Source organism: Catellatospora aurea (assembly GCF_042663325.1).
GTDB classification, from domain to species: domain Bacteria; phylum Actinomycetota; class Actinomycetes; order Mycobacteriales; family Micromonosporaceae; genus Catellatospora; species Catellatospora aurea.
In genome coordinates this window covers 170,415-213,905 of record NZ_JBHTAC010000008.1, presented here as the reverse complement: position 1 = coordinate 213,905, position 43,491 = coordinate 170,415, and the positions used below count along the sequence as shown (strand labels likewise).

42 protein-coding genes and 2 tRNA genes (1 of these 44 cut by a window edge) are annotated in these 43,491 nt (G+C 70.2%); 14 read left to right on the top strand and 30 right to left on the bottom strand.

Features of this window, described 5'->3' with window-relative positions; translation table 11 throughout:
• Window positions 1-372: 372 nt before the first annotated feature.
• Window positions 373-1,215, top strand: coding sequence for a GNAT family N-acetyltransferase (locus ACFQO7_RS11035; protein ID WP_376806250.1), 843 nt, complete (start codon window positions 373-375; stop codon window positions 1,213-1,215).
• On the opposite strand, the gene ACFQO7_RS11030 is transcribed toward ACFQO7_RS11035, so the two are convergent.
• Both ACFQO7_RS11030 and ACFQO7_RS11025 read right to left on the bottom strand, forming a co-directional pair.
• Window positions 1,212-2,384: an MFS transporter gene (locus ACFQO7_RS11030; RefSeq protein WP_376806249.1), complete on the bottom strand. Its 1,173-nt coding sequence runs from the start codon at window positions 2,382-2,384 to the stop codon at window positions 1,212-1,214. The two genes, ACFQO7_RS11035 and ACFQO7_RS11030, sit on opposite strands and share 4 nt — an antisense overlap.
• A gap of 56 nt (window positions 2,385-2,440) precedes the next feature.
• Window positions 2,441-3,289, bottom strand: a complete 849-nt coding sequence (locus ACFQO7_RS11025) for a DMT family transporter (protein WP_376806248.1) — start codon at window positions 3,287-3,289, stop codon at window positions 2,441-2,443.
• Between the two features lie 41 nt (window positions 3,290-3,330).
• Between ACFQO7_RS11025 and ACFQO7_RS11020 the strand changes: the two genes are divergently transcribed.
• Complete coding sequence (locus tag ACFQO7_RS11020) at window positions 3,331-4,011, top strand: helix-turn-helix domain-containing protein (RefSeq protein WP_376806247.1); 681 nt, start codon at window positions 3,331-3,333, stop codon at window positions 4,009-4,011.
• Window positions 4,012-4,064: 53 nt separating this feature from the next.
• Here ACFQO7_RS11020 and clpX read toward each other — a convergent pair whose 3' ends face one another.
• From clpX to tig, 4 genes are all read right to left on the bottom strand, one after another.
• Window positions 4,065-5,357, bottom strand: coding sequence for an ATP-dependent Clp protease ATP-binding subunit ClpX (gene clpX, locus ACFQO7_RS11015; RefSeq protein ID WP_203699348.1), 1,293 nt, complete (start codon window positions 5,355-5,357; stop codon window positions 4,065-4,067).
• A gap of 200 nt (window positions 5,358-5,557) precedes the next feature.
• Entirely contained in the window at window positions 5,558-6,211 is a 654-nt protein-coding gene (locus ACFQO7_RS11010) for an ATP-dependent Clp protease proteolytic subunit (protein WP_155369939.1), read from the bottom strand.
• A gap of 12 nt (window positions 6,212-6,223) precedes the next feature.
• Window positions 6,224-6,835: an ATP-dependent Clp protease proteolytic subunit gene (locus ACFQO7_RS11005; RefSeq protein WP_203699347.1), complete on the bottom strand. Its 612-nt coding sequence runs from the start codon at window positions 6,833-6,835 to the stop codon at window positions 6,224-6,226.
• A gap of 157 nt (window positions 6,836-6,992) precedes the next feature.
• A complete protein-coding gene (gene tig, locus ACFQO7_RS11000) occupies window positions 6,993-8,360 on the bottom strand; it encodes a trigger factor (RefSeq protein ID WP_376806246.1) in 1,368 nt (455 codons plus the stop codon).
• A 245-nt stretch (window positions 8,361-8,605) separates the two neighbouring features.
• Between tig and ACFQO7_RS10995 the strand changes: the two genes are divergently transcribed.
• From ACFQO7_RS10995 to ACFQO7_RS10985, 3 genes are all read left to right on the top strand, one after another.
• Complete coding sequence (locus tag ACFQO7_RS10995) at window positions 8,606-8,914, top strand: hypothetical protein (protein WP_376806245.1); 309 nt, start codon at window positions 8,606-8,608, stop codon at window positions 8,912-8,914.
• Window positions 8,915-9,203: 289 nt separating this feature from the next.
• Window positions 9,204-9,280: transfer RNA gene (locus tag ACFQO7_RS10990), tRNA-Pro, on the top strand.
• Window positions 9,281-9,345: 65 nt separating this feature from the next.
• Window positions 9,346-9,419 (top strand) — tRNA-Gly (locus ACFQO7_RS10985).
• Between the two features lie 114 nt (window positions 9,420-9,533).
• Here the strand turns inward: ACFQO7_RS10985 and ACFQO7_RS10980 are convergent.
• The 5 genes from ACFQO7_RS10980 to ACFQO7_RS10960 all read right to left on the bottom strand — a co-directional run bounded on the left by ACFQO7_RS10980 (window position 9,534) and on the right by ACFQO7_RS10960 (window position 18,770).
• Complete coding sequence (locus tag ACFQO7_RS10980) at window positions 9,534-10,061, bottom strand: SUKH-4 family immunity protein (RefSeq protein ID WP_376806244.1); 528 nt, start codon at window positions 10,059-10,061, stop codon at window positions 9,534-9,536.
• An 8-nt stretch (window positions 10,062-10,069) separates the two neighbouring features.
• Window positions 10,070-16,288, bottom strand: coding sequence for a nucleic acid/nucleotide deaminase domain-containing protein (locus ACFQO7_RS10975; protein WP_376806243.1), 6,219 nt, complete (start codon window positions 16,286-16,288; stop codon window positions 10,070-10,072).
• A 557-nt stretch (window positions 16,289-16,845) separates the two neighbouring features.
• Window positions 16,846-17,268, bottom strand: a complete 423-nt coding sequence (locus tag ACFQO7_RS10970; RefSeq protein ID WP_376806242.1) for a hypothetical protein — start codon at window positions 17,266-17,268, stop codon at window positions 16,846-16,848.
• Window positions 17,269-17,376: 108 nt separating this feature from the next.
• Window positions 17,377-17,982, bottom strand: a complete 606-nt coding sequence (locus tag ACFQO7_RS10965; RefSeq protein ID WP_376806241.1) for a hypothetical protein — start codon at window positions 17,980-17,982, stop codon at window positions 17,377-17,379.
• Window positions 17,983-18,194: 212 nt separating this feature from the next.
• A complete protein-coding gene (locus tag ACFQO7_RS10960; RefSeq protein WP_376806240.1) occupies window positions 18,195-18,770 on the bottom strand; it encodes a hypothetical protein in 576 nt (191 codons plus the stop codon).
• 79 nt (window positions 18,771-18,849) lie between these two features.
• Here ACFQO7_RS10960 and ACFQO7_RS10955 point away from each other — a divergent pair, with 79 nt between their 5' ends.
• Complete coding sequence (locus ACFQO7_RS10955) at window positions 18,850-19,080, top strand: hypothetical protein (RefSeq protein WP_155389646.1); 231 nt, start codon at window positions 18,850-18,852, stop codon at window positions 19,078-19,080.
• 36 nt (window positions 19,081-19,116) lie between these two features.
• Here the strand turns inward: ACFQO7_RS10955 and ACFQO7_RS10950 are convergent, their stop codons facing one another.
• From ACFQO7_RS10950 to ACFQO7_RS10935, 4 genes are all read right to left on the bottom strand, one after another.
• Window positions 19,117-19,587 carry a ribose-5-phosphate isomerase gene (locus ACFQO7_RS10950; protein ID WP_360540219.1) on the bottom strand — a complete coding sequence of 157 codons (471 nt, stop codon included), beginning with the start codon at window positions 19,585-19,587 and terminating at the stop codon, window positions 19,117-19,119.
• A 281-nt stretch (window positions 19,588-19,868) separates the two neighbouring features.
• Window positions 19,869-21,059, bottom strand: coding sequence for a DUF1015 family protein (locus ACFQO7_RS10945; protein WP_376806239.1), 1,191 nt, complete (start codon window positions 21,057-21,059; stop codon window positions 19,869-19,871).
• A 72-nt stretch (window positions 21,060-21,131) separates the two neighbouring features.
• Window positions 21,132-21,332, bottom strand: a complete 201-nt coding sequence (locus ACFQO7_RS10940; RefSeq protein ID WP_376806238.1) for a hypothetical protein — start codon at window positions 21,330-21,332, stop codon at window positions 21,132-21,134.
• A gap of 138 nt (window positions 21,333-21,470) precedes the next feature.
• Window positions 21,471-22,106: a mycothiol-dependent nitroreductase Rv2466c family protein gene (locus tag ACFQO7_RS10935; protein ID WP_376806237.1), complete on the bottom strand. Its 636-nt coding sequence runs from the start codon at window positions 22,104-22,106 to the stop codon at window positions 21,471-21,473.
• Window positions 22,107-22,282: 176 nt separating this feature from the next.
• On the opposite strand from ACFQO7_RS10935, the gene pepN reads away from it, so the two are divergent.
• Window positions 22,283-24,838 carry an aminopeptidase N gene (gene pepN / locus ACFQO7_RS10930; RefSeq protein WP_376806236.1) on the top strand — a complete coding sequence of 852 codons (2,556 nt, stop codon included), beginning with the start codon at window positions 22,283-22,285 and terminating at the stop codon, window positions 24,836-24,838.
• Window positions 24,839-24,898: 60 nt separating this feature from the next.
• Here pepN and ACFQO7_RS10925 read toward each other — a convergent pair whose 3' ends face one another.
• The 14 genes from ACFQO7_RS10925 to ACFQO7_RS10860 form a co-directional block, all read right to left on the bottom strand.
• A complete protein-coding gene (locus tag ACFQO7_RS10925) occupies window positions 24,899-25,306 on the bottom strand; it encodes a DUF5130 family protein (protein WP_376806235.1) in 408 nt (135 codons plus the stop codon).
• Window positions 25,293-25,580, bottom strand: coding sequence for an aa3-type cytochrome oxidase subunit CtaJ (gene ctaJ / locus ACFQO7_RS10920; RefSeq protein ID WP_465252382.1), 288 nt, complete (start codon window positions 25,578-25,580; stop codon window positions 25,293-25,295). The genes ACFQO7_RS10925 and ctaJ overlap by 14 nt, the downstream gene beginning before the upstream one ends.
• Before the next feature lie 88 nt (window positions 25,581-25,668).
• Entirely contained in the window at window positions 25,669-26,409 is a 741-nt protein-coding gene (locus tag ACFQO7_RS10915) for an alpha/beta hydrolase (RefSeq protein WP_376806234.1), read from the bottom strand.
• A gap of 64 nt (window positions 26,410-26,473) precedes the next feature.
• Window positions 26,474-27,478, bottom strand: a complete 1,005-nt coding sequence (locus tag ACFQO7_RS10910) for an amidohydrolase family protein (RefSeq protein WP_376806263.1) — start codon at window positions 27,476-27,478, stop codon at window positions 26,474-26,476.
• Window positions 27,475-27,996 carry a 3-hydroxyanthranilate 3,4-dioxygenase gene (locus tag ACFQO7_RS10905; RefSeq protein ID WP_376806233.1) on the bottom strand — a complete coding sequence of 174 codons (522 nt, stop codon included), beginning with the start codon at window positions 27,994-27,996 and terminating at the stop codon, window positions 27,475-27,477. Before ACFQO7_RS10905 ends, ACFQO7_RS10910 begins: the two co-directional genes overlap by 4 nt.
• Before the next feature lies 1 nt (window position 27,997).
• A complete protein-coding gene (locus ACFQO7_RS10900; RefSeq protein ID WP_376806232.1) occupies window positions 27,998-28,417 on the bottom strand; it encodes a RidA family protein in 420 nt (139 codons plus the stop codon).
• Window positions 28,414-29,127, bottom strand: coding sequence for a 2-keto-4-pentenoate hydratase (locus tag ACFQO7_RS10895; protein ID WP_376806262.1), 714 nt, complete (start codon window positions 29,125-29,127; stop codon window positions 28,414-28,416). The genes ACFQO7_RS10900 and ACFQO7_RS10895 overlap by 4 nt, the downstream gene beginning before the upstream one ends.
• An 11-nt stretch (window positions 29,128-29,138) precedes the next feature.
• Window positions 29,139-30,173, bottom strand: a complete 1,035-nt coding sequence (gene dmpG, locus ACFQO7_RS10890; protein ID WP_376806231.1) for a 4-hydroxy-2-oxovalerate aldolase — start codon at window positions 30,171-30,173, stop codon at window positions 29,139-29,141.
• A complete protein-coding gene (locus ACFQO7_RS10885) occupies window positions 30,170-31,087 on the bottom strand; it encodes an acetaldehyde dehydrogenase (acetylating) (protein WP_376806261.1) in 918 nt (305 codons plus the stop codon). The genes dmpG and ACFQO7_RS10885 overlap by 4 nt, the downstream gene beginning before the upstream one ends.
• Window positions 31,088-31,208: 121 nt before the next feature.
• Entirely contained in the window at window positions 31,209-32,000 is a 792-nt protein-coding gene (locus ACFQO7_RS10880; RefSeq protein ID WP_376806260.1) for a 2-keto-4-pentenoate hydratase, read from the bottom strand.
• 29 nt (window positions 32,001-32,029) lie between these two features.
• Window positions 32,030-33,532 carry a 2-hydroxymuconic semialdehyde dehydrogenase gene (locus tag ACFQO7_RS10875; RefSeq protein WP_376806230.1) on the bottom strand — a complete coding sequence of 501 codons (1,503 nt, stop codon included), beginning with the start codon at window positions 33,530-33,532 and terminating at the stop codon, window positions 32,030-32,032.
• On the bottom strand, window positions 33,529-34,863 hold the full coding sequence (locus ACFQO7_RS10870) for an FAD-dependent oxidoreductase (protein WP_376806229.1): 1,335 nt from the start codon (window positions 34,861-34,863) through the stop codon (window positions 33,529-33,531). The genes ACFQO7_RS10875 and ACFQO7_RS10870 overlap by 4 nt, the downstream gene beginning before the upstream one ends.
• On the bottom strand, window positions 34,860-36,146 hold the full coding sequence (kynU, locus tag ACFQO7_RS10865) for a kynureninase (protein WP_376806228.1): 1,287 nt from the start codon (window positions 36,144-36,146) through the stop codon (window positions 34,860-34,862). Before kynU ends, ACFQO7_RS10870 begins: the two co-directional genes overlap by 4 nt.
• 156 nt (window positions 36,147-36,302) lie before the next feature.
• The gene (locus ACFQO7_RS10860) at window positions 36,303-37,193 is read right to left on the bottom strand and encodes a tryptophan 2,3-dioxygenase (protein ID WP_376806227.1); all 891 of its coding nucleotides are present in this window, start codon (window positions 37,191-37,193) and stop codon (window positions 36,303-36,305) included.
• Window positions 37,194-37,335: 142 nt separating this feature from the next.
• Here ACFQO7_RS10860 and ACFQO7_RS10855 point away from each other — a divergent pair, with 142 nt between their 5' ends.
• From ACFQO7_RS10855 to ACFQO7_RS10845, 3 genes are all read left to right on the top strand, one after another.
• Complete coding sequence (locus tag ACFQO7_RS10855; RefSeq protein ID WP_376806226.1) at window positions 37,336-37,797, top strand: Lrp/AsnC family transcriptional regulator; 462 nt, start codon at window positions 37,336-37,338, stop codon at window positions 37,795-37,797.
• A gap of 194 nt (window positions 37,798-37,991) precedes the next feature.
• Complete coding sequence (locus ACFQO7_RS10850) at window positions 37,992-38,486, top strand: hypothetical protein (protein WP_360540191.1); 495 nt, start codon at window positions 37,992-37,994, stop codon at window positions 38,484-38,486.
• A gap of 4 nt (window positions 38,487-38,490) precedes the next feature.
• Window positions 38,491-39,108 (top strand): class F sortase, encoded by a 618-nt coding sequence (locus tag ACFQO7_RS10845; RefSeq protein ID WP_360540189.1) that lies wholly within the window; start codon window positions 38,491-38,493, stop codon window positions 39,106-39,108.
• 3 nt (window positions 39,109-39,111) lie between these two features.
• Here the strand turns inward: ACFQO7_RS10845 and ACFQO7_RS10840 are convergent, their stop codons facing one another.
• Entirely contained in the window at window positions 39,112-39,630 is a 519-nt protein-coding gene (locus ACFQO7_RS10840; RefSeq protein WP_360540187.1) for an HNH endonuclease, read from the bottom strand.
• Between the two features lie 200 nt (window positions 39,631-39,830).
• Here ACFQO7_RS10840 and ACFQO7_RS10835 point away from each other — a divergent pair, with 200 nt between their 5' ends.
• The 4 genes from ACFQO7_RS10835 to ACFQO7_RS10820 form a co-directional block, all read left to right on the top strand.
• Window positions 39,831-40,850 carry a mechanosensitive ion channel family protein gene (locus ACFQO7_RS10835; protein ID WP_361051359.1) on the top strand — a complete coding sequence of 340 codons (1,020 nt, stop codon included), beginning with the start codon at window positions 39,831-39,833 and terminating at the stop codon, window positions 40,848-40,850.
• A 141-nt stretch (window positions 40,851-40,991) separates the two neighbouring features.
• Window positions 40,992-42,335: an MFS transporter gene (locus ACFQO7_RS10830; RefSeq protein WP_376806225.1), complete on the top strand. Its 1,344-nt coding sequence runs from the start codon at window positions 40,992-40,994 to the stop codon at window positions 42,333-42,335.
• A gap of 10 nt (window positions 42,336-42,345) precedes the next feature.
• Window positions 42,346-42,762, top strand: coding sequence for a globin (locus ACFQO7_RS10825; protein ID WP_376806224.1), 417 nt, complete (start codon window positions 42,346-42,348; stop codon window positions 42,760-42,762).
• Window positions 42,763-42,955: 193 nt separating this feature from the next.
• On the top strand, window positions 42,956-43,491 hold the start of the coding sequence (locus ACFQO7_RS10820) for a PKD domain containing protein (protein ID WP_376806223.1). It continues 748 nt past the right edge of the window; 536 of the gene's 1,284 nt are visible here — the first part of the coding sequence; its start codon is at window positions 42,956-42,958; its stop codon lies beyond the right edge, outside the window.

The following is a 43,491-nucleotide window of genomic DNA, read 5'->3' as shown; positions in this document are numbered from 1 at the left end:
TTGGCACTTGGCTTAAATAGCACCCTGTTGAGTTCTCAAAGAACAAGCACACACCGAACACCGCCCAATCACTCGGGAAGCACTGCGGGGCTGTGTCGTTCACAGTACCGGACCGGTTTCGCGGCCCCCTAACCGGGGTCCGCCCCACTCCGGGCGGCCAAGCGATCCGGCCTCCACCCGAGCTCTTCAGCCCCGGTGTTTTTGTCCGTTCCTCGCTGGCACAGAGAACATTACGCGGCCCCCCGACCCGGATGCAAATCGGGGTCGGTTGTCGCCGGTCACATCGCTCCGTCCGCCCATCTTAGCTGGTCACACGGCCTCGATGTCGGGAAAGGAGTGTTCCCGAAGGCACCCTACAGGCAGAATCCAACCGTGAGAGTGACCGGGGACACAGCGCTGGCCGCGTTCGCCGCCGCGGTGATGCCCTGGCTGAGGACCGAGCCGGTCCGCAACAACCAGCTGCTGACGCTGCTGCAGTCGCGGATGGACGGCATCGTCCTGCCCGAATCGGACCTGCTCATGCTGCGGGTGCTCGGCGACGGCGACACCCTCGCCGGGGTCGCGGTGTGCCCGCCTCCCTTCGCCATGCTGTTGAGCGAACTGCCCGAGGGAGCGGAGTCCGTGCTGGCGGAGCACCTCGCCGAGCACGCACCGCAGGTGCGGCGGTTCACCGGGCTCCCGGACCAGGCGCAGCGGCTCGCGGTGGAACTGGCCGGACGCACCGGTGGCCGGGCCGCGCTGCTGGCGTCGTACCGCATGTTCGACGTCGAGCGGGTAGCCCCGCCGGCGGGTGTGGCCGGGCGGCCGCGGGAGGCGGCGGACGCCGACCGGGATCTGCTGGTGGCCTGGTCCGGGGCGTTCCAACGGGAGGCGCTGCCGGATCACCCACATTCGAACCCGGCCGCGCCGATCGACGGCCGACTCGCCCTGGGCGGGCTGCTCTGGGTGTGGGAGGCCGGCGGGGAGCCGGTCAGCATGGCCGCGATGACCGCGCCCGCGGCGGGGGTCGTACGCCTGAACCTGGTCTACACCCCGCCCCGCCGCCGCGGGAACGGCTACGCGGCTGCGCTCGTCGCCGCGGTGAGTGCGGCCGCGCTGACCGCAGGGCTGCGTCCGACGCTCTTCACGGACCTCGCCAACCCGACCAGCAACAAGATCTATCAGGCGATCGGGTACCGGCCGCTGCAGGACACCGCGATGTGGGAGGTCGCCTAGGCCGACACCGGGGCCGGTTCGCGGTGGGCGATCTCGGCCGCCCGCAGCCTGCCCGCGGCCAGCGCGACGATCGCGATCAGCCCGGTCACCAGCGCGAACGAGAACGGCAGCGAGGTGGCGTGCGCGATCCCGCCCATCAGCCCCGGCGCGGCCAGACCTGCGCCGTACGACACCGTCGCCACGCCCGCGATCGCGTGGGCGGGATGGTCCCCGGTGTGCCCCGCGGCGCTGAACGCGAGCGGGACCACCACGGCGCAGCCGAGACCGATCATGCCGAAGCCGAGCACCCCCACCAGCGGCGTCCAAGCGGTGACCACCAGCAGACCACCGCCGATGCCGACGATCCCGGCCACCCGCACCGTGCCGACGGCGCCGAAGCGCCGCACGACCGCGTCGCCCACGAGCCGACCACCGGCCATGGACAGCGCGAAGGCGCTGTACGCCACCGCGGCCTGCCCCTCCCCGGCGTCCAGGATCTGACGGAGGTACACGGCGCACCAGTCGGCGGTGGCCCCCTCGGCGAAGACGGCGCAGAACCCGACGAGTCCGATGATGAGCACCGGTCCGCGCGGCAGCGAGAACCGCGGCCCGTCGTCGGAGACCGGCACGGGCGCGTTCGGCAGCAGCCAGTGCCCGGCGGCGACGCCGACCACCGCGAGCAGCACGCCCATCACCCCGAGGTTCACCGGGGCGCTGACGCCCAGGTACGCGGCCCCCGCCCCGATGCCGGAACCGATCAGACCGCCGACCGACCACATGCCGTGCAGGCTGGACATGATCGAGCGGCCGAGCCGTCCTTCGACCTCGACGCCCTCGGCGTTCATGGCGATGTCGGAGGTGCCCGCGGCCGCACCGGCGAGCAGCAGCATGCCCATTAGTGCCCACTGACTGGGCGCGAGTGCGACCACGCCGATGGCGAGGCTCCACGCGGCGATGAGGACCCTGGTGGTGGTACGCCCACCCCAGCGCTGCACCAGCCGCCCGGCGAACGGCATCGTGCTGAGCGAGCCGACCGCGGGCATGATCAGCGCCAGGCCGAGCGCGCCCTCGTTGAGGTCCAGGTTCTCGGCGATCCACGGGATGCGCGACGCGAAGCTGCCGCTGACCGCGCCGTGCACCGCGAATACCGTCGCCACCGCCCAGCGGGCCCGCGTCACCACCGAAGTCACAGACGGACCTTACGTCCCGCCCTCCCCCGAAACCACCCTCGGCGTCACCGCACGGGTCAGAGGGAGGCGAGGACCAGGGCGGTGGCGGCCAGGCCGAGGCCGGCGAACTGGATCCGGCGCAGGCGTTCCTTGTTCACGGCCAGGGCGAGCAGGACCGTGCTCGCCGGGTACAGCGATGCGATCGGGGCGACGACGCTCAACTGTCCCTGGTGCGCCGCCAGCAGGTAGAGGCCGTTGGCCGCGATGTCGAGCGTGCCTGCCACCGCGGTCAGCGCGAGCACCCTTCCGCGCAGCAGCAGCGTGCCGCCCACCGGGCGGAGCAGCAGCAGGCCGACCGGGATGGAGGCGAGCCGGGCGGCGGCCAGCGGCCACATGCCGGCGCTCTCCCCGGCCTGGGCCAGCAGCAGGAAGAAGATCCCGAACATGGCCCCGGAGGCCAGCGCCAGCCCGATCACGCGCGGGCCGGTCGCGCTCGCGCCTTCCGCGGGGCCGAGGCTGACCAGCGCGATCGCCCCGATGGCGCAGATCGCCCCGATGAGCGAGGCGGCGGCGGGCCGCTCCCCGAGCAGCAGGCCGCCGATCAGCGGCACGAGCGCGGAGGTGACCGCGGTGACGGGGGCCACGACGGCCATCGCGCCGCTCGCCAGCCCTTGGTACAGCAGGACAATCCCGAAAAGTCCGGCAATCCCGGCCGTCATGCCCCATCCCAGTGCCGACACGCCGAGCCGACCCGGGACCAACAGGAGGAAAGCTGCGATCATCGGTATCGCGCACAACTGCGATACCACGGTCACCGAGTACGAACGGCCACGCACGCTCGCGGCACCCTGGACGGCCTTGCCGCCGCAGAAGTCGGCGGTGCCCCAGACCAGGGCGGACGTGCCCGCAAGCAGGATAGAGATCACGACGAGTTCGTATCACAGTATTGACCGCAAAGGACAGCGCGTTGACCGATACGACGATCGAACGGGCCCGATCCACCGCACGCGGCGACGGTTCGCACGCGCCCCGGCCCCGGCATCTGCCCCTTGACGAGATCAATGCCGCGGTGGCGCTGCACGTGCGCGCGCTGCGGGCCGGCCGCGGCTGGTCCCTGGACGAGCTCTCCGGCCGGTCCGGGGTCAGCAAGGGCATGCTCGTCCAGATCGAGGGCAGCCGCACCAATCCCAGCGTCGGCACCCTCGCCCGGATCGCGGACGCCTTCGGTGTCACCGTGGCCCGCCTGCTCCAGCCCGCCGCCGACCGCACCGTGCACCTCAGCGAGATGGACGACGCGCCCGTGCTGTGGCGAGGCGGGCGGGGCGGCACAGGACGGCTGCTGCGCGGCCTGAACGACCCGGACTTCGTGGAGCTGTGGGACTGGCGGTTCGCCCCGCAGGAGCGCTATGAGGCCGAGGAACTGCTGCCCGGCACCAGGTGCATGGTGCACGTGCTGGTGGGCCAGATCGCGGTCACCGTCGACGGGGTCGACCACCCGGTGCACGTCGGGCAGACCCTCGACTTCCGGGCCGACCGGGCCCACACCTACCGCAACGTGCTGGACTCCCCCGCCCGGCTGGTCATGATCGTGGCGATGCCGCCCGGCGACTTCGACCGCCGCCACGGCTCGCTGATCGCCCAGCGTTAGCCCGATACGGCAAAAGCGCCGCCCCCGATCCGGGGACGGCGCTTTTCGCGTCTTCAGGCGGTCTTCTCCTCGCGGTGGTGACGCGCCCGGCGACCGGTGCTGATGTCCCGACGCGGCACGATGGTCGGGTAGACCTTCTCCAGGACGGTGTCCCGGGTGATCAGCACCCGCTCGGCGTTCGGGTCGCTGGGCACCTCGTACATCACGGAGAGCAGGACCTCTTCCATGATGGCGCGCAGGCCGCGGGCGCCGGTGTTGCGCAGCATGGCCTGGTCGGCGATGGCCTCCAGGGCCTCGGAGTCGAAGTCGAGCACGACGTTGTCGAGCTCGAACAGACGCTGGTACTGCTTCACCAGGGCGTTGCGGGGCTCGGTCAGGATCTTGACGAGCGCTTCGCGGTCGAGGCTGCGCACCGTGGTGATGACGGGCAGGCGGCCGATGAACTCGGGGATGATGCCGAACTTCAGCATGTCCTCCGGCATGACCTTGGCCAGCACCTCGTCGTTGGTGCGGTCGGAGACCGCCCGCAGGTGCGCGCCGAAGCCCAGGCCCGAGCGCGCGGTGCGCTGCTCGATGATCTGCTCCAGGCCCGCGAACGCGCCACCGCAGATGAACAGGATGTTCGTGGTGTCGATCTCGACGAAGTCCTGGTGCGGGTGCTTGCGGCCGCCCTGCGGCGGCACGTTGGCCCGGGTGCCTTCCAGGATCTTCAGCAGCGCCTGCTGCACGCCCTCGCCGGAGACGTCACGGGTGATCGAGGGGCTGTCGGACTTGCGGGCGATCTTGTCGATCTCGTCGATGTAGACGATGCCGGTCTCGGCGCGCTTGATGTCCCAGTCGGCGGCCTGAATGAGCTTGAGAAGGATGTTCTCGACATCCTCACCCACGTAGCCGGCCTCGGTCAGCGCGGTCGCGTCGGCTATCGCGAACGGGACGTTGAGCATGCGGGCCAGGGTCTGCGCGAGGTGTGTCTTGCCGGTGCCGGTCGGGCCGATGAGCAGGATGTTGCTCTTCGCGACCTCGACCGCCTCACCGCCCCGGGTGTGCGCCGCCTCGGCCTGCAGCCGCTTGTAGTGGTTGTAGACCGCCACCGCGAGCGCCTTCTTGGCGCCGTCCTGCCCGACCACGTAAGAGTCGAGGAACTGGCAGATCTCCATCGGCTTGGGCAGCTCTTCCCAGCGGACCTGCTCCTCGCCGGCGAGCTCCTCTTCGATGATCTCGTTGCAGAGGTCGATGCACTCATCGCAGATGTAGACGCCCGGCCCGGCGATGAGCTTCTTCACCTGGCGTTGCGACTTACCGCAGAAAGAGCATTTCAGCAGGTCGCCGCCGTCGATCCGTGCCACCTACGACTCCCCCTGCCCCTGAAGCGGACGAACATCGTGCCGCACGAAGACGGCGCGACATCGGTTCTGCCTTGACGTTACCTGTTGTGAGCCGGTTTGCGGCGTCCCCACCCCGCCTACCGCTGAACCAGATTCTGACACGCCACTGTGACACCGGTGTGGTGCCGTCCACCTGTTGGGGTGGACGGCACCACGAGGAATCAGCGAGCGCCCGCCATCAGGCTCTTCTTGCGGCTGGTCATCACGGAGTCGACCAGGCCGTAGTCGAGCGCCTCGGCGGCCGTGAGGATCTTGTCGCGGTCGATGTCCTTCTTGACCTGCGCCAGGTCCTTGCCGGAGTGACGAGACAGCATCTCCTCGAGCTGGGTACGCATCCGCATGATCTCCCGGGCCTGGATCTCGATGTCCGAGCCCTGCCCGTAGCCGCCCTCGGTGGCCGGCTGGTGGATGATGATGCGCGAGTTCGGCAGCGCCAGGCGCTTGCCCGGCGTGCCCGCCGCCAGCAGCACCGCCGCGGCGCTGGCCGCCTGGCCCAGGCACACCGTCTGGATGTCCGGGCGCACGAACTGCATCGTGTCGTAGATCGCGGTCATCGCGGTGAACGAGCCGCCGGGCGAGTTGATGTACATGGTGATGTCACGGTCGGGATCGGCCGCCTCCAGCACCAGCAGCTGCGCCATCACGTCGTTCGCGGACGCGTCGTCGACCTGCACACCCAGGAAGATGATCCGGTCCTCGAACATCTTGTTGTACGGGTTGGTCTCCTTGGTCCCGTACGACGTGCGCTCGATGAACGAAGGGATGATGTAGCGGTTGCTGACTTCAGCGAAGCTCGGCTTCAGGTTTGGAAACATCGTTGAACTCCTTCAGTTCCCGACCGGCACGGCCTGCGCCGAAGTGATCACGTGGTCGATGAAGCCGTACTCCTTGGCCGCCTGCGCGTTGAACCAGCGGTCACGGTCGCTGTCGGCCTCGATCTGCTCCACCGGCTGGCCGGTGTGCTGGGCGATCAGGTCGATCATGAGCTTCTTGGTGTAGATCATCTGCTCGGCCTGGATGGCGATGTCGGCCGCGGTGCCGCCGATGCCACCGGAGGCCTGGTGCATCATGATCCGCGCGTGCGGCAGCGCCGAGCGCTTGCCCTTGGCGCCCGCGCACAGCAGCATCTGCCCCATCGAGGCCGCCATGCCGAGCGCGATCGTCGCCACATCGTTCTTGATGTACTGCATGGTGTCGTAGATCGCCATGCCGTCGTACACCGAGCCGCCGGGCGAGTTGATGTAGAGGTAGATGTCGCGGTCCGGGTCCTCCGCGGACAGCAGCAGCAGCTGCGCGCAGATCCGGTTGGCGACCTGGGTGTTCACGTCGCTGCCCAGGAAGACGATGCGCTCCTTGAGCAGGCGGTTGTACACAGAATCGTCGAGGCCGCCGGCGATCGGATCGGAACCCCGCGCAGATGGAACGTGCAGCTCGCTCATATCGGCAGCCTTTCTCGTTGTCCTACAGCGACCCTAACCGCTGCCACTGACCGCAGCTTCCCCGAGATCGGCGTGTTCGCTGTCAGCGCACCCGGCCCCGGCATGAACGCAGAAGGACCCGCCCACGGTGGTGAACGGGTCCCTCTCGATCTTCACATCAGTGGTTGTGGCCCTCGTGGTCACCGTGGTCGTGACCCTCGTGGCCGTTGTCCTCGCGCAGCGAGTCCAGGCTCAGCACCTCGCCGGCGGTGTCGGTCATCACGACCCGCTCCATGACCAGCGCCAGCGCCTTGCCCCGGCGCACGTCGCCGTAGACGGCGGCCGCGGCGCCCTGCTGGACCAGGCGGTCGTAGTACACCTGCGGAGCGACACCGGCGCGCTGGGCGCGGTGCACGATCTCGTGGCCGTACTCGTCGTCGCTGACCTCGACGTTCTCCGCCTCGGCGATCGTGTCCAGCACCAGCTGGATCTTCACGCCCTCGGCGGCCGCGTCGGCGAGCTCGGCGTCGATCTGCTCCTCGGTCTTCTCCTCGGCGGCGAGGTACTCCTCCAGGCTCGCGCCCATGCGCTCGAGCTGCTCGACCATGGCGGCCTTGCGCTGCTCGACCTCGTCGGAGACGACGCCCTCGGGGGCCGGCACGTTGGCCTGCTTGACCAGCTCGGCGAGAGCCTTGTCACGGGCCGCGTACAGCTGCTCGACCTTCTTGACCCGGGTGATCCGCTCGCGCAGGTCGCCGCGCAGCTCCTCCAGGGTGTCGAACTCGCTGGCCAGGCCGGCGAACTCGTCGTCGAGCTCGGGGAGCTCCTTCTCCTTGACCGTGCGCACGGTCACCTTCACGTCGGCGTCGCGGCCGGCGAACTCGCCGCCCACGAGCTGGCTGGTGAAGGTCGCCTCCTCGCCGGCGGCCAGGCCGACGACGGCCTCGTCCAGGCCCTTGAGGAGCTGGCCGGAGCCGACCTCGTGGGAGATGTTGTTGGCGGTGCCGCCCTCGACCTCGGCGCCGTCGACCGTGGCGATCAGGTCGAGCTGCACGTAGTCACCGGTGGCGGCGGCGCGCTCGACCGTCTTCAGGGTCGCGAAGCGCTGGCGCAGGCCGTCGACCTGCTCGTCGATCTCGGCGTCGGCGATCGCCAGCGGCTCGACCTCGACCTTGATGGCGCTCAGCTCGGGCATGGTCAGCTCGGGGCGCACGTCGACGTCCGCGGTGAACTTCAGCGGCTGGCCGTCGGAGAACTCGAGGTTGTCCACGGCGGGGCGGCCCAGCAGCTTGACCTCGTGCTCACGCACGGCGGCGAAGATCTGCTGCGGGATGGCCTCCTCGATCGCCTCCTGCAGCACGGCGCCGCGGCCCACGCGCTGGTCGATGACCTGAGCCGGGATCTTGCCCTTGCGGAAGCCGGGGATGTTCACCTGCGCCGCGATCTCCCGGTACGCCTTCTTCAGGCTCGGCTCGAGCTCTGCGAACGGCACCTCGATGGCGAGCCGCACTCGCGTCGGGCTCAGAGTCTCGACGGTGCTCTTCACTGGCGTACTCCTTGGGATCTTTCGGTCGTTTTGACGGGCCTTCGCACTGTACTGCTCGGCCACGCCGCGTCATGAGGCCGGTCCGACACGCGGACACGAAGCCCGGTCGAGTGTAGGCGAATACCTGGTTGGCCCCTGGCATCGGGCCGCGGTTCTCGGCGGATGTCACACATCTCGGGCGCGGCACCACCATAATATCCAGCAAAGCAGACAAACTGGGCGGGTTGTCCGGGGAGGGGTCCGCCGTGCCACCGATCGATGCGTCAATCCTGCTCGCCACCGTGCTCGCCGACGTCGGCGGGCCGCTGCTGAGCCTCACGCCCGCCGCCGACCTGCCGCCGCACTCGCTCGCGGCCCCGCTCGTCACCCTGTCGGCCGGCCCCGCCGACGGCAAGGAGACGGCGCTGCTCGGCGCGGTGTTCTTCGCGCTGCTCACCATCGCGCTGACGGTGTGGCTGCACAAGAAGATCAGGCCGGAGCGGCTCACCCCGGCCAACGCGCACCTGGCCCACCAGGACCGGCCCACGCAGCCCGGTGGAGCCCCATCCGCCTGATCGAACAAAGCCCCACCGGGGGTCCGGGCCACACCGCCGCGCCGTGCACCGGCCCCGCCGAAGGCGCCGGTCCAGGAGTGTCAACGGCTCGGACGAACGAACCCCGGTGCACTCCCGGACCGGCCGGCGAGGGCGAATCGTCTCCCCGTCCCTGGCTCCACCGTAGATCGGCACAGGGGTCGGCAGGGGGCAAATGCCGAAAATGATTCACAACAGGACACGGTTATATGGGTGTGCGAGCAGGTGCGAAGACCGCATACACTTCCGGGGGCGCCGGTCACCGGCGCAACGGGGTGTAGCGCAGCTTGGTAGCGCACTCGCTTTGGGAGCGAGGGGCCGTCGGTTCGAATCCGGCCACCCCGACCAGCCACGGTCCGGCACGTCGACCTCGCCGACGGACCGTGCTGACGGGCCGCTAGACTAGGGGCCGCGCGGGCGTAGCTCAATGGTAGAGCTTCAGTCTTCCAAACTGACTACGCGAGTTCGATTCTCGTCGCCCGCTCCATAGAGATAGCAGCTCAAACAGTGGTTCAAGAAGGGCCTCCACCGAGAATCGTCTCGGTGGAGGCCCTTCTTGAACCACGCTGATCGCGCTCGCAGGCGTGGTGCTCACCGGGCGCTAAACCATGTCCATCTCCTCGACAGTGCCCGTCCACCAGGCGTCCGGGGCGAGCGCGGCCTCGTCGACCAGACGCAGGTGCGCCCGCACCGTCTCGGCCTCGGCGAGCAGCACCGGCCGCCCCGGATCACTCGCGACGAGCCTCGCGTAGCGCTCCATCGCGCAGAGGAACTCCAGGAACGCGGTCACGTCGCGATTGACGTAGTAGCCGCTGTCGAGGTCCTCTTGACCGTTCACGAACGGGTTGACCACCGCACCGGTGTCCAGGTCGACGCAGATGTCGCACTGCTCGTATGCGCCCACGCCGAAGCGCGCGAACCGCGAGCCGCTCGACGACGTCAGCATCTCTAGCTCACGGGCGACGAAGATCGCCCCCGACCCGACCTCCCGGGGCATCCCGATCCGAAGGACAGCCTCGTCTCCTGGTGACATGCCGAGTTCCGACAGAGCCGGCGGAGAGAAGTGCAGCAACTCGTAGTCGGCCCACAAGGAGCGCACTCTCTCCGCCAACTCGTTCGGTGTGGTCATCCCGTTTATCATCCGTACTTCTGCGCTAGGTATTTAGCCTTCTCAGCCTTGCCGCGGAGCCGCGAAGCCTGGTCATCGTACTCCCAAGCCCAGGTGACTTTCGCCTCAGTGAAAGTGTCGTTCACAAACCTGTTGCATCCCGCCTTGACCGTGGGAGTGGAGCACGGCTGGAATTCGGTGTAGATCCGTGTCACCTGGTTCGGTTTGACTCCCTGCTTCTCGAGTTGCGCCCAGATCAGGCGCTCGGCGTGAATGGGCCAGTCGCTGAACATCATCGTGGTCCGCTTCTTGCCCTTCGCATCGATGTACTCGAAGACCGCCCCGTTCTTGCCCGACATCGGGTCGGCGAGCTTCCCGCGGCCGCCCTGCACCATGCGGGCGAGGTCGCTACCGTCGGGGGCGATCTTGCCGATCAGCTTCTTTTCCTTGGCCAACCGTGCGAGCCGCTGGAACCACCGCACGAGCACACCGGGAACGACGAGGCCGACACCCGACATGGCGATGTTGGTGTCTGCCTGGATCGCCTCCTCCACCTCCGCCGCGGCCTTCTCGTTGCCTTCGGAGCGGTAGAGCGCGGCATCCGCGTTCATCGCGAGCGAGTCGACCACGGGGACACCGCTGTACACGGTGAGCCAGGTGTGACCCATGTCGTCGTGGCCGGTCTCGCGTTTGTTGCGGAAGTTGATGCACTCGGCGGTACCGCAGGTCAGGTCGAGATACGGGCTCTTGTCGTCGATCTCGCCGAGGCGCCGGAAGAAGTTGGCCACCGGGTCCCACCAGTCGTTGCCGGTGGGATCGCTGAAGGTGACCGGGCTGTTGTTCCCGTAGACGTAGCCATGCAGCGTCTGCGGGTGGTACGGATCCATCAGCAGGTCGATCGAGACGAACCTGCCGGTCGAGGGATCGTACTCACGGGCGCCCAGATGCACGAGCCCGGTGGGGTCTTCCGTGCCCCCCACAAAGCCCTTCGTGTCCGGCCAGGCGGACGGCGGGGTACCGCGCGTGCCACCGTAGGGCGTGGTGCGTCGCCAGGTGATCGCACCCGTGACCGCATTGATGGTGCACGAGGCAGTCCCGTGGTGATCGGCAGCCGTGAAGTGCACCCCGGTGCTGTTCCGGACCGCGACGATCTGCCCGCCGAACCCGTAGTAGCGGGTGCCGGTGACGGTGCTGCCACTTGCCGCGAGATCCATTCCCGGCAGGAACAGCGTCGTGCTACCACCCGCGTCCTTACGGGCGATGCGGTTGCCGTCAGCGTCGTAGATGTACGTGGTGGGTTGGCCGCCGGCAGGCGCGCTCGTCGCCAGGTGCCCCTCGGCATCCCAGGTCAGGTTCTGCGAACCCGTGCCGGTGGCGCAGTTGTTCGAGGCGGCCGCAGCGGGGCGGCAGACCGTGTTGCCCGACGAGTCGTACTCGTAGGCGTAGGTCTTGGCGCCACCGGGCCCCGCCTCGCTGACCGAACGCAGCAGATGCGGCCCAGGCTCACCCGCGTCGGCATAGTGGTAATCGCGTTCGGTGTCGGTGCCGCCGGACAGCGCATGGACGGTCTCGGTCTCACGGTTGCCGACCGCGTCGAACGTCCACGACTGGCGGTAGGGAGCCGGCCCGCCGACCCCGGTCTCATCCACCCCGTCGGCACACGCCTTGGTAGTGCTGGCATGGCTCCACGCCTCGGTCAGCCGGCGCAGATGGTCATGTTCGAAACACTGGACGTCGGTCCCGCCCGGCGTGGTCGCCCCGTCGGCGATCGAGAGCACGTTGCCGGCCGCGTCGTAGTGGTACCGAGCGTCCATGTCGATGGTCGCCACGCCCTGCCGGTCGACCCTGGACCGCACCAGGCGCCCCGTGCCCCGCTCATACTCGTACGTCAGCCAGGCCTTCTTGTTCGCCCCGCCGGTGAACAGCTCAGCCTGGCGCAACTCGCCGAGGTCACCGTGCAGGGTCGAGGTGACGTAGCTGCTCGTTCCGGAGAGGCCGGTCGCCCGCTGGAGGCCGTCGTAGCTGGTGACGACCGCCTCGGCGAGCAGGCCACCGGCGGCCGGGAATCCGGTCGACTGCACGGTGCCGTCGGTGTTGTAGGCGGTGGTGAACTGGTAACTCTTGCCGAGCGCGGTTCCCACGCCGGCGGCCGGGAAGCTGTAATTGACCTTCAGAGGCCGGTACAACTTGTCGCGCATCGCATAGACGGTGTAGTAGCTCTGCCCGTCCACCAGGCGCTGGCTGTAATGCAACTGGCCCTTGTTGCCGGCGAGGCTGTCGTAGACCCACGCGGCCAGCTTGGTGCCGGAGCCGATCTGGCCCTGCCACATCTCGGTCTTGCGGTTGAGCTCGTCGTACTTGTAGGAGAGCGTGTTGCCACGTTCGTCGGTGGCGGAGCCCACATTTCCGATCGCGTCGTAGGTGTAGTGCGTCTCCCCGCTGTCCGGGTCCTCGATCCACTCCTTGAGGCCGCGCTGGTTGTAGTGGTAGGTCCACTTGTTGCCGGACGGATCGGTGACCGTCTCCAACTGGCCGCTCGGCGTGTAGGTGTAGTGCGTGACGTCGGCCGGACCGGAAGGGCTGTCGCCGTGGTACTGACGCAGTTCGGTGACCTGGCCCCGGGCACCGCTGACCGTAGTGGTGGCGATCCCGCCCGCGGGCGGATCCACATGGACGCGGTCGCCTTCATACGTCGTCGAGGTGGACCACCGTGCGTCACCCGCGACGGAGAACGTCTCGACGATCTGCCGACCGGCTTGGTCATAGGTGAAGGTGGTCTGGCCGTTGACCGAGCCTTCCGCAGTCACGATCGGGATGTCCCCTGGCGTACCGGTGGCGAGGTAGCCCTTGTTCGTCTTGTACGCCTGACCGACGCCGTTGTAGAAGGTGTCGGCCAGCAGCCACCCGCCCGACCCTGGAGCCTGCGTCTGACGGGGCCGCAGCATGCCGTCGAAGAGCTCGTAGGTGGGGCGGTAGGAGCCGTCGTTCCTGAGCGTCTCAGTCTTGATCACGCTCGGCTTGTCGTTGCGCACGGTATAGGTGAACCTCATGCTCGGCGCAGCGCCCTGCGCCTTGCTCCGGTCCGCACGCCAGACCTCGGCCAACCGCCCCAACGCGTCATAAGCGAGATCGCTGCGGTTGAGGTTCACGTCCTCGATCACCGTCGGCACCCCGTACGCGGGATCCTGGGTGGTCGTGGTGACATGGCTGAAAGGCGCCGGGCTGGTGACGGTGGTCTGGGTCGTGAGGCCGTCGGTCTCGACGAACGCCGTGGTGGTCGCGTGTCCACCCGCATCCTTCACCGTCGTTGCGCGGCCGTAGCCGTCCTGCGTGGTCGTCTCCGAGGTGACCAGGTAGCGCGTGTCGGTGCCGTCGTACCGGTCAAGGGACTCGCTGCGGGTGCGGATGCCCTTCACGGGGGGTTCCCCGTACGCCTTCAGGTCGAAGCTGGTACGCGCGTCCGCTACGAGCTGCGTGTTCAGGTCAGGCGTGAGCCCACACCCGACCGAAACGGTCCGGGTTCGTGACACATACATGTACATGTAGGTGTCCGGGTTGTCCGCGTACCACGTCTGCACGCACTTGTCGTCCCCCGACGTCGCCACGTCGCCCAGGTCCTCCACCTGAAGCGCGCGCCCCCAGGCGGTGTCGAAACTGGTGACTGTCTTGACCTCGCGCCAGACGTCGTTGCCCTGCGCGTCATCCGGCATGGAGATCAGATTGCGCACCACGTCGACGCGGACATACGCCGACTGCCGGCTTCCCCAGTCCTCGGTCTGCGTCCGGGTGATGTGTCGCCACGGCTGGTTGATCGTCTTCTTGATGACGTCGGACCCGTTGTAGACGATCGTCTCAAGCTCGTGGCCGGACCACTGGTCATGATCGGTGTAGCTCGCACCGGTCGAGTCCGTGCGGTTGACCGCCGGAGTGCTGCCGTTGGCCTGCTTGCCGCCCGAGAGTCCGCGCAGGAAGAAGTGGTCGGTCCGGCCGGGCATGCTCTGCCCGTTGCCGGAACGCACGGTAACCTGCTTGTAGCCGCGCCAGTCGGACCAGGTGAGATCCTCAGCCTTGCCGATGCCGTCCGGCTCGTCCTTGCGCCAGCCCGCGTCGCCGACATACTCGTACGCGGCGACCATGTCGTCGTTTCCACCGACGAGGTCATCCTCGACCACACTCGCCACGACGTACTTGTGGAACCAGTCGGTGACCTCGTCCTCGTCGTCGCCGCCGAGAGGATTCCAGATCACCGGGAAGCAGCGCCTGTCGGAGTTGCCGGGAGTGGGCAGGTTGTCCTTGCTGCAGTCGGCGGGCGCGTAGTTGACCGAGATCTGCGCACCGCTGTCGGTCTTGACGGTGGCCAGCCGATAGCGGATCAGCGGCCCGAGGTTGTCGCCGGTCTTGACGATGCGGTTGGGCAGTTGGATGCCCTCCAGCTCGGTGGCCGGCAGCGTGATGTCCGGATCGCCCCAGTGGCCGGTGTTAGTGATCTTCTTCAGCCACAGCGTGCGCGAATTGTCATCGTTGACCTTGAACTCGTGCTCCAGTGCCCACGACTCGACCGGCGACCAGCCTGCGCCCTGCCGGATCTGCGTCTCGATCTTCGTGAGCCGCTTGCGGGTGAAGAACGTCGCCGCCGACTGCGTCCACTCGCAGTGGGTGTTCGCCGCGCAGATCAGGTCCTCTGGCACGTCCGGCCAAGAAGCGGCCGTGTCCTCGTCCAAGTCGCCGGGATCGCAGTCGACACTGCCGCCCGGGATGCACCGCTCGGCGGTGTGGAAGACCACCCGGGCCGGCGCGCTGGTGCTGTAGACCTGCTGGTCGCGTTGCCCGTAGTCGATGCGGGCGAGCCAGCCGCCCCGGTGGTACGCCGTCCCGTCGACGTCCGTCTTCCCACTGCGCGCGTAGTGGTTGGTCTCCGCGTCGTAGAAGTAGGAGACCACGTTGCCGCGCGGGTCGACCACGTAATCAAGGTTCCAGCGCCATGCCTGGTTGCACCACGAGTCAGCGAAGCCGCCGCTGTCGTGGCACGGCTCGCCGGAGTCGTCGCCGAACACCGGCACCGTCCATACCGACTCGGTCACCTCTTTGCCGGTGCTCCAGCCCGGCAGCCGGTTCTTGCCGAAGTAGTACTGCGTGCCGTCGGTGGTGGTGACCCGCCAGTGCTCCCCGTCGTTGTCACCGTTGCTCGCGCCGGTCAGCCGCTCGATCTTGGAACCGTCGTCGTCCGACAGTCGCCACAGGTTGTCGGTGACCTTCACCAGCGTGCCGGAACGGCCCGACAGCATCATGGTCCCGTTCTGGAACGCCCAGCACTTCTCAGCCGAGTCCTCGTGCCCGTCATCGTCGCAGGACTTGTACTGGCGCTCGATGTAGCCGGGCTCGTAGGAGAAGCCCTCACCGAGCCACGACCCCTGGTTGTTCGTGGCGGTGGTGCGCCCGTCGACGGTCTGCGAGGAGTACGACAGCGCGATACTCGGGCCGAGCCCGCCCGGAGTTCCGGGGGTGCGGATCGGATAGGTCCACGTGAACGCGCCCGAGGACAGCGACGTCGACCAGGACGACGACGGGGCGAGTTTGGTGGCCTTGAAATCTCCCTGCACCGACGCCTCGCCGGCCATCATGGTGAACGCCATCGCACCGGACTCGGCCGCTGCGGCGTCGACCTCGGCCGACAGGGTCTGCGCACCGCTGTCGTTGATCGTGACCAGCGGTCGCCCGGTGCGACACTCCGGCTTGTCCGGTGCCGTCAGGGCACAGGCAGGCAGAGCCACCATCCGGAGCCGCGCACCCCAGTCACCGCCGCGGGCATGCGCGAACCGGCCGTAGCCGATCCGGACATTCACCTTCCGCGCGTTCGGCTCGCCATCCGTGCGGTACACCTTGAAGACCGGGGCATCCACGGCGAGAGCCTGCGACACCGCCTGCTGGAGCACCTTGACGCGCACTTTCCGCGGGGCGTCGGCGGCATGCCCCTCTGCGCCCCGCGCGATGTCGAACGGCAGGCCGCCGACTTCCTGCAGGGAGGTGTCCACCGACATCGCGTCCACGTCGGCCGCGCCTCCGGCAGGCCACACGACGGAGTCCGGCTTACGCATGGTCTTGTCGGCCGACGGATCACGCTTCGGGATCTCCGCGGCCCTTCCCGCGCCCTTGGCGGGCCCGGCCTGCCTCTCCACGGCAGGCGCACCGTGATCCTGCCCGGCCTGGGCCGGCACGTAGGCCAACGTCACCATCAACAGGGCCGACACGGCCACCGCCACGGGACGTACGGCCCGATGCGGGGCCGATCGGGAACGCTCACCGGTACCACTCATCATCAACACCACCAGGTCGAGCTGACACGAATGCCGCTAAGACGGACATGCCTCCCAGCCCCCCTAGCGCAGGTGCCAGGGGCCGAGGCATCGACAATGCTTGGTGGTGGAGGCTAGACCATGGTGATGCGGCCCGCTGTCCCGTCAACAAGGCGCCACTCGACGCAGCAGCCACGCGCTCGCGACCACCCCGATGAGAGACACCCGTTCATTAGCTGATCGCACCCCGGTGCGCAGGTGTGTCACCCGCCACACCTCCGCACAAAAAACCAGAGGTATGGCCTAACTCACAGCGCGGGAATCACGCTGCGGGTGGAGGCAGCCGACACCACGAAACGGGTCACCTGTCGCGAGGTGGCGCTGTATGTGCGAACCCAGGACAAGCGGATGCAGGCGACGACCTTCTCCACAAGCCTTCACCCGTTCGGGGACGCCGACCGGTTCCCGGCCGCGTCCATGTCGGACCTGGTGGACCGGCCGGTCCGGATCGGTCAGCAACCCGGCGGGCTCGCGTCGGGCGTCGGGCGGGAGGCGTACACGATGTCGCCGTGACCGGCCCAGATCACCACGCCCGCGCGGTGCGCCCGGGCCCGCTCGGCGGCGGCGAGCAGGTTGCCGACCCGGAACCGGAGGTAGTCCTCCGACCGCCCCGCAGCGGCCGCCACGTCGGCCAGGTGCTTTCCGATCAGCTCGCAGTCGGCGACCAGCTCGTCGAGCCGCCCGAAGTCGACCCACACGTCCCCCTGGGCCAGCCCGACCACCACCGTCGCGCCCAGAGCGCGCACCGCGGGCGAGCCCCAGAGGGTGTGCCGGGTGTCGTCGTGCCCGACGAGGTCGGATTCCTCCGGCGGGGTGGTCAGGATGACGAGGTTGCCGGAATCGTTGCGCAGATAGACGTCGACCGAGATGCTCACCAGCGCAGCAGACCACACCCGTGGCCTGCGCTCCAATCACGACTCACGCCATAGAGCGACGTCCGTACGGGCCGCCGCATCTGTCCGGACGGTCCATTCCGGAGGCGGTCAGGCGTTGCAGAGACGGCGGTGGGCGTTCTCGTCGGCGGCGGCGCCGCAGCGGTAGGGCGAGCCGAGGATCCGGCGCAGGTGCTCGGTGAGCGGGATCAGTTCGATGACCCCGGGGGCGAACACCCGGACCCGGTATCCGTCGCCGACTCGGGGCAGGCCTTCGAGGCTGTCCGGCACGACCGTCGCGCCGTCGTCGCCGGTGTAGCGGAAGCCCGTGTAGACCAGGTGGGGAGCCCCGGGGCTCAGGTCCACCTTGAGCGTCGCGGTGGCCGTGCAGCGGACGGGGACGTCGATGCCCCGGCACGGGCCGAGGTCTATGCGCTCGGTGGCCTTGCCGTCGGGCTCGATGGTCAGCTCCGCGCCGTGCACCCGCCAGGTGCCGACATACGGCGCGAGCCCGGGGATGACGGCTGCGGGCGTCGAGGCGGGCGTGCCGCTCGGCGTCACCGGCGCGGCGAGCTGCGGCCCTGCCACGACGACGGCGCCGGAGCCGGTGGGACGCACACCCGCGGTCGGATCGGCGAGCAGCCCGCGGCCGAGCGCCACACCGCCGCCGAGCAGCAGCACGCCGAGCGCCGCGGCCAGCGGATACCGCAGTCCCACCCCGCCCTCCCCACGATCGGACGAACTCCCTCGGGTCAATCCACCCTAGTTCCGACCGATTCATGGCATCCGACAAACGCGAAGATCGCCGTTTCCGGTCCGGATCCACGCTCGAAGCGCAGATCCCGACCCGAACCGGCGATCTTCATCCGGCGGCCGCCCGTGCGGGCGGTCTCAGCCGGGGACGTGTCGCGAGGTGGGACGAGGTTCGGTCAGCGGACGCCGCGCAGGAAGTTCCAGGCGTCGATGACCCATTCGATGGTTCGCAGGTACTGCACGCCAGCGACGACCAGGAAGAGTCCGGTCACGGCGTGCGACAGCCAGGCGCTGCGCCGGGTCCGCCCCATGAGCTTCTCCAGCACCACGCCGCCGACGAGCCGGGACAGCGCGAACAGGCCGACCGCCACCACGAACACCAGGAACAGGGCCAGGGTGGCCGAGGCGTGGTCGCTGTCGCCGCCCGCCGAGGCGGCCCACAGCCCCCAGGAGACCAGCAGGAAGATCGCGCCGGCGACGCTCCACCGGCCGCCCGCCTTCAGCTGTCGCATGCGTACGCCGAACGGCACGTCCGGGCGCTTGAGGTGGCCGGACGTGACGATCTGGCCCGGCGCGAGCGTCGGCTCGAAGGAGACCGTCTGCTCCACCTGGCGCTGGGCGGGCACCGCTGCCACACCCGTCTTGAAGTCCTTCTGGCCCGGACCGGGCTGCTGGGTCTGCAACGCCTCGGTCGGGATCTCCTGCGTGCGGTCGAAGCGCAGTTCCTGCGTCGGATCGGTCCCCTCAGTCACGCCCGACATGCTAGCCGCCTGACACGACACCGCCAGCCGAGTATCGCCGCCGCCCGAGTTCACCCGATAGCCTGACGGGATGCAGGAATACGAGCGCCGGAGGCACCGTGGCCGCTCCGACGACGATGACGACCACGACCTCGAACGAGGGCTACGCGGCCTGATCGGCCCCGGAGCGTCGCAGATCAGCCTGTCCGCGGCGTTGCGGGCGCGCGACGCCGCCCGGCCCACGGCGGAGGACCTGGCCCGCGCCGAGGCCGAGCTGGAGATCGTCCGCCGTGGTTGGGTGCCGCGGGATCCGCTGCGCTGAGGCCGCCGGAATCGCCCCGAAACAGTCGGGAACCCGTCAGTTGGGCAGCGGGGGCAGCTCGCCGGTCTTCTCGTACACGGCGACCTCCTCGATGCGCCGGGCGTGCCGCTCGGCCTGCGAGAACGGGGTGCTGAGGAACGCCTCCACGATCGCGGTGGCCTCCTCCAGCGAGTGCTGGCGCGCGCCGATGCCGACGACGTTGGCGTCGTTGTGCTGGCGGGACAGGGTGGCCGTGTCGATGTTCCAGGCCAGCGCGGCGCGTACGCCTGCGATCTTGTTGGCGGCGATCTGCTCGCCGTTGCCGGAACCGCCGATCACCACGCCGAGGCTGCCCGGGTCGGTGACCACGCGGTGCCCGGCGTGCAGGCAGAACGAGGGGTAGTCGTCCTCGGCGTCGTAGGCGTGCGCGCCGACGTCGACCACGTCGTATCCCTTGGCCTGCAGCTCGGTGACCAGGTGGGCCTTCAGTTCGAAACCGGCGTGGTCCGCCGCGAGGTAAACGCGCATGGTCAAAGTCTGCCAGCCGGACCCGGCGGCCGCGCAGCGGACCCGCTCACCGCCGAGCGGGGCCCAGACCTCACCAAGGTCCTTCGACTTGCCAGGCAGGTGGGCGAATGCGGCTTCACGATACGCACCGGTGCCCGGCAAGTCCGACGACCATGGCGCGGGCGCGCCCGCAATCCGGCGCCGACCCGTTTCGGGCGACGGCTGTGCTGCTCGGCGCAGTCGTCGCGTTAAGAAGGGCACCTTCTACGTCGCGGAGCGATGTGAAGGTGCCCTTCCTTTCGTCAGAGCTGGGCTACGACGAGGCCGGCGCGGGCCTTGGGGGTGAACCAGGTGCTCTTGCGGGGCATCTTCTGGCGGGCCAGGTTGACCTCGACGAAGTCGTCGACGGTGACCGGGGCGATGAGCACGGCGAGGGCGGCGCGGCCCGCGTCGACCTCCCCGGTCAGCCAGGACGCCGGGTAGTCGCCGCCGACGTAGGTGATGCGCTTGTCGCCGGGCTCCAGGTCGAGGGCCTCGCCGAACAGGACCCGCTCGACCAGGGCGTGGTCGATGTTGTCGACGACGGAGCCGGCGGGGTCGCGGGGCAGGGTGACCGCGTAGGAGCGGCCGGCCGCGTAGAGGTGGATCAGGCCGCCGGTGGCGGGCACGTCCGGGGTGCCCTCGGCGACCTGCGCGCCCGCCTTCTCCAGGCGGGTCAGCAGCTCCTCGACGGTGACGTCGAGCTTGTGCACCAGGCGGTTGTAGGGCTGGATCGCGACCGAGGCGGGCGTGGTCACCACGGCCAGGAAGCGCGCGAAGCCGCCGGTCTGCGCGGCCAGGCTGCGGTGGTTGCCGTCGGCGACGACCAGGTCGCCGCCGCCCGCCAAAGCGACCAGCGCGTCCGCCTGCGGGCCGGCGGGCAGCGGCCAGATCGCGTGGGTACGCCCCGACGGGTCCACGTCGGTCGCGGCCGGCTCGCCCGCTCCGGCGACCGCATCGGCCAGCGCCGCGTGCAGCTCGTCTCCCCGGCCGGTCTGCAGCAGCAGCACCGGCGACAGCAGGTGGCCCAGCGCCTGGGCCAGCGCCACCCGCTCGCGCACCTTCTCCAGGAAGACGTCCTCGTTGCGGATCACCAGGCCGGGCTCGTCGGCGCTGGTGGAGATCTGGTCGGTGTCGACCATGCACCAGAGGCCGTACCCGGCCGAGCCGTCGGGGGCGGTGATCGCGTAGAGCACCACCACGTCGTGCGCTGCGCGGTACGCCCCGGCGTCCTTGGCCTCGGCCAGCCGCGCCACCGCGTCGGGCAGCGCGTCCGCGAAGGACTTGCCCAGGCTGTCCGGGGCCCGGTGCGGCATCTCGACGGCGAGCGCGCTACGCGGGTTGGCGGTGATGATCTCGGTGATCTCGGCGTCGTCGGCGAACTCGTCGTAGTTCTGCGCGCCGGTGGCTCCCGTGGTGAGCCAGGCCGTGTGGATCGGGTGTACGACTGTCACGGCTGCTCACGCTACCGGCGTCCACCCGCTGGGACGGCGTGGCCCCACGGGACCACGCCGTGGCGAAACGGGTCAGCGGCCGACCATGAACCCGGCGGGCGAGGCCCCGACCAGGACCGGCTCGGCGAGGAAGGCGGCGATCTCGGCGGGCAGGTTCGGCTGCCAGGTCGCCCACCTGCTCTCCTCGACCGTGAAGCACGAGGTGCCCAGGCTGTCCGTGACAGCCTGGGCGGGTGCGTCCAGGCGCCAGGGGTCCGCGGCGACGTCCGCCATGTCTGTTCTCCCGACTCGTCGGTGAAGCGGTGATGTGGTCCACTTCACCAACGAGCGGGCGGGCGGAAAAGGTCGCCCTGGCGTGGTCGGCCGGTCGGGCCGTCCTGCGCCGGTGATCGGCGGCTCGGTCGGGTCGGCTCAGTCGAAGATCGGGCCGAGGTCGCGGCTCCGCTTGAGCTCGTAGAAGCCGGGGGTGCCCGCGACCAGCAGCACGCCGTCCCACAGCTGCCCGGCGGCGTCGCCCTTCGGAGCCGGGGTCACGACCGGGCCGAAGAAGGCGACGCGCTCGCCGTTCGGGCCGGGCGCGTGGATCACCGGGGTGCCGACGTCGGTGCCGACCGGCTTCATGCCCGCGTTGTGGCTCTCGACGAGCAGGTCGTCGTGCACCGTCTCGGTCGCGGCCGCGGCCAGCGCGGGGTCGAGCCCGGCGTCGGTGAGGGCGGCGGCGTACAGCTCCGGGCCCAGCTCCTGCTTGCCGAGGTGGATCCGGGTGCCCAGCGCGGTGTAGAGGTCGCGCAGCACGTGGTCGCCGTACTTGCGGGCGGCCGCGATGCACACGCGGACCGGGCCCCAGCCCTTGGCCATCAGGTCCTGGTACTGCTCGGGCAGGTCACGGCCCTCGTTGAGCACGGACAGGCTCATCACGTGGAAGTCCACCTTCACCGGGCGGACCTTCTCGACCTCCAGCAGCCAGCGGGAGGTCATCCAGGCCCACGGGCAGATCGGGTCGAACCACATGCCGACCGAGGAGGGGGATTCGCTTACAGGGGTCATGTGGTGAATCATGACGCGGCGGTTTCACTCCGGCGCGTGACCTTAGCCACGCCTCTGGGACACAATGTGAAACAGTTACTTCGCGCCCTCACCCGGGACGTGATGAAAGACTGCTCTGGGCAGCGCCACTGCCCCCCATGCTGCTCACGACCGCAGCCGACAGGAGTTAACACGCCGTGACCGGTACGCGCAATCTCTCCCAGACCGAGGCCGCCGACAGGGCCCGGCTGCTGGACGTCAACTCGTACGACATCTCGCTGGACCTGACCGACGGGGCCGGCAACCCCGGCGACGGCACCTTCCGCAGCGTGACCACGGTGAAGTTCACCGCCACGCAACCGGGTGCGGGCACCTTCATCGAGGTCGCCGCGAGCAAGGTCCTGCGCGCCGAGCTGAACGGCGCCGCGCTGGACACCAGCGCCTGGACCGCCGAGACCGGCCTGGTGCTGCCGCAGCTCGCCGAGCAGAACACGCTCGTCGTCGAGGCCGACTTCCCGTTCTCGCAGCAGGGCCAGGGCCTGCACCGCGCGGTCGACCCCGCGGACAAGGAGGTCTACCTCTACAGCCAGTTCGAGACCGCCGACGCCCAGAAGGTCTTCGCCTGCTTCGACCAGCCCGACCTGAAGTCGGTCTACACCTGGCACGCCGTGGTGCCCAAGCACTGGAAGGTCGTCTCCAACGCGCCGGTCGACTCGGTCACCAGCGAGGGCTTCGGCAAGACGGTCCACTTCGAGCAGTCGGCTCGTATGTCGACGTACGTGACCGCGCTGTGCGCCGGGCCGTACCACGAGGTGCGCACCACGCACGACGGCATCGACATGGGTGTCTACTGCCGCGCCTCGATGGCCGAGCACCTGGAGGCCGACGAGCTGTTCGAGATCACCAAGCAGGGCTTCGACTTCTTCCAGGCCCAGTTCGGCGTGCGCTACCCGCTGCCGAAGTACGACCAGCTGTGGGTGCCCGAGTTCAACGCGGGCGCGATGGAGAACTTCGGCTGCGTCACCCACGCCGACGCGTCGTACATCTTCCGCAGCGAGGTCACCGACTTCGAGCGCGAGCAGCGCGCCAACACGATCCTGCACGAGCTGGCCCACATGTGGTTCGGCGACCTGGTCACCATGCGCTGGTGGGACGACCTGTGGCTGAACGAGTCGTTCGCCGAGTGGGCGTCGCACTGGTGCAACGCCGAGGCGACCCGCTTCTCCGACGCCTGGACCACGTTCCTGTCGGTGCGCAAGAACTGGGGCTACGGCCAGGACCAGCTGTCCAGCACGCACCCGGTCTACTGCGACATGCCCGACGTGGACGCGGTCGAGGTCAACTTCGACGGCATCACGTACGCCAAGGGCGCCAGCGTGATCAAGCAGCTCGTGGCGTACGTCGGCATCGACGCGTTCGTCACCGGCCTGCGCTCCTACTTCAAGCAGCACGCCTGGGGCAACGCCACCTTCGGCGACCTGCTCTCCGCGCTGGAGGCCGCCTCCGGCCGCGAGCTGCGCGACTTCGCCGCCGCGTGGCTGGAGACCGCCCAGGTCAACACGCTGCGCCCGGTCGTGGAGATCGCCAAGGACGGCACGTACCGGCAGGTGACCGTGGTGCAGACCGCGCCGGAGAGCCACCCGACGCTGCGCCCGCACCACCTCGCCGTCGGCCTGTACGACCTCGTGGACGGCAGCCTGGTGCGCCGCGAGCGGATCGAGACCGACGTCGCGGGCGCGGAGACGGTGCTGGCCGAGCTGGCCGGCAAGAAGGCCGCCGACGTGCTGCTGCTCAACGACGACGACCTCACCTACACCAAGCTGCGCCTCGACGAGCGCTCGCTGGCCACGGTGGTCGGCAACCTGAGCGGCTTCGACTCGTCGCTGGCCCGCGCGCTGTGCTGGGCCGCCGCGTGGGACATGGTCCGCGACGCGGAGATGCCCGCCCGCGACTACGTCACGCTGGTCACCAACGCGCTGCCCGGCGAGCGTGACATCAACCTGGTCACCGCCACGCTGCGCCAGGTGCAGCTGGTGCTCACCCAGTACGCCGACCCGGCCTGGGCGCCGGCGGGCTGGGCGAAGCTGGCCGACACCGCCAAGGCGGCGCTGGCCGTCGCCGAGCCCGGCAGCGGCTTCCAGCTCGCCTGGTCGCGGGCCTTCATCAGCGCCGCCCGGGGCAGTTCCGACCTGGCCGTGCTGCAGGGCTGGCTGACCGGCACCGGGGTGCCCGAGGGCATCACCATCGCCGGTGAGCTGCGCTGGCAGCTGGTGCAGTGCCTGGTCGCCAACGGCGGCGTCGACCCGGCGGTCATCCAGGCCGAGCACGACGCCGACCGCACCGCCTCCGGCGACATCGGCGCGGCGCTCGCGTACGCGCTGATCCCGACGCCGGAGAACAAGGCCGCCGTGTGGACGGAGCTGACCGGCCCGACGGCGCTGCCCAACTGGCGCAACCGGGCGCTGATCCAGGGCTTCCAGCACCCTGCCCAGGCGGAGCTGACCGCGCCGTACACGCCGCGGTTCTTCGCTGAGGTCGCGGGCGTGTGGGCGGCCCGGGACAGCGAGCCGGCGCAGGAGTTCGTGGTGCTGGCCTACCCGGTGCTCGACGTGTCGGAGCAGACCGTGGCGGCGGCGCAGGCGTGGCTGGCGGAGGAGGGCCACCCGGCCCCGCTGCGCCGTCTCATGGCCGAGGGCAACGACCGGGTGCTGCGCGCCCTGAAGGCCCGCGCCAAGGACGCCGCCTCGTCCTGAGCAGGTACTAGGAAGGGGCCGGACGCGTCGCGTCCGGCCCCTTCTTTCATGACCGTCAGGTCACAGGTTGTGCTTGCCCGCCAGCCCGGTGAGCTGGGCGAGACCGCTGACGAGGCCGCCGGCCAGGTCGCCGCCGCCGAACGAGGCCGCCATGGACAGCGCGGCCAGCTTGCAGTCGCGGTCCGACAGGCGCTTGCGGGCCTGCGAACCGGTCACGATCTCCAGCTGGCGCCGGGCCGGGTCGACGGCGATGAGCACCGACTCCGCCGGGTGGGCCAGCCGGGCGTGCAGCCGCTCGGCTCCCTCGCGCATCGGCTCCTCGACCTCGCCGACGTAGGTGCTGAAGGTCAGGCCGGAGTTGTCGTCGGCCTTGCGCAGCGCGTCGTCGAGCCGCAGCAGCTGGCGGGTCGTGAACGGCCCGTCGAGCACCGCCTTGCTGGACACGGCGTAGTGGTCACCAGCGGTCACTTGCGCCTCCTGTCACGTCCACGACCGGCGCGATGTCGCCGGCCGCGGTCAGCTCCGCGCGTGCGGCGGCGTCCAGTGCCGCGTGCTGCGCCTCCGGTCCGTCCGATTCGGGCCGGGCGAGGAACCACACCGGCGCGAACTCGTACGGCCGGCCGGGCCGGTACCGCTTGGCGTTGCGGCCGCCGGCCGCATAGACCAGTGCAAAGATGATCCCGATCACCGCGAGCGGGATGCCCGCGTAGATCAGCAGATCGGATAGATCTGGCGTGGACACCGTGAAGCCCCCCGGCTCAGTCCGAATGAACGTCTCAACGCTAGCGGAGCGGACGCGGCCACCTGCTCAGGGGTGGTCGCGTGCCGCCTCAGTCACCCAGCCGCGACAGCTCGGCGAGCACCGTCGGCCAGGCCGCCGACAGCGGGTCGATGACCGCGAAGTGCGCCGCGCCCGGCACCGCGACCAGCCTGCTGCCGGGCTGCCCGACGGCGTACGACTCGGCCACGGTGATCGGCACGATCTCGTCCGACACGCCGTGGACCAGCACCGTCGGCCCCGGCGGGGCGGGCAGCCGGACCGGGTCGAGATCCTCGCGGGTCGATGCGTCCGCGCCCAGGAAATCGACGACCGCGCCGCCGTCGAGTTCCAGCCGCTGCGCCAGCCGCAGGTCCGCCACCGGCGCCAGGGCCAGCGTACCGGCCTGTCGCGGCGCCGGGGCGGCGATCGCCGCCCACAGCACCAGGTGACCGCCCGCCGAGTGCCCGACGGTGATCACCCGTCCGTCATGTCCGCCCAGCTCACCGGGCACAACGGCAAGCGCTGACGTGACGTCGCGCACGGTCGCGTCCGGGTCGCCGGGCACGCGGCGGTACTCGATCGACACCACCGTCCAGCCGGCGTCGCGGATCGCCGCGGCCATCGGATGAGTGTGGGCACGGTCATACTCCGGCCGCCAGAATCCGCCGTGCACGATCACGACCAGCGGCCGGACCGCGGCACGGGCGTCGCCGCACCAGGCGTCGGCGACGTGCTCGGCCCGCGGCCCGTAGCGCAGCGCGAGATCCGGCGCGGCCGCCGCACGCGTGAGCACCGAGCGGTCCTCGCTCATGCCTCCTCCTCGCTGCGCTCGTCGTCGGCAAAGCGGAGCCGACTGATTCGCTCGCTGCGCTCGCTCATCCCCGCCCCAGGAACGTCAGCGCGTTGCCACCCAGCAGCTTGGCGCGCTGGGTGTCGGTGAGGAAGTCGGACTTGCGCACCACCGCGCCGACGGGGCGCTCGCCCAGGGGGTACGGGTAGTCGCTGCCCAGCAGCACCCGGTCCTCCCCCATCGTGTCGACGAGCAGCCGCAGCGCGGACGGGTCGAACACCACGGTGTCGACGGAGAAGCGGTGCGTGTAGTGGCTGGGCGGCAGCGCGGACTGGCCGCGTACCACGTCGCCGCGCCGGTGCCAGGCGTTGTCGGCCCGGCCCAGCCAGAACGGGAAGCTGCCGCCGCCGTGCGCGAAGCACAGCCGCAGCGACTCGGGGACCTGGTCGAAGACCCCGCCGAGGATCATCGACAGCACCGACAGGTGGGTCTCGGCGGGCATGCCGGTCAGCCAGCGGGCCATCCACCGGTCCAGGCGCGGCCCGGTCGGCATGTCCCACGGGTGCACGAACACCGGCGCCCCGACCTGCGCGCAGTGCTGCAGGAACTGCACGATACCGGCGTCGTCGAGGTCACGGTCGCCGACGTGGTTGCCGATCTCGACCCCGGCGTGCCCGTTGGCCAGGCAGCGGTCCAGCTCCGCGCAGGCCAGGTCCGGGTCCTGCAGCGGCACCTGGCAGAACGGCACCAGCCGGTCTCCCCCGTCCGCGCAGACCGTCAGCGCCAGATCGTTGAAGATGCGGGCCACCTTCATCGCCTGGTCGGCGGGGCGCTCGTACGAGAAGAACACCGGCGTCGGCGAGACGACCTGGACGTCGACGCCGTCGTCGGCCATGTCGGACAGCCGGGTCGGCGCGTCCCAGCACTGCGCGCCGATCGGCCGGAACTCCGTCTCCCCGATCATGATCATCGCGGCGCGTTCGGAGTCCACCCGCAGCCAGGGCCAGTCGTCGCCGCCGCACGCGTTCGACAGCTCCGGCCAGCCCTGGGGCACGACGTGGGTGTGCACGTCGACGACGGGGGCCATCAGCCCTTACCCGGGTGCAGGGTGCCGCACTTGGCACAGGTGCGGGCCTGCTCGCTGTCGTAGAACGCGGTGAACACCGGCGGCAGGTCGGCGACGATGTCGCGCACCTGCAGCTCCACCTCGTGCACGATCTCGGAGCAGTTCGGGCAGTACCAGCGGAACTTCTCCAGCGTGCCCTCCTCGCGGACCCGTTCCATGACCAGGCCGATCGAGCCGGCCTCGCGCTGCGGCGAGTGCGGGGTGAGCCGGGGCAGCATCCACATGTGCCCCTCGGGCACCGTGATCGTCCGCGGGCCGTCCGGCGTCATCACGTTGATCCGCAGCGTGCCCTTGATCTGGTAGAAGAACTCCTCGTACGGGTCCACGTGGAAGTCGGTGCGCTGGTTCGGGCCGCCGACCACCATCACGATGAAGTCGTCGCCGGTAGGGAACATCTGCTTGTTGCCGACCGGCGGCTTGAGCAGGTGCTGGTTCTCCTCGATCCAGCCGGGGAAGCTCACCGGCTCGGAAATCTCCGTCACTTCAGACCTCCTTGGGAAGTAGCGCGACTGCCTGGATCTCGATCAGCAGGTGCGGGTGCGGGAGCTGGTGCACCGCGACCGTGGTGCGGGTGGGTCCGGTGGCGTCGAAGAATTCGCCGTACACCTCGTTGTACCCGCCGAAGTCGTTCATGTTGACCAGGTACGTGGTGACCTGGACCAGGTCGGACAGGTCCGCGCCGACCGAACGCAGGATGTCGCCGATGTTCTCGATCACCGCGCGGGTCTGCTCGCGGATGTCGAGGCTGGTGGTGCCCATCTCGTCCACCGACGCGCCCGCGATGGTGTTGTCGGGCCGCCGGCTCGACGTCCCGCTCACGAACGCGAACCCGCCCGCCACCTTCACGTGCGGGAACTTCCCTCGCGGCGTCGCCTTGCCCGCGACCGTCTTCGCCCCGCTCATGCCGTGGCCTTCAGCGAGGCGGTGCCGAGGCCTTCGACGACGGCGCGGACGTGGGCACCGGGGGTGAGGGGGACGGCGGCGGTGGCGGCTCCGGCGAGGAAGACCCAGCCGGGTTCGAGGGCGACGCCGTAGCGGGCGGTCAGCGCACGGCCCTCGGTGAGCGCGCGGCGCGGATCGCCGAGGATGGCCGCGGTCGAGCCCGCCTGGACGACCTTGCCGTCGACCTCCAGCAGCACGCCGAGGTTGTCCACGCCCGCCGGGACCGGCTGCCAAGCGCCGATCACGTACGCCGCGCCGGAGGTGTTGTCGGCGACGACGTCGGCGTGGGTGAACTGGAAGTCGGCGTACCGCGAGTCGATGATCTCCAGGGCCGGGGCGGCCGCGGCGATGCCGTTCTCGCCGAGCAGGAACGCGATCTCCGGCTCGATCCGCGGGTGGATGAACCCGTCCAGGCTGAGCTGCCCGCCGTCGGGCACGGCCATGGCGTCGGTGAGCCGTCCCCAGATCACCTCGTGCACGCCGACCTGCGCCATCTTGGCCCGGCTGGTCAGCCCCATCTTGATACCGACCAGCCGCTGGCCCCGGTCGAGGCGGCGCGCGATCAGCGCCTCCTGGACCGCGTACGCGCCGTCGACGTCCAGCTCGTTGGCCAGCGTGAGCTGCGGGATCGCGGTGGCGTCGACCGCCGCGTGGTCCAGCAGCGCCGCCATCTCCGAGAAGCTCACTTGGTTCCCTCCGCCGCCTGGACCAGGTCCAGGGCCACGTCCACGATCATGTCCTCCTGGCCGCCGACCATGCGGCGGCGGCCCAGCTCGACCAGGATCGAGCGCACGTCCACGCCGTACTTCGCCGAGGCGCGCTCGGCGTGGCGCAGGAAGCTGGAGTAGACGCCCGCGTACCCCAGCGACAGGGTCTCCCGGTCCACCTGCACCGGGCGGTCCTGCAGCGGCCGGACGACGTCGTCGGCCGCGTCCATCAGCGCGAACACGTCGCAGCCGTGCTGCCAGCCCATCAGCTCGGCGGTGGCCACGAACACCTCCAGCGGGGCGTTGCCCGCGCCCGCGCCCATGCCGGCCAGGCTCGCGTCGACGCGCACCGGCACACCGGGACGGTCGCCGTGCTCGACCGCGACGACGCTGTTGGCGACGCCGAGCGACAGGTTGTGGTGGGCGTGGATGCCGACCTGGGTGTTCTCGTCCAGCACCTGCCGGTAGGCGTCGACCCGCTCGGCGACGTCGCGCATGAGCAGGCGGCCGCCGGAGTCGGTGACGTAGACGCAGTGCGCGCCGTACGACTCCATGAGTTTGGCCTGCTTGGCGAGCCCGGCCGGGTCGTTCATGTGGGACATCATGAGGAAGCCGGCGACGTCCATGCCGTTGTCCCGGGCCCAGCCGATGTGCTGGGCGGAGATGTCGGCCTCGGTGCAGTGCGTGGCGATGCGCACGCTGGTGACGCCGAGGTCGCGGGCGGCCTTCAGGTCCGCGATGGTGCCGATGCCGGGCAGCAGCAGCGTGGTCAGCCTCGACCGGGTCATCACCTCGGCGGCCGCCGCGATCCACTCGGCGTCGGTGGCCGCGCCGTAGCCGTAGTTGACGCTGGAGCCGGCCAGGCCGTCGCCGTGCGCGACCTCGATCGCGGCCACGCCCGCCGCGTCCAGCGCCGCGGCGATCCGCCGCACCTGGTCCACGGTGTACCGGTGCCCGATGGCGTGCATGCCGTCGCGCAGGGTCACGTCCTGTACGTAGATCTCCGTCATGCCGCCGCCTCCGCGCGCTTGCCTACCAGCCGCTCCGCCGTACGCAGCGCCGCCGAGGTCATGATGTCCAGGTTCCCGGCGTACTCGGGAAGGTAGTGGCCCGCCCCCGATACCTCCAGGAACACCGACACCTGCAGCGCGGGCTCGGCGAACATCGGCACGCTCACCCGGTCGAACTGCACCTTCTGCTTGAGCCGATAGCCGGGCACGTAACCCTGCACCTGCTTGACCATGTCCTCGATCGACGCCTCGATCGCGACCCGGTCGGCGTCGGCGTCCGCGCACAGGCAGTACACCGTGTCGCGCATGAGCAGCGGCGGCTCGGCCGGGTTCAGCACGATGATCGCCTTGCCGCGCGCCGCGCCGCCGACGACCTCGATGGCCCGCGCCGTGGTCTCGGTGAACTCGTCGATGTTGGCCCGGGTGCCGGGGCCCGCCGAGCGGGACGCGATGGACGCGACGATCTCGCCGTACGCCACCGGCGTCACCGCGTGCACAGCCGCGACGATCGGCACCGTCGCCTGCCCACCGCAGGTCACCATGTTCACGTTCGGCTGGTCGAGATGCTCGTCCAGGTTGACCGTGGGGACCACGTACGGCCCGATCGCCGCCGGGGTCAGGTCGATCACGACCTTGCCGTGCGCCCGCAGCACCTCGGCGTTGCGCCGGTGCGCCCCCGCCGACGTGGCGTCGAACACGACCTCCACCTCGGCGAACTCCGGCATCGCCACCAGCCCGTCCACGCCCTCGGCCGTCGTCGCCACCCCGAGCCGCGCAGCCCGCGCCAACCCGTCCGACTCCGGATCGATCCCCACCATCGCCACCATCCGCAGCGACTCACTCAACCGCAACACCTTGATCATCAGATCGGTCCCGATGTTCCCCGACCCGATGACCGCCACCCCGGCCTTCACCACACCCACCGCTCTTCCTGGTCGATCATGAACTTATGGCACGGGTCGGCGGCGTGTCGCGTGAACAACTTCATGATCAACGCGCCTGCCCCGGCCCGCTGCGGCATGGGAGCCATGTGCCTCACCCCGCCAGGCCGGAGAAGCGGGTGCGGACGGAGCCGAGGCCGGAGATGCGGGCCTCGTAGGCCGCCCCGGGGGTTACCGGGACCATCGGGCCCAGGGCGCCGGAGAGGACCACGTCGCCCGCGCGCAGCGGGGTGCCGGCCTGGGCCATGGTCTGGGCGAGCCAGGCGACGGCGTGCAGCGGGTGGCCTAGGCAGGCCGCGCCCGCGCCGACGGAGACCGGCTCGCCCTCGTGCTCCAGGACCATGCCGCACAGGCGCAGGTCCACGTCGCCCAGCGCGACCGGGCGGTTGCCGAGCACGAACATGGCGCTGGAGGCGTTGTCGGCGACCGTGTCCACGATGGAGATGTCCCAGTTCGCGATGCGCGAACCGACGATCTCGATGGCGGGCAGCAGGTGGTCGGTCGCGCGGCTCACGTCGGCGACGGTGACCTGCTCATACGGCAGGTCCCGGCCGAGCACGAAGGCGACCTCCGCCTCGACCTTGGGCTGCAGGATGCGGGTCACGTCGACCTCGGCCCCGTCGAAGGAGGCCATGTCGGCGAACAGCACCCCGAAGTCGGGCTGGTCGACGCCGAGCTGCCGCTGCACCGCCGGGTTGGTCAGGCCGATCTTCGCCCCGACGATGCGCCGCCCGGCCGCGACCGCTTCGGCGGTCATCGCCCGCTGCACGGCGTACGCCGTGGCCACGTCCCCGACCGGCAGCAGCCGCTCCCGCAGCGGGGCGATCGGGGTGCGGGTCTCCTGCGCCTCGCGCAGCAGCCGCACGGCCTCCTCGACGATCTCCATGCTCACCTCTCCGGTCGTGGCCACCCCGCTCACGACAGGTCCACGCAGACGTTGGTCAGTTCCGAGTAGAAGGCCAGCGAGTGCACGCCGCCCTCGCGGCCCACCCCGGAGGCCTTCACCCCGCCGAACGGGGTACGCAGGTCGCGCAGGAACCACGTGTTCACCCAGACCAGCCCGGCGTCCAGGCGCGCCCCGGCCCGGTGCGCCCGGCCCACGTCGCGCGTCCACACCGTGCTCGCCAGGCCGTACGCGCTGTCGTTGGCCAGCGCGAACGCCTCGTCCTCGTCGTCGAACGGCATCAGGCTGCACACCGGCCCGAAGATCTCCTCGTGGTTGACCCGGGCGTCCTGGGCCAGCCCGGTCAGCACCGTCGGCTGCACGTACGCCCCGCCGTCGCGGGCGTCGCCGAAGCCCGGCACCCCGCCCCCGGCCAGCACCGTCGCACCCTCGGCGCGGGCCAGGTCGTAGTAGCCGAGCACCTTGTCCCGGTGCTGCCGCGAGATCAGCGGCATGTTCACCGTCGCCTCCTCGTGCGGCCAGCCGAAGGCCAGCTCCGAGGCGGCCTTGGCGAGCCGGTCGGCGAACTCGTCGAAGACGGAGCGGTGCACGTACAGCCGCTCGGTGCACAGGCAGACCTGGCCGCCGTTGGTGAAGCTCGACCGCACCGAACCGGCCACGGCCGCGTCCAGGTCGGCGTCCGGGAAGACCAGCCCGGCGTTCTTGCCGCCCAGCTCGAACGAGACCGCCTTCACCCCGTCGGCCGCCGCGCGCATGATCGCGCTGCCGGTCGCCGACTCGCCGGTGAACGTGATCGCGTCCACGCCCGGGTGCCTGGTCAGGAACTCACCGGCCGAGTCCGGGCCGAAGCCGTGGACCAGGTTGAACACGCCCTCGGGCACACCCGCGGCCGCCATCACCTCGGCCAGCAGCGTGGCCGACGACGGGGTCTCCTCCGACGGCTTCACGATCACCGCGTTGCCGCAGGCCAGCGCCGGGGCGAGCTTCCAGGTGAGCAGCAGCAGCGGCAGGTTCCAGGGCACGATGATCGCGACGACGCCGACGGGCTTGCGTACCGCGTAGTTCAGGGCGCGAGCGCCGGTCGCGGTCGTGGTCGTGAACGACTCGGTGGGCGCGGTCGCCACGATGTCGGCGAAGGCCCGGAAGTTGGCCGCGCCGCGCGGGATGTCGAGGGTACGCGCCTGCGAGATGCTCTTGCCGGTGTCCGCGACCTCGGCGGTGACCAGGTCGTCGAAGCGCCGCTCCAGCTCGTCGGCGACCCGGCGCAGCACCGCCGCGCGCTCGCCCTCGCTCATCCGCCCCCACGGCCCGTGCAGGGCCTTGCGGGCAGCGGCGACGGCGGCGTCCACGGTCGACGCGTCCGCCTCGGCCACGTCGAAGATCTTCTCGCCGGTCACCGGCGACACCTTCGCGAACGTCTTCGCGGAAGTGACGTACTCGCCGCCGACGAAGTTGCGCAGCAGCCCCGGCTCACCCGCCGGGCGGCCGGTCATGAGGATGGGATCCCAGTTCATCGGCCCGTGCCCTTCCGGAAAGCGAACGCGGCCAGCGCGCCCGCGGCCAGCACCGCCGCGCCCGCCGCCGCGGCGAGCAGCCGCTGCTGCCTGCGCACCCGCTGCTGGACCTGCGCGTACGGCGTGGTCGAGAACGACACCAGCTCGTAGCGTGACACGTACCGGCCGGGCAGCGCCCGCTCCAGGGCGTGCTCGACCTTCTTCTGTGCCTGGAACACCGGGGAGGCGACCTTGTCGCGCATCTCCACGAAGTTGTCCAGCGCCATCTGCGCGATCGCCTCGGTGTTCTCCCGGCGGCGCGCCTCGAACTCGGGCAGCGCCCGGTCCCAGTCGTCGCCGGTCTCGTCGAGGATGCGGTCCAGCTCGACGACGTCCTCGAAGGCGCAGTTCGCGCCCTGGCCGTAGAACGGCACGATGGCGTGCGCGGCGTCGCCGAGCAGGCCGACCCTGCCGTACGCGTGCCACGGGCTGCACCGCACCGTGCCCAGCACGCCCACCGGGTTGTGCAGGTAGTCGTCGACCAGGTTCGGGGCCAGCTCGATGACGTCCGGGTACACCCGCGCGAAGTGCTGCTCGATCGCGGCCGGGCTGCTCAGCGACGCGAACGCGTCGGTGCCGCCGGTCGGCCAGAACAGGGTGCAGGTGAAGGAGCGGTCCGGGTTCGGCAGCGCGATCATCATCGACGCGCCGCGCGGCCAGATGTGCAGCGCGCCCGGGTCCATCGCGAACTCGCCGTCGCGGGCCGGGATGGTCAGCTCCTTGTAGCCGTGCTCCAGGAAGTCGAGGCTCTCGGTCAGGCCGGTGTGCGCGAGCAGCTGCCCGCGTACCGCCGAGCTGAAGCCGTCGGTGCCGATGACCACGTCGGCCTGCGCTTCCACCACGCCGTGCGGGGTGTCGAAGCGCATCTCGCCGGTCTTCGGGTCCAGCCCGGTCAGGCGGTGGTCGAAGTGCGCGGTCACGCCCGGCAGCGCGGTGGCCGCCTCCAGCAGGGCGTTGTTCAGCGCGCCGCGGCTGATCGAGTTGATCGCCCGCTCGCCGTCGCTGCTGTACGGCTGGAAGCCCGGCTCGCCCTCGACCGGGTGGATCATCCGGCCGCGCATCGGCAGCGCGTCGGCCATCACCGAGCGGTCCAGGCCGATGCGGCGCAGCGCGTCCAGCCCGCGCTCGGACAGCGCCAGGTTGATCGAGCGCCCGCGCTCGACCTTGCCGGTACGCGGGTCCGGGCGGCGCTCGTACATCGTCACCGTGTAGCCACGGCGGGCCAGATAGCAGGTCAGCAGGCTGCCCGCCAGCCCTGCCCCGACGACGGCCACGGTCTTCTCACGCGTCATGCCCGCTCCCCGGGGAAGATCGCGGCGAGCGCCTGGGCCACCCGCCAGCAGTCGTGATAGGTCGAGTACAGCGGCACCGGCGCGAAGCGCACGATGTCAGGCTGGCGCGCGTCGGCGATCACGCCGTGCTCGTGGCGCAGCCGCCGGGCCAGCTCGTTCGCGCCCAGCTCGGTGGTCCGCACCGACAGCTGGCAGCCGCGCCGCAGCGGGTCGCGCGGGGTGACCTGCCGCAGCGGCCGACCGGGCAGCACCTCGTCGAGCAGGCTCTCCAGGTACGCCGTCAGCCGCACGCTGCGCTCGCGCAGCGTGTCCATGCCGACCTTGTCGAACAGTTCGAGGGAGGTGCGTACCGGGCCCATCGCGAAGATCGGCGGGTTGGAGATCTGCCACGCCTCGACCGTGGCCGGCGGGCGCGAGGTCGGCGTCATCTCGAAGCGGGTCGCCGCCTCGGTGCTCCACCAGCCCTCGAAGCGGGGCAGCTCCGGGTCGCCCAGGTGGCGCTCGTGCACGAACACCCCGGCCAGCGCGCCGGGGCCGGAGTTCAGGTACTTGTACGAGCACCAGGCCGCGAAGTCGACGTCCCAGTCGTGCAGGCGCAGCGGCACGTTGCCCGCCGCGTGGGCGAGGTCCCAGCCGACGACCGCGCCCGCGGCCCGGCCCGCCGCGGTGATCGCCGGGATGTCCATCAGCTCACCGGTGAGGAAGTTGACCCCGCCGAGCATGACCAGCGCGACGGTGTCGCCCTCGTCGCGCAAGAACGCGAGCACGTCCTCGGTGCGCAGGGTGTCCTCGCCGGCGCGCGGGCGCAGGCGTACCACGGTGGTGTCGGGGTCCAGCCCGTGGAAGCGGGCCTGGCTGCGCACCGCGTAGCTGTCGGACGGGAACGCCGCGTCCTCGATCACGATGCGCGTGCGCGCCCCCGTCGGCCGGTAGAACGACACCATCAGCAGGTGCAGGTTGACCGTCAGCGAGTTCATCACCACGGTCTCCGCCGGCAGCGCCCCGACCAGCCGCGCAGCCTGCTCGGTCAGCAGCTCGTGGTACGGCAGCCACGGCCGGGCGGCCTCCAGGTGCCCTTCGACCCCGAGCCGCGCCCAGGCGTCGAGATCGCCGAGCAGCTCGTCCCGGGTGGCCCGAGGCTGCAGCCCGAGCGAGTTGCCCGCCATGTAGGCGGTCTGTTCGTACCCACCGCCCTCGGCGGGCGGAACCCGGAAGAGATCGCGGTGGCCTGGGTCGGCCTGGTCCCGACGCCGGGCGTCTTCCTCAGTGAACGTGAACGTCATGCTGCTCTCGCTGGGTGTCTCGACAGATGTCCCTGATCATGAGGTTATGGCACGGACACGCCGTCGAACCTCCGCTAGTGGCTCGTCCCGGCGGCCCGCCTGAACGGCGGACCACCGCGGACTCCCCACCAGCGTCCATAACTTCATGATCAGCGCTTACATGGCGGTGCGGGCGGACCAGAGTTCGGGGAAGACGGTGCGGGACATGCTGCGCTGGAGCCAGGCGTACCCGTTGGAGCCGCCACTGCCGACCTTCGCGCCCATGGTGCGGGCCACGGCCTTGAGGTGCTTGTAGCGCCAGTCGTCGAACCGCTCGGCGACGTCGGTCAGCGCCTCGCCGAGACGGCGCAGGTGGTTGTCAGGGCTCTCGTCGGCGTAGATGCGCACCCAGGCGGCCTCGACGGCCGGGTGGGCCTCGTGCTCGGTGGCGAAGTCGCGAGTCAGCAGGTCGGCGGGCAGGTCGAAGCCCTGGCGGGCGAGCAGCGCGATCACGTCGTCCCAGACGCTCGCGCCGTGCAGGGTGGCCAGCAGGTCGTGGTACACCTCGTCCTGGCGCTGGAACGGGCGGATCAGCGACGCCGTCTTCAGGCCAAGGAGGAACTCCAGGTGGCGGTACATCGCCGACTGGAAGCCCGAGCCCTCGCCGAGCAGGTTGCGGAACCGGTTGAAGTCGGCCGGGGTCATCCAGTGCAGCGCGTTCCATGCGGCGTTGAGCCCGTCCAGGTGCAGCACGGTGCGGCGCAGCGGGGCGAGCGCGCCGTACACGTCGTCCTCGGCGAGCAGGCGCTGGGTCTCCCGCAGTTCGAAGCGCACCAGACCGAAGTACAGCTCCATCACCTGGCTGATCATGAGGAAGGACATCTCGCCCGGGTCCTTGCTCAGCGTCTGCTGCAGCGTGTGCAGGGTGCTCGCGTGCACGTACGCGTCGTACGGCGTGCGCTGGGCGAACTCCAGGGTCGGCTCACCGCCGTTGGCTTCGGCGCGCTCGGCGCGCTCGGCCGCGGTCGCCGGGCGTACGGCAGCGTTCGTCGTCGATGGAGCGGTCACACGTTCCTCCAGGTGCTCTGGTCAACGTCATGATGTCTCCGTGATGCCCCGTGACGGAATGCCGAATCAACGGCGCTCGGGCCGATCGGCTTAACGTTCATACTGGGGTCGGGGCGTTTCGTTTACGAAGGGAAAGTGCGTCGTGGACGACATGGATTGGGCGCTGCTGCGCGAACTGCAGGAGGACGCCCGGCTGTCCTTCAGCGAGCTGTCCCGGCGGGTGCACCTGTCCCCGCCGGCGGTCGCCGAACGGGTACGGCGGCTGGAGGAGTCCGGGGTGATCGCCGGTTACCGCGCGCACGTGGACCTGACCGCGGCCGGGCGGCCGGTCGTCGCGCTGATCCAGATGTCCTGCTACGGCGCGGGCTGCATCCTGCGCGACCCTTCGGTGGCCGAGTGGCCGGAGATCCTGGAGATCCACCGCATCACCGGCGACGCCTGCAGCATCCTCAAGGTCGCCGCGACCTCCATGGACGCCTTCGAGGCCCTGATCGACCGCCTGGCCCCCCACGGCCGCCCGTCCAGCACGCTCATCCTGTCGACCCCCCTGGCCTGGCGCCCCCTCACCCCGCCGCCCCCCGCCCTCCCCGGCCGCAACTCTTGAAAAGTCGCGGCGTCCGGCACCCGTGATGGCCGCGACTCTTTAAGAGTTGCGGCAGGAGGGGGCGGGAAGGGCGAGGTGATCTCGCCCGGTTCGGGCCTTTTTTCATGTTTATGGGCGTGGTGGGTTAGTGCTGGGTGAGAGGATTTGGCGGTAGCCCGGGGTGATCGGGTGATCAAACGCGATTTGGGGGAAACATGCGGTCTGCTCTCCGGGTGGCGGCCGGGGCCGTGGCGCTGGTCGTCGCGGCGCTCACCGCGCCGGCGCCCGCGCACGCCGAGGGCGTCTTCGTCGAGGTCAACCCGAGCACCATCCAGGCGGGCTTCCAGGTCGCAATCCGCGCCAGCTGCGGCGACGCGCTGAACAACGCGAAGGTGCACTCCGACGCGTTCGGCACGGTCACCGTCGAGCCGGTCAACGTGTACCTGATCGCGGCGGCGACGGTGCCCGAGAACAAGAAGGCGGGCGGCTACAACGTGAAGCTGACCTGCCCGAGCCGGCAGACCGCCACCACCACGCTGTGGGTGGTCAACCACGACAGCCCGCAGCGCGGTCCGAACACCGGCGGTGGCGGCCTGGCCGGGGACGGCGGCACGACGCTGATCGGCGCGGGCGCCGCGGCGATGGGCCTGGGCCTGGGTGTGCTGCTGCTGTCGCGTCGCCGCGGGCGCAACCCGCTGACCCCCGCCTGACGCCGTGCTGCGCCGCCTGCGCGGCCCGCTGGCCGCGGTGCTGCTCCTGGTCGGGCTGTTCAGCGTCGGTATCGGCCTGGGCCAGGCCGGCGGCTTCTCGTTCGCCGAGCTGTTCCGGGGACCGGGCAAGGCTCCGCCGGGCGAGTTCCCGGTGCTGGGCCCGAGCCGGCCGCTGCGCATCCAGATTCCCGCGATCAAGGTCAAGGCGTACATCCACGGGGTCGGCCTGGACGAGCGCGGCGCGATCGACACCCCGTCGCTGCTGCTGCGCAACGAGGCGGGCTGGTTCGACGACGGGCCCTCCCCCGGCCAGTACGGACCGGCGATCATCGTCGGGCACGTGGACACCAAGGACTCCCCCGGCGTCTTCCACCGCCTGAACGAGCTGAAGCCCGGCGCGAAGATCGAGATCACGCGCCGGGACAACAAGGTCACCGTGTTCGAGGTCAACACGGTCGAACGGTTCAGCAAGCAGAGCCTGCCCGTCGACCGGATCTACCACGACTACACCCGGCCCGGGTTACGGCTGATCACCTGCGGGGGCCGCTGGGTGGGCGGCGAGCTGGGCTACGCGGACAACATCGTGGTGTTCGCGAGCCTGGTGAGCGCGCACAAGGCCTGAGCCTCAGGCGGTCTCCAGCCACTGCGCCCAGCGCGGGTCCGGGGTGCGGTGGCCGAGCACGCGCCACACCGCGCCGTGCGGCACGGTGGGCTTCACGGGAAGACGCCAGCCGAGGTCGGCCAGCGTCTTGTCGCCCTTGTGGTGGTTGCAGCGGGCGCAGGCGGCGACCACGTTGTCCCAGGCGTGCTGCCCGCCCTTGGAGCGGGGGTGCACGTGGTCGATCGTCTCGGCCGGCCCCTGGCAGTAGACGCAGCGCCCGCCGTCGCGCGCGAAGATCGCGCGCCGGGACAGGCCGACCTGGGTGCGGTACGGCACCCGCACGTAACGGGTGAGCTTGGCCACGAGGGGGACGGGCACCCGGGCCCGGGAGCTGTGCAGCACCCCGTCGCCGTCGGCCACGCAGACGGCCTTGCCGGAGAGTATGAGGATGGCGGCCCGGCGCACGGACACGACACACAGCGGTTCGTAAGTCGCGTTGAGGAGCAACGCGGCGGAGGCGGCTGTGGGTCGTATGTCAGGCATCGGTCTCACCCTCCGGCGGCACAGTCACGTCATCGCGTCATTGTGACCATCGTCCCCGATTGATCTGGTGATTGCACCTACAATTTGCGGCGGTCTCATGAATTCTCAGCCGCGCTATGCCCCGCTCATTGGCATATGCGAGGAAAGTCCCCCGCAGGCCGCCCGCACCGCCGACCGACCGATGAGGTAGCTAGTAAGCCATGCCGTTGAGCCTTCTCGCCCCCGACCCCACGGAGACGCCCTCCACCGCGTGCCTGGCGGACCCCGTCTGCAAAGGCGTCTACAACTTCTCCGACTCGCAGTGGCTGGCCGACGGCGGCTACTACATCCTCATCAAGCCGATCCGCATCGTCGTCATCATTCTCGTGGCGATGATCGCCCGCGCGCTGCTGAATCACACGATCAACAAGATCGTGGCCCGCACGGCGCAGGGCAAGGTGCCGACGATGCTGCGGCCGATCCGGGAGAAGGTGCCGGTCTCGGTGCTGAACGCCGGGAGCGCGTTCCCGGAGCGCCGCCGCCAGCGCGCCGAGGCCATCGGCTCGGTGCTCAAGAGCATGGTCACCGTCGCGGTGTTCTCGGTCGCCTTCCTGATCGTGCTCAGCGAGTTCTCCATCAACGTCGGGCCGCTCATCGCCAGTCTCGGCATCGCTGGCGTCGCCCTGGGCTTCGGCGCGCAGTCGCTGGTCAAGGACCTGATCGCGGGCCTGTTCATGCTGCTGGAGGACCAGTACGGGGTCGGCGACGTGATCGACACCGGCGAGGCCGTCGGCGTGGTCGAGTCGGTCGGCCTGCGCACCGTCACCATCCGTGACGGCCGCGGCGTGATCTGGTACGTCCGCAATGGTGAGATCATCCGCATCGGCAACAAGAGCCAGGGCTGGGCCACCGTCATGATCGACGTGCCGATCGGCTTCGTCGGCGTGGAGGAGGCGACGTCGGTGCTGCGCCAGGCGGTCGACGCCTTCGCGCACGATCCCGAGTGGGCCGCCGACTTCGTCGAGCCGCCGCAGGTGCTGGGCGTGGAGAACATCAGCGTGGACGGCGCGGTCATCCGCACCGTGTGCAAGACCTCCGCTGACCGGCAGTGGGACCTGCAGCGGGAGATGCGGCGACGGCTCACCGAGGCGCTCGAGGCGTCGGGCATCGCGGCGCAGATGCAGGCGGCCCGCGCGTTGCGGGCGTCGGTGCCGACCGAGGAGCCATCGTCGGCTCCCTGACTGTACGTGGTGGCATCAGCCGTAGAGGCTAGCGCTTTATCCACCGATCGGGCAGAATCAACCGACGACATCCCTTCTGGGACGGTCATTCGGCGTGACTCTGCGACAGGATGGCGGTCCTCGACACCAGTGTCGTGATCGATGGAGGACCATCCGGTGGTGCACCACCCCGCTCGCACCAATACACCCCCACCGAACGATCCGCCCGGCTCCCAACATGAGCACCGCGCGACGTTCGGCGAAGTGCTCGCCATCCGCGAGTACCGGGGCATGCTCGGTGCGAGCGTGCTGTCCTGGATCGGCGACTACCTGGCCAAGGCCGCGGTCACCACACTGGTCTACGAGCAGACGCAGTCGGCCGGCATGGCCGCGGCCACCTTCGCCATCAGCTTCGCACCGTGGGTGCTGCTGGGTCCCATGCTGGCGGCGGTCGCCGAGCGGTATCCGTACCGCACGGTAATGATCATCAGTGATCTCGCCCGCATGGTGCTCATCGGGCTGGTCGCGGTCCCGGGCCTGCCGATCCCGGTCCTGATCGGCCTGCTCTTCCTCACCGCCCTGGGCAACCCGCCCTACGAGGCGGCCCGCTCGGCGCTGTATCCGGCCATCCTCGCCGGCGACCGCCTGGTGGTGGGGATCTCGCTGAACCTCAGCGCGGGCCAGGCCGCCCAGATCGGCGGCTACCTCGCCGGCGGCCTGCTCGCCGCCATGAACCCGCGGCTGTCGCTGCTGCTCGACGCCGGCACCTTCGCCCTGTCGGCGCTGCTGCTGACGTTCGTGGTGCGGCACCGTCCGGCGGTGGGCGACCCGGCTGCGCGGCGCAACCTGGTCCGGGAGACCGCCGAGGGCTTCGGGGTGGTCTTCGGGATCCCCGCGCTGCGGGCGATCGCCCTGCTCGTCTTCAGCGTGACCCTGTTCGCGATCGTGCCGGAGGGCCTCGCCGCCGTCTGGGCGCACCACCTCGAACCCGGCGGGGAGGCCGAGCGCGGCTTCGCCCAGGGAATGATCATGCTCGCCAACCCGGCCGGTTACGTGCTGGGCGGCATCGTGATCGGCCGGTTCACCGCACCGCACCTGCGCCGGTTGCTGATCCGGCCGCTGGCCCTGCTCACCCCGATCATGCTGGTGCCGGCGCTGCTCAACCCGTCCCTGTACGCCGTGTGCCTGATGGCCGCGGCCTGCGGCTTCTGCCTGGCCGGCATGCTGCCCGCCATCAACGGGCTCTTCGTGCAGGCGCTGCCGAACGTCTACCGCGCCCGCGCGTTCGGCGTGATGCAGGGCGGAATGCAGATCATGCAGGGCAGCGCGGTGCTGATCACCGGGATGCTGGCCAGCCATTGGCCGCTGCACCAGGTCATCGGCCTGTGGAGCGTGGCCGGCGTGGTGCTGGTGCTGGTGGCGCTGTCCGCATGGCCCGCGCAGGAGCGCTTCACCGCCGCGATCGAGCGCGCCCGGCGGCTCAACGAGGCTCCGGTCGCCGGGTAGCCTGGGCCTGGTGAGTGACCAGCCCGCCACCCCCGCGTCGACCGCCCTGCCGACTCCGAACTATTTCGAACTGCTCGGCGGCGAGGACGCCTTCCGCCTGCTCGTCGACGAGTTCTACGCCGGGGTCGCCACCGACCCGGTGATGCGGCCGATGTATCCGGAGGAAGACCTCGGCCCGGCCAACGAGCGGCTGCGGCTCTTCCTGATCCAGTACTGGGGCGGCCCGAACACGTACTCGCAGGAGCGCGGGCACCCGCGGCTGCGCATGCGCCACGCCCCCTTCGTCATCGGCGCCGTCGAGCGCGACGCCTGGCTGCGCCACATGCGCCACGCCGTCGACGTCCTCGAACTCAGCCCCGAACTCGACAAGATGCTCTGGGACTACCTGGAGCGGGCGGCATTCTTCATGGTTAATGCGGAGCATTAGGCCATGAAGCAGAGGTAGAGCATGGTTGATGCGGAGCAGGAATCCAGCTCGGCGCACAGCGCCGATCCTCGCCCCTGAGCGCGCAGTGACTTCCGGCACCCTTCTCGACTGACCGGTCGAGGAGGGTGCCCTTCTTTTCGGTCGCCTCGTTAACCAGGGGAGGAATTGCCCGGATTTGCGAGGAGACGTCCTGATGCGCCACCGCGTGGTATCGCTGGCCGTGCTGGCCGCGATGGCCCTGCCCGCCGCCGTATGGGCGGCAGCACCCCAGGCCCCGGCCGAGAACCTGAAGCCGCGCCCGGTGCGCACCGTCGACGAGGATCCCGCCGACTGGACGCCGCACATCCTCGACGGCGAGGTGCACGCGCTGGCCGTAGTCGGCCAGGTCGCCGTCGTCGGCGGCGACTTCACCAGGGTGAGCGACAACACCGGCACCGAGGAGTACGAGCGCGAGCACCTGTTCGCCTTCGACCTGGGCACCGGGGCCGTGCTGGAGGACTTCGCGCCGGACGTGGACGGCATGGTCTACTCGCTGACCCCCGGCCCGGACAACTCGGTGTTCGTCGGCGGCTCCTTCGAGGAGATCAACGACGCCGAGCAGCGCGGGCTCGCCCGGCTGGACCTGTCCACCGGGGGGCGCATCCCGGGCTTCGACGCCGCGATCAACTGGGGCGACGTGCGCGGGCTGGCCGTCTCGGACGGGTGGCTCTACCTGGGCGGCTCGTTCAC

Bases quoted from the DNA above. Each gene is read 5' to 3' on its own strand.
- ACFQO7_RS11010 (WP_155369939.1), bottom strand. From the start codon at position 6,211: ATGTTTCCAAACCTGAAGCCGAGCTTCGCTGAAGTCAGCAACCGCTAC.
- ACFQO7_RS11005 (WP_203699347.1), bottom strand. From the start codon at position 6,835: ATGAGCGAGCTGCACGTTCCATCTGCGCGGGGTTCCGATCCGATCGCC.
- ACFQO7_RS10980 (WP_376806244.1), bottom strand. From the start codon at position 10,061: ATGACCACACCGAACGAGTTGGCGGAGAGAGTGCGCTCCTTGTGGGCC.
- ACFQO7_RS10955 (WP_155389646.1), top strand. From the start codon at position 18,850: ATGCAGGAATACGAGCGCCGGAGGCACCGTGGCCGCTCCGACGACGAT.
- ACFQO7_RS10950 (WP_360540219.1), bottom strand. From the start codon at position 19,587: ATGCGCGTTTACCTCGCGGCGGACCACGCCGGTTTCGAACTGAAGGCC.
- ACFQO7_RS10940 (WP_376806238.1), bottom strand. From the start codon at position 21,332: ATGGCGGACGTCGCCGCGGACCCCTGGCGCCTGGACGCACCCGCCCAG.
- ACFQO7_RS10935 (WP_376806237.1), bottom strand. From the start codon at position 22,106: ATGACCCCTGTAAGCGAATCCCCCTCCTCGGTCGGCATGTGGTTCGAC.
- ACFQO7_RS10915 (WP_376806234.1), bottom strand. From the start codon at position 26,409: ATGAGCGAGGACCGCTCGGTGCTCACGCGTGCGGCGGCCGCGCCGGAT.
- ACFQO7_RS10900 (WP_376806232.1), bottom strand. From the start codon at position 28,417: ATGAGCGGGGCGAAGACGGTCGCGGGCAAGGCGACGCCGCGAGGGAAG.
- ACFQO7_RS10895 (WP_376806262.1), bottom strand. From the start codon at position 29,127: ATGGCGGCGCTGCTGGACCACGCGGCGGTCGACGCCACCGCGATCCCG.
- dmpG (WP_376806231.1), bottom strand. From the start codon at position 30,173: ATGACGGAGATCTACGTACAGGACGTGACCCTGCGCGACGGCATGCAC.
- ACFQO7_RS10880 (WP_376806260.1), bottom strand. From the start codon at position 32,000: ATGGAGATCGTCGAGGAGGCCGTGCGGCTGCTGCGCGAGGCGCAGGAG.
- ACFQO7_RS10875 (WP_376806230.1), bottom strand. From the start codon at position 33,532: ATGAACTGGGATCCCATCCTCATGACCGGCCGCCCGGCGGGTGAGCCG.
- ACFQO7_RS10870 (WP_376806229.1), bottom strand. From the start codon at position 34,863: ATGACGCGTGAGAAGACCGTGGCCGTCGTCGGGGCAGGGCTGGCGGGC.
- kynU (WP_376806228.1), bottom strand. From the start codon at position 36,146: ATGACGTTCACGTTCACTGAGGAAGACGCCCGGCGTCGGGACCAGGCC.
- ACFQO7_RS10850 (WP_360540191.1), top strand. From the start codon at position 37,992: ATGCGGTCTGCTCTCCGGGTGGCGGCCGGGGCCGTGGCGCTGGTCGTC.
- ACFQO7_RS10840 (WP_360540187.1), bottom strand. From the start codon at position 39,630: ATGCCTGACATACGACCCACAGCCGCCTCCGCCGCGTTGCTCCTCAAC.
- ACFQO7_RS10835 (WP_361051359.1), top strand. From the start codon at position 39,831: ATGCCGTTGAGCCTTCTCGCCCCCGACCCCACGGAGACGCCCTCCACC.
- ACFQO7_RS10830 (WP_376806225.1), top strand. From the start codon at position 40,992: ATGGAGGACCATCCGGTGGTGCACCACCCCGCTCGCACCAATACACCC.